Consider the following 56,271-nt stretch of genomic DNA (forward strand, 5'->3'; position numbering starts at 1 on the left):
GATCCTGGCTGCGGTCGGCGCGGCGGAGCGGGCTGTCGCCGCTTTCGCGCCGGGTGGTTCCGGCGGGGTGCGTGTGGCCTCGTTCGCCAGCGCGGCGGCGATGATCCTGCCCCGGGCGATGATGCGGTTCCGCGCCGCGTTTCCCGGTGTGCCGGTGGAACTCATCACCGCCGATCCCGACGACGGCGTCGCGCTGCTCGGCGACGGTAAGGCCGATCTGGCGCTGATCACCGAGGTTCCCGGTGAACGTCCGCTGTATCCGGACGTGGTCGCGGTGCCGGTGTACGACGACGAGTTCTACGTGGTGCTCCCGCAGCGGCATCGGTTCGCCGGGGCCCCCGACGTGCCGCTCACCGCGCTGGCCCGGGACCAGTGGATCATCAGCTCCGCGACCGGCCGCTGTCCCGATACCAGGGTCTTCCGCGGCGCGTGCCGGCGAGCCGGGTTCGTGCCGACGGTCGCCTTCCGTTCCGAGGACTACACGACGGTGCAGAGCATGGTCGCGGCCGGACTGGGCGTCTCGCTCGTGCCTTCCCTGGCTGCGGCCGGATCCCGCGACGACGTCGCGGTACGACGCGTCGCCGGAACGCGCCCGGCTCGCCGCGTCGGCCTCGCGATCACCACCACCCCCGACCCCGGTTCCGCACTCGCCGCATTCGTCGGCCTGATCCGCACCGAGGGCACCAGGCTGCGCGGCGAGGACCGCCTACAGCATTGCTGAACGCCCCTACAGCATCCCTCGACACCCCTGGGATCCGTGCCCGACCGACCTACCGTTCGAGCACGAACCCGATCAGAAGGACGACAATGGCTCGCGCACAACCGATTACGACCGGGTTGTCGATCGTCCGCACCGCACCGAGCGCACGGCTCACGCCGCGGGCCGCCGACACGAATTCATCAGCGGATGTTGTTGCGCCGCTGAGCGTGCAGTTCTACAGACAGGAGCACAGCATATGTCGAGCACTGAAACCGTAACTCCTCCGCTGCTCACCACCGCCGAGGAGGCGTTGGCGGCTGCGGATGCGGTGTCCGCCGAGGTCGTCGAGGGGGCGGTGCGGCGGGAGTTGGAGGATGTGCCGCCGCTCGAGGAGTTGCGGCTGGTGGCGGCGTCGGGGTTGCTGGGGATCGGGGTTCCGGCCGAGCACGGCGGGCCGGATCTGCCGCTCTCGGTGGTCGTGGAGGTGCTGCGCAGGCTCTCGCGGGCCGACTCCACGGTCGGGCAGTTGCTGCTGTCGCATTATGTTCTCGGACAGGGGATCCGGGATCTCGGCAACACCGCACCGGCACCTCGGCTGTATGCCGACATCCTGGGCGGGGCGCAGCTGGGGAACGCCACCGCCGAGCGCGGCACCCGGACCGCGGCCGAGCGGCTGACCACGATCCGGCGGCGGGACGAGGGCGGCTGGGTCCTGAACGGGCGCAAGTTCTATGCCACCGGCGCGCTGGGCGCGTGGTGGATCGGGGTTTCGGCGCGGATCGCGGATACCGAACCGGCCAGCACAGCAACGGTTTTCGTGCGCTCGGACACGCCCGGGGTGAATCTGGCGCTGGATCGGTGGAGTTCGTTCGGCCAGCGCGGCACGGCCAGTGGCGAGGTCGGGTTGGACAACGTCGTCGTCGCGGGCGAGTTCGTGATCGATGAGGGCCCCGCACCGGATCCGCACAACGCGGACCCGTCGATTCTGGGTGCGTTCGACCAGGCTCTGCACGCGGCCATCGATATCGGAATCGCCCGTGCCGCACTGGAAGACGGTGCGGAGTTCGTCCGGACCCGCAGCCGCCCGTGGTTCGAGGCGGACGTGGACAGCGCCGCACAGGAGCCGCATATCGTCCGGCGGTTCGGCGAGCTGACCGCGCGACTGTACGCACTCGAGGCGCTGCTGGCCCATGGCACGGATCTGATCGACGCGGCGCAGCGCGCACCGGAGCTCACCCGGAACGATGCGGCAGCGGCCTCGCTCAGCGTCGCCGCGGCCAAGGCGCTGGCACAGGAGTTCGCGGTCGAAATCGCCGGGGGCGTCCTGGAATTGGCCGGAACCTCGGCCACCGACCGCAAGTACGCCCTGGACCGGCACTGGCGCAATGTGCGGGTGCACTCGCTGCACGATCCTGCCCGCTGGAAGTACGTCCATCTGGGCAACCACACCCTGCACGGCACCCGGCCGCCCCGGCTGGGCGTGCTGATCTGAGACGAGACGGCACATCCTGCCCCGCGACGCGACCGCGATCGTCACCCTCGCCAACGGCCTGTCCCGGCACGTCCGCCGACGCATCGATGCGATCCAGGCCGCCACGGTCGCGACCTGGACCCGGCGAGCCCACTGGCAACCGCTGTCGGCCCTGGCCCTGGAACCCGGAACCGAGGTGTTCCTCGGACTGCTGCACGCGCAGGACGGTGCGTCCGGCGCACGGGCGAGAACGGAACTGGCCTGTTCGGATCACGCTTCCGGCTGGGTCCGAAAGACCTTGCTGGACAGGAAGTCCGCGCGATGGTCCGGCGGGCGCGTTCAGCAGCGGCCGGGCGTCGATGCCGCGAGCCTGCCGCCAGGCCGGGCTGTCCACGAAGTGGTTGTCGAATCTCTCCTGGGCGGCGAGGATTTCGGCCGGGTCGGCCTGGCCCTCGCGGATGCGGTCGCCGAGCCGGAAGTAGTCGAAACGTTCGATGCCCGGGGTGAAGATGACCAGCACATCGGCGGCCGAATCGTCCGGGGCCGCCCAGGCATGTGTCATGTGGGCGGGCACGAGCAGGAAATCTCCCTCGGCGATGTCCAGGATCTCCTGCCCGGCAAGGACCCGCAGCCGCCCACCGAGCATGAAGAACAGTTCGGCCGAGCCGGTGTGGAAGTGCGGCGGCGGGCCATCGGTGCCCGCCGGGAGGTAGGCGCGGTTGCCGCTCAGCACGCCACCGGTCGTGTCGTGATCCGCGTACAGCCGCACCCCCATGGTGTCCAGGGTTTCGGCCTCGTCGTAGCGGACCAGCAATGCGTGGTCGTTCGTGTCCATCGGTTTCTCCCGTCCGCTGCCCGGGAACCTCCCAGGATCACCACCACAGAGCTGCCGCACACCCGATGCGTGACATCATGAGGACTGCTGTGATGCACGACACATCTGCCGGTATCGCGTCACACAACACGCTGCAAGGACCTCTTCGGTAGCGACGGACGAGGAGAGGAATGCCGTGACGTACCGAGCACCGCACCGGGCCGACGACGAGGTCACCGAACGATTCCTGGGCTATCGCGAACTGCTGTTCTCCGTGGTCTACAACATGCTGGGCAGCATCGCGGACACCGAGGACGTATTGCAGGAGGTATGGCTGGCGTGGGCGGCCCGGCACCGCGACCCGCACGCGCAGCCGATCGAGAACGCCCGCGCCTACCTGGTGCGTGCCGCGGCGAATCAGGCACTCGCGCGTCGGGTGGAGGTGAGCCGACGCCGGGAGACGTATGTGGGCCCGTGGCTGCCCGAGCCGATCGTGGTCGACGAGCAGGACGCCGCGAGCGCGCTCGTGCGCAAGGAATCGCTGTCCACGGCGGTTCTGGTCGTTCTGGAGACGCTGAGCCCGCTCGAGCGGGCGGTGTTCGTCCTGCACGACGTATTCGGATTCCCGCACACGGAGATCGGGGACATCCTGGGTCGCACACCCGCAGCCGTCCGGCAGGCCGCCGCACGGGCCCGCCGCCACCTGCACAGCCCGCAGCCGCGGCACCCCGCCGATCCGGAAGTCCGAGCGCAGGTCACCGAACGTTTCGCCGAGGCAGTGCTCGGCGGTGACCTCCCGGCGCTGCTCCAGGTCCTGGCACCCGATGTCACGCTGTGGACCGACAGTGGCGGTCGAGGTCCGGCGCGCAGCCTGCGGCCCGTCCACGGTCGCGAGGCCGTGGCGGCGATCTTCACGGCCGTGGCCGCAGACCTGCCGTCCGGTGGCGTGGACATCCGCTACCGCTGGGTCGCCGGAGATCCGTGCGCGCTGGTGTTCTCCGGCGACAGCCCGCTCGCGGCCGTTGTGATCGAACCGGATGCCCGCGGTACCCGGATCGCCGCGATCTACTCGATCACCAACCCGGACAAGCTCACCGGAATCCGCTGAGCCCCGCGACTACAGCCCGATGTGAACCGTCTTCTCCTCGGTATCCGCCTCGATGCCGCTGCGGCCGAGTTCGCGACCGATGCCGCTGCCCGCGCGCCCGCCCCACGGCAGCGCGGGATCCGGTACGCCCCAGCCGTTCACCCACACCGTGCCGACTCGCAGCTGCTCGGTGACGGTCAGGGCGCGGGACAGGTCACGGGTGTGGATCATGGCGTTGAGGCCGTATTTGGTGGTGTTGGCGAGATGGACGGCCTCTTCGGTGGTGGAGAAGCCGATCACCGTGGCGACCGGGCCGAAGATCTCCTCGCGGGCGATGGTCAGATCGTTGGTGCCGCGAAAGACCGTGGGCTGCATGAAATATCCGGGCTTGTCGAGGCGACTGCCGCCGGTGATCAGGTCCGCACCCTCGTCTCGCCCGATGTCGACGTAACGCAGGATCTGATCGAGCTGTCTGGCGTTCACGATCGTGCCCATGGTGCTGTCCGCGTCGAACGGATCGCCCGGACGCGCCTGCTCCGCGGCCGCCACCAGCCCCTCGACGACCTGATCGAGGATCGATTCGTGCACCAGCACACGGGTTCCGGCCGCGCAGACCTGCCCCTGATGATAGAAGTTGCCCATCGCGATCCAGGGCATCGCCTGTTCCAGGTCGGCATCGGCGAAGATCAGTTGCGGCGCTTTACCACCCAGCTCGAGGGTGACCTTGCGGAAGGTGTCCCCCGCCAGGCTCTGGATCTGCCGACCGACCCGCGGGCTGCCGGTGAAGGAGATCTTGTCGATTCCCGGATGAGCGGCCAGCGCAGCACCGGCGACCTCACCGAGTCCGGGCACCACATTGACCACACCATCCGGAATCCCCGCGGCGGCAAGCAATTCCGCCAGGCGCATGGTGGACAGCGACGCGTCCTCGGCGGGTTTCACCACGGCGGTGCACCCGGCCGCGAGCGCGGGGGCGAGTTTCCAGGCCGCGATGAGCACCGGATTGTTCCACGGCGTGATCGCGCCGAGCACGCCGAGCGGTTGCCGCAGGGTGTAGCCGAATCGCTTCTGCGGACCGAAATCCGGTAGCAGCGCGGTGGTTCCGGTGACCTTGTCCGCCCATCCGGCGAAATGGCGGAATGCCTGTGCGGCACAGGGGATGTCACCGGCCACCGAATCGTGGAACAGCTTGCCCATCTCGATCGCCTCCAGGGCCGCGAGATTCTCCGCGTCCTGTTCGATCAGATCCGCTGCGCGCGTGAGGATCCGGCCGCGTTCGGCGCCGCTGATGCGCGACCACTCCCCTTCCTCGAACTGGAGGCGGGCCGTGGCCACGGCATCGTCCACGTCCTCGGGCTGGGCCGCGGCGATGGAGACGACCAGATCACCGGTGGCCGGGTTGTGGGACTGATATGTCTTCCGATCCCGGGCGTCGAGGTTGCGGCCCCCGATCCGCAGCGTCGGGTCGGGCAGTTCGTAGGTGGGACTGGTCGCGGTCATGTGGTGCTCCGGGAATCGCAGAGATATTGGGGCTGGATGATTCAGTCGGGTGCCTGGAAGTGCCGGCGCAGACCGGCCCAGGAGGTGTCGTAGTTACGCTGGCGGTGCGACGCGTTGAAGGCGTGCTCGGTGACGATCAGCGGCCAGCGGGTCTCGAACATGAACGGCAGGGAGCCCTCGAGCTTCTGCGGCCGCAATTCGGCGACGCTGGCGGTCTCGAAGGTTTCGCGGTCGGGCCCGTGCGCGGTCCACATGTTGTGCAGGCTGGCGCCGCCCGGCACGAAACCCTCTGCCTTCGAATCATGTACGCCGCGAACCAGACCCATGAATTCGGTCATCACGTTGCGATGGAAATGCGGCGGGCGGAACGTGTGCTCGGGCACCATCCAGCGCGGCGGGAAGGCCACGAAATCCACATTCGCCTGACCGGGGGTGTCCGACGGTGAGGTCAGCACGGTGTACAGCGAGGGATCGGGATGGTCGTAGCCGACGGTGCCGAAGGCGTTGAAATCCTCCAGGTCGTACAGGTAGGGCGCGTGCGAGCCGTGCCAGGCGACCACGTCCAGGGGTGAGTGGTCGTATTCGGCCGACCACAGATTCCCGCCGAACTTCTGCACCACCTCGACCCGGTCCTCGACGTCCTCGTACGCCGCGACCGGATAGCGGAAGTGCCGGGCGTGTGCCAGTGCGTTCGCGCCGAGCGGACCGAGCTCGGGCAGGGTGAGCGGGCTGCCGTAGTTCTCGCAGATATAGCCCGCCGCAACGGAATCCAGAATCTCGACGCGGAATCGGACCGCTCGTGGCACGACTGCGAACTGTCCCGGCGCGAGGAGCAGGCGGCCGAATTCGGTGTGCAGCAGGATGTCCCCGTCCTGCGGGACGATCAGCAACTCACCGTCGGCATTGCCGAAGTACCGCTTGTGCATGGACGCGGTGGCACAGTACAGGTGGATCGCGATGCCCTGCCGTTGCAGCACATCACCGTTCGCGGCGACGGTGTACACACCGTCGAGAAAATCGACACCGGAACCGTTGCGCGGCATCGGATCCCAGCGCATCCGATTCGGATTGGCGACGCCCTCGAGCGGCGCGCTGTGGAAGGTGCGATTGTCGACGCGCTGAAACGGCGGATGAGCGGCCGAGGGCCGGATGCGATACAGCCAGCTGCGCCGGTTCACCGCCCGAGGTTCGGTGAACGCGGTGCCCGACATCTGCTCGGCATAGAGCCCGTAGGGCGCGCGCTGCGGGGAATTCTGCCCGCGCGGCAGTGCGCCCTCGAGGGCCTCGGTCTGATGCTGATTGCCGAATCCGGCGAGGTACCGCAGATCCGCGCGGGCGCTCTCGTGCGGAGCGGTCATTTCAGCGCCACCAGTTCGTGCAGGGTGGTGCCCTTGCGTACCTCGGTGTGCCCGTCCTCGTGCAGGGACAGTTCGAACGCGGATTGGAAGCGGAAGTACGCCGGATGACCGATCGCCCGATATACGAGCGGTTTGATCAGCCGCGATCGCACGATCGGGAAATCGTCGATGATGTCGTGGGCTTGGATGACCGATTCGACCGTGAGCCGCAGATCCAGTCGATCCGGCACGCGCAGTTCGATCCACTCCGGAAATTCCCGGCCCGCGACCGGATGAAATCGCTTGGGGCCCTCGGTCAGTACGGTCTCGCCCGTCGACAGGACGATCTGCCCGTCGCGGGCCAGCATCAGTGGCGCGATCTCGTGCGATCCGCGCCGCGGCTGGGTCAGCACGTCGGCGAACAGCAGCGAGTACTCCTCGTCGTACAGCCTGCCCCAGTGCCAGCGGTCGATGATCTTCTTCATATCGCCGACGCCCCAGTTGTGGTCGGCGTACCCGCGCCCATCGGCCGACAGAACCGTGTCGTCGATCCGCACGGTTCCGGTGACGCGGGCGCGCGGAGCACCGACCGCCCAGCCGAAGGAGTTCTGCGCGTCGAAGTGCGTCTCCCCCTGTCCCGGCATCCAACTCGGCAGCTCGTTGTGGAACTGCAGATCGAACACCAGACCGTCCTCGGCCAGATGCACGTGATGGACCGGCAGTCCGTCATCACGGAATTCGGTGTGCGCGTGGTTGTCTCCGATGCGCACGTCGAAGAAGTCTTCGCCGAAACTCGCCGCGGTGCGCGGATACCGCTTGGCCACCTGACGCCGATCCCCGTCGGGGCCGTAGACGATCAGTTCGACCCACGGCTTGGCACCGGGCAGATCCTCGGGACGGCGTTTGGTCAGGAATCCGACCGCCACGTGTCCGGTATCCAGGCGAGCATCGAAATACCAGTGCTCGAAGGCCAGCTTGCCGGCCGAGGGATGTAATGCGTTGTGGCGCGGTTCGACCGCGGTCAGCTCGCCGTCGCGGCGACCCGGGCCGTTCCACGCTTCGATGATGTCCGTAGTGCTCATGGTCACTTTCGTTGGAAGGGAGTCGGATTCATCGCCGCAGTGCGCCGCTGGCGTCGAATTTCGCCTCGCGGCCCTGCATCTGGGCCCGGTACCAGTTCTCGCGATGCCACAGCATGAGCTTCTCGTGCTGCCGCGCGAACGCCGGACTGGCCCGCCGAGCCAGCTCCATGGCGGTGATCAGCGGGAATCGGGCGATCGGGATGGCGATCCACGGAAATGCCGGTGGCATACGGTATTTACGCCGAGTCCCCGGGGCCATGTACATCGCCGAATACACCGAGTTGATCCGGAAGTTGTACATCTCGCGCAGCCTGGTCAGCCCGCGGTGGCCGTCGCGAGGCGCGAAGGCCGATGGATAGGACTCGATCAGCTCCGCGCCGTGCTGTCCGGCGTCGTACGAGCGTGAGGCGATGGTCATGGCCAGCACCCGCAGCGAGTCCAGCACCGTTTCGGGATACCAGGCCACCCGCACGCCCAGCAGATAACCCATGTACTTCTGAAAGTGCAGCAGCGCACGGATTTCCGACGGCGTGGTCTGATATCCCAACGCCCACAGGCCGAGTCCGGGCGTGACGCTGCCGCCGAGCAGGGTCAGCAGCTGATAGGTCTGGCTGATCGGCAGACCCCACCGCTCGATATCCCACTCGGGGTGCTCGGCGACACGGGCGCGCACCGAGACGTGCATGATGCGCACTCGCAGCGCCGTCGCGCGGCCCTGCGCGCCGAGGGTGAGCAGACCACCGGGCTCGGAGACGTCCATCCAGAATCGGCAGGTCTCCAGGAACCGGCGCAGCGCACTGTCACCGGCGTATCCGCCGGCCAGTGACAACGGCGTGGCGACGGCCGATTCGGTGTACATCTCCAGGGTTTCCGCGCCGGCGAAGCTGAAAAGCATGGTGCCCCAACGCCGCCAGATCGCCGCACCCTGTTCGACCAGCTCCGGCCGCACCCAGTCCGGCACGGTCTCGAATTCGGCGAACAGCTCGCGCATGGCCTCGGGTGCGTCGGGCACGGTGGCGATTCCGGTGTTCAGCGCCTGGTTGAGCATCTCGCGACCGCGCTGGGCTCCGGTCTCGCCGTGCATGACCTCCGCGACGAACCGTTCGGCGACCGGATCACCGCTGAACAGGTCCGCGCACAGCGCACGCGCCTGGTCGTCGGTCGGGAACAGCGCTCGGCCGGTGAGCGAGGCGAAGATTCGCTCGAGCCGCTGCACGCCGGGGGTGCGGCGCGCCTCCCAGTAGCGGAAGGCGCTCGGGCAGCGCGTCGGCTCCCCGGCCCGGGTGGGCTGGGCCTGCACCGTCATCGGATCCTCCTCGGATTCGGTTTGCATATCAGTTACCTTGTGCCACAGTCGATGACGGGCTCAGCACACGGTCGTCGAGCCAGGACCGCAGTCGTCGCACGATCGTCGGCAGACCTTCGGGCTGATCGACCAGGTAGTGGTTCAGATCGGCCATCTCGATCAGCTCCGCGTCGGGATCCGCACTGGCGGCGCGCATTTCGCGCGAATCGCTGACGAAGGCGGCCTGATCGCCGCGCAGGCACATCACCACCGTCGGCGCGTGGACCGAGGTGAGATCGGTGAGTGCGTCGGCGCGCGAATGGTTCACACTCCACGAGCTCAGCCAGCTGCGCGCGGTGACGAACCGGGCCAGCCCACCGGCCCCTTGATTGGCGATGCTCGGATCGCCGTACATACTCCCGGGCTTGCGGTCGCTGGGGTCGAGCGTCGAGTCGACGAAGCGCGGATCAGCCACCGTGCGGTGCACCACGCGTCCTGGGTCGGCGCCGGGACGATCCTTGGAAAGCTCCAGCTGCTCGAGCGCCCAGGCGTCGATGCGCTCGATGCGGCGAAGTTGGGCCTGCCGGTATTGCGCCACCCAGTCCCGATCCAGCGGCAGCTGCCGGGCGGGGTCGTAGAGATCCAGGGCCGGATCGGTGCGATACGGATCGGACTCGTCGACCACGGCCGGATCGATCCAGTTCCGCAGCACCCGCGCGCGCCCGGCATGTGCGCCGACCAACATCACGCCGTCCGCCGGGATCGAATCCTGTAGCGCGACAGGCTCACCCGTGGGAGTCTGCGTGATGGTCGGCTGCTCCGCCTGCCCCTGATAGAACGACACCAGCGGCCCGCCGCCGCTGAATCCCAGCAACACCACGCGCGCGAAGCCGTGCTGCTCCTTCAGCCAGCGCACGCCCGTCCCGACATCCTCCGCCGCGCGCTCCATCAGCAGTGCGGGCTCATTGGACGAGTAGCGGGTGTTCATACCCATGATCGGGATCCCGGCCGAGGCGAACGCGTCGAGCAGGAAGTGGGACAGGAAATTCGACGCGGGATGCGCCATCAGTACCACGAGATCACGCGAGAACCCCTGGGGCGTCACGAGATTGCCGTGCAGGGTCGGATAGTGGCGGCTGAGTCCGGAGTGGATCTCCACCTTCCCGTCCTGCGCCGGGCGATACGGCATGCGCTGGAAGTGTTCTTCGACAGTTCCGGCCAACGTCGGCCTCCTGATCTTTTTCCACCGAAAATGCGATCCACGTCGGTGCGATCTGCGTCGCAATCGCGGACCGTACTTTATAGTACGCAAAGACGGTACACCAAGGTATGTATTGGAGAGTTGCGGATGGCGGACAACGACGATGCCGACGAGCCGAAGCAGGCGAAACCTTCCGACGCGGCAGCGTCCGAGGACGAATCCGACGCGGCAGCGTCCGACGACTCCACAGACGCGGCGGTTGCCGATGACTCGGCGGAGCGAGCGCGTTCCGCCACCGCCGACCGGTCCGAGGAGTCATTGTCCCCGGAAGCGACCGACACAGCCGCGGAATCAGCGCAGTCCACGCAATCAACCCGACCCTCCAACACGGACAGCACCGAGGACGCATCCGAGTCGGCGGATCGTCCTCGTCGGCTGAACCGAATGCCCAGCAGGCGAATACTGGCCTCGGCCGCAGCCGCTGTCGTCATCGTCGCACTGGCGGCCGTCACGGCGACACTCGTGCTCCAACACCGCACAGCAACAAGGGAACAGGCCGATCGCGCGGCCTATCTACAGGCGGCGCGGCAGGCCGTGGTCGATCTGACCACGATCTCGGCAGGTAGCGCCGATGCCGACGTCGCGCGAATCCTCGCCGCGTCCACGGGCACGTTCCACGACGACTTCGGCTCTCGCTCGGCCGCTTTCACCTCGGTGGTGAAGCAAGCGCACGTCTCGACCACCGGAACGGTCAGCGCGGCGGGTATCGAATCGATGTCCGGCGACGAGGCGAAGGTACTCGTGGCCGCCACCTCCCGAGTCACCAATGCCACTGGCGCGGACAACGAACCGCGCGTGTGGCGACTGCGCGTACTCCTGCACCGAACCCAGGGCCACATATTGGTCTCGAACGTGGACTTCGTGCCATGACGGGCCGCACAGAGCAGACCGTCGCGGACACGACCGTGGAGGACGAGATCATCACCCGGAATGCCGACACCTCGACCGACGAACCGGTCACGTCTGCCGATGAATACCTGGCCGAGGGCGAAAATGCGTCCGCGACAAGCACCGAACGAGAGACCACCGCGGAAGCGAACCATCCCGCTACCACAAAGCCCTTCCACGCCAGCGACTCCGAACGTGCCGACGGTGCCGATGCCGAATCGTCCAGCGACGCAACCGTGCAGCGCCGATCCGGCACCGACCGACAGGCCATCACTCGCCGCCGGCCCGCCGCAGTCGCGGCAGTCGTCATCGTGGCGCTCGTGATCGCGACCGTCTGGTCGGTCCTGCAATCCCGCGGCGACGCCGCCCTTTCCGACGCCGACCGCGAGGTCGGACCCGCCGCCGCCGACGCGGCCGCAGCCGTCCTGTCCTATAAACCCGACACCGTCGCCGCGGATCTGGCTCGCGCACACTCCCATCTCACCGGCGACTTCGCCACTTACTTCGACAAACTGGGCAGCGAGGTGGTCATCCCGGCGGCCAACGCACGCCATATGAGTTCGACCGCGACGGTGACCGCCACCTCGGTCGTCTCGGCGGATTCCGAACACGCGGTCGCGCTCGTCTTCGTCGATCAGGTCACCACCGCCGACGATCTGAAACAGCCCACCACCATGTCCAGCAGCCTGCGTCTGGAATTGGTAAAGATCGGCGAACATTGGCTGGTAGATAAGCTGGACACCGTATGAACTCGGCAATGCCGCACGCCACGTTCGCCTTCGAGGTCTATGGTGTTCCGTTATGGCGACCAGAGATGTCACCGTGACAGTGACCGTGGACAGCTTCGAGTGGGATTCGCTCTGCGACGCGGCCGTGTGCGCGGGCATGAGCGTGCCGGACTACCTTGCCTGGAATGTGCGCAAGATCGCGCAACGATCCCGCCCCAAGGGATCCCCGGTCCTCGGGCGGCGCAGCGGGCTCGGCGAGGAGGTCGGAGAGACCGCCGCCTGGACCGAAACCTTCTCTCAGCGACTACAAGACCGAGCCGAACAGTTCCGCAACGACTGAACCGCAGTCGAATCCGGACACGCTATAACCCGGGGTGGTGACACGCCTCGGGCTCGAATACGGTTGAATCGGGTATGCGCAGTGACTACCACGAGAACCTGCGGCAGCTGGCACAGCTGCAGAACCTGATCTGCCTACAGGATCGGGCCGCGATCGCCGATGCGACGCAGGCCCTGGTCACGGCCGATATCGAACTGGCCGAGGCCGCGATCGACACTGCCGCCCGGGTCGAGACCATGGCGCAGCAGGCGGAGCAGGAAGCGATCCGATTACTCACGCTGCAGGCCCCGGTGGCGAGCGAATTGCGGCAGGTCGTGACCGCCATCCAGCTGATCGGGAATCTGCAGCGGATGGGGGCGCTGGCCGGTCATGTCGCGGTGAGCGCGCGCCGTCGCCATCCGGAATTCGTCGTCGCGGATCCCGTGCGGCCGTTGATCATCCGCATGGGTGAGGCGGCGGTCGTGATCGCCACCAAAGCCGCCGAGGTCCTCGAATCCGGCAATCCTGATGCCGCGGCCACTCTGGACGCCCAGGACGACGCCATGGACCATCTGCACGAAGAACTGCTGGGCCTGGTGCTGAGCCCCGAATGGGGTTACGGCGTCACCGCGGCTGTCGACCTCACCCTCCTGGGCCGGTATTACGAACGTTTCGCGGACAACGCCGTAGAAGTCGGCCGCCGCACCATCTTCCTGGCCACCGGCCAAACCGCCGAGACCTGGACACCGCCGGACGCGGAGTAGTCACCCGCAGGTTCCGGCCTGGTCGACCGGCTCGGGCGTGTTCCGATGTCACGGAGGCGGAGCGAGCAGGGTGGGCAGCGGTAGCGGTTTTCCCGAAACGCCGTGGCGTAGACCAGCATCGGCGTAGAGCTTGCCGTCGCCGCCGACGTAGCTGCCATCGGTCGGGGTATATGTGCCGACGGCGGCGGCCGGTTGTGCGGGTACGGCGGGTGCGGGTGATCGTGTGGTGGCGCCGGACGGGTCTCGGCACAGTTGGACGGTGGCGGCGCGGCGGCCCGGGAACTCCATGCAGGGTAGGTTGCGCGCGCCGCGGACGGCCCGCGGATCATCGTGCGCCACTTTGCAGTACAGGTTCGGCGGAGTCGCCGCGGTATCGGTCTGCGTCGGTGAGCGGCGTTCGCTCGGGGGCAGGAACCCTTCGATGCATGGGGGCGGGTCGTTGAGCTGGTTGGCGAAGAAGGTGTTCTGACCGGGATCGTCGACATTCGGCAGACCGGCCGACTGGGTCGCGGCGATCAACGGCGGATACAGCACCAGGATCTGTTGTAGTGACGGGTTGTACACGGCCGCAACCTGTTCCACGGTGACCAGATTCGACAGCAGTAGCGGCAGGGTCGGGCGCAACCGGGTGAACAGGGCGGTGACCTGGTCGGCGGCCGGTCCGGCCTGCGCGATGACGCCGCGCAGGTGGTCGTCCCCGGCACGCAACGTCCCGGTCACCGCGGCCAGGGACGAGGCCCACCGACGAATCTGATCCCCGGTGACGGTCTGGGTGTCCAGCAGCGGTCCGAGCTGATCGATCAGCGTCGAGGCGGGTCCGTCGACCCCGGCCGCGGCGTGGGCGAGCTGATGCAGTGCGTCGACCAGTTCGCGCAGTTGCGGGCCGAGACCGTCCACGGCAGTGAAGGATTCGTCCAGAACGGTACGCAGATTACCGGGGCCGATCACCTGCAGTGAGGATTCGATCCGGTCCAGGATGCGGCCCACATCGGCCGGCGTGGAGGTCCGATCGGCATGGATCACCGCACCATCGGCCAGGTAGGGCCCTGCGGCGTGACGCGGCACCAGGTCCACGTACTGCTCGCCGACCGCGGACATACTCCGCACCGCCGCATCCAGATCGGCGGGAACACGGACCGAGGATTTCAGCGAAAGTGTCGCGCGCGCACCGGCATCGGTGGTGGTCAACGCGGTCACCTTGCCGATGGTGACGCCCCGATAGCTGACGTCGGCGTTGGTGTACAGCCCACCACCGTCGTGCAGTTCCAGGCCGATCGTGTACCGCCCGATGCCCATCCGCTGTGGCAGCTGCGCGTACACGGTCGCGGCCGTCGCCAGCGACACCACGGCGATGACCGCGAACACCCACAATTTGCGCGGCAGCGGCCGCGGCCGACGGCTCATCGCGGACCACCCGGGCCGGGCGCGGGAGTCAGCAGTCCCGGCAGCGGGATCGGCGCGGTCTGGATGGGACCGGGCGCGGTGTGCCCGATGATGGCCTCGAGACCGGTCAGCATGCCCTGGAGCGGCGTCCCCAGCAGCAACGCGTTGTCCAGGGTGTTCAGCCGCAGGTCCAGGGTGACCTCGCCGTTGGCGTAATCCCCGCGCACCGCATTGGCGTAGGTGTCGATCGGGAAGGGGTAGGTGAGCAGGTAGCGCAGCGATTCGGTGAGCGAGGCGCCCGAATCGGCGAGGGAGGCCAGGACGGGTTGCAGATCGCGCAGTTCGGCGGTGATGTCGTCGCGGGTGTTGCCGATCAGCGCATTCGCCGTGCGTCCCAGATCGCCGAGACCGGTCAGGGCGTGCGTCAGGTCGGCGCGACGATTCCGGATCACGATCAATGCCGGGTCCAGATGGGTTATGGCCGTGGATATCTCGTCATGATGGGCGGCCAGGCGCGAGCTGAGTGCGTCGAGCCCGGTGATGGCGTCTACGATGTCCTGTTTCTGATCGTCCAGCCCGCGCATGAGTGTGTCGAGCTTGGCGAGCAGATCGCGCACCGCGCCCTCGCGACCGGACAACGCCGCGTTCAGCTCGGTGCTGATATCGCGGATCTGCGCCAGTCCCCCGCCGCTGAGCACCAGCGACATCGAGGACAACGTCTGCTCGGTGGTCGGGAAACTACCGGCGCGCGTGAGCGGGATGAGCGAGCCGTCGTGCAGTGCTCCGTGCGCGGGTTCGGTTGCCGGAGCGGCGAGTTCGATGTGAGCGCTGCCGAGCAGGCTGGTCTGGCCGACCTCGGCGGTGGCGTTCTCCGGCAGGTGCACCCCGCGTTCGAGGCGGACGGTGACCAGCGCGTGCTGGCCTTCGAGCGCGATATCGGTCACCGACCCGACCGTCACGTCGTTCACCAGCACGGGCGAATTGCGTTGCACGGTCGACACATCGGGCATCTGAATGCGCACCGCGTACGAACCCGGCCCGTGCCCGGCGGTCCCGGGCAGCGGCAGCGAGTTCAAACCTCGCCAGCCGCAACCGGTTCCGCACGCCGCGACCAGTCCCAGCACGACCACGAGCGTGGCGATCCGACGCACGGTCATCGCGGACCTCCCGGAACCAGCAGTTGCGACAGCACCGAGGGAGCCTGTGGCGGGGGCGCGAGACCCGGTGGGCTGTACACCACTTGCCCCGGCAACGCCCCGACCCCGCGCGAGGGATTGACCGCGAGCGGCGGATAGTCGGTCCGCAGCAGATTCAGCAACGGCCCGAGGTATTGCGCGCACATCCGCGCGCCCTGCTGCGCGTCGGTCTGTTCGGCCGCGGCGATGGCCGAGCACACGAAGTTCACCGGATTGGCGAAATTGCTCAGCGCCAGCGCCGAGACCACCGCATTGTGCGCGGGCTGATAGATGCCGTCCAGGTTGGCCATCGCGTTCGGCGCGACGTGCAGCACCTGGGCCAGGCCGTCGCGTTGCTGGGCGAGGGTGGCCGCGACCGAGGACAGCGAATCGGCGGTGCCGCCCAGCCGATCCCGATTGTCCGCGACGAACCTGGTCACCTCGCCGAGCGCGCCGTCCAGGCCGTTCAGCGCGGTCCCCAGATCGGCGCGGTTGTCCGCCAGCAGCGTCGAGACGGTGGCCAGGCGATTGTTGATCGAGACGATCTGCTGCCCGCTCTGCGACAACGCGCTGACGAAGATCTGCAGATTCGCGATGATCGATACCAGATCTCCGCGTCCCTGCGAGAGCGTCTTCATCGCGTCGGACAGCGTGCTGAGCGTCTGATGCAGATTCGGCCCCTCACCGCGCAGATTGGCCGCGGCGGAGTCCACGACCTGTCCGAGCGGTCCGCGCGGATCGGTGTCGGTCGGGCCCAGTGCCGTGGCCAGCCGCTGTAGCTGTGCCTTGATCTGATCCCACTCGACCGGAACCGCGGTGCGCCCCAAGGGAATCGTCGCACCATCGGCCAGCTTCGGCCCGGCGGTGTAGGCGGGCGCGAGCTGAATGAACCTGGAAGACACCAGATTCGGGGACATGATCACCGCCTTGGCAGCCGCGGGTATCGGCTGCCCGGTGTCGACGTGGAAACGGACCCGCACGCGATCCCCGGCGGGTTCGATCGCATCGATCCCGCCGACGGTGACGCCCATGATCTTGACCTCGTCACCGGTGTACAAGCCTGTGACAGAGGTGAATTCGGCGGTGAACTCGTCTCGGCCCAGGCGCGGGGCCACGACGTAGGCCCCGGCCGCGAGCACGATCAGGATCACCACCAGCGACGACCACACCAGCGGTGCGCGTCGCCGGACGGCCCGGGTCATCGAATTCATTTTCCCCCCTGGGGAATTGTGGGAGCGGGCGGGCCCAGCGCCGCGTCGACGTACGGGGCGATGAGCTGCCCGGGGATCAGGTTCTGGATGTAGGAGTTGAAGAACGGGCCGCTGGCCACGGCCTCGCCCAGCTCGGTCATGTACGGACCGAGGCGGGCGATGGCGGCGCTGATGTTCGCGTTGTTCTTGTTCAGCACGGCCAGTACGGCGTCGACCTTGTCCAGCGTCGGGCCCAGCTGCGCCTGATTGTCGTGCACCAGCCCGCGCAGCTGTTCGGCCAGCTTGCTGACGTTGCCGAACAGGGTCGATACCGCTTCGCGACGGCTCTGTAGTTCTCCCAGAACGGTATTCGCGTCGACGACGAGCGTGTCGAGCTGGCCGCTGCGCTGTGCCAGCACGGTGGTCACCCGTCCGGCGTGCTCGAGCAGATCACGCAACTGCTGATCGCGTTCGGCGATCGTCGCGGACAGCCGCCCGACGCCGTCGACGGCCGCGCGCAGATCATCGGGGGTGCGCTGCAGGGTTCCGGCCAGCACCTGCATGGCCTTGCTCAGTTGCGCGGTGTCGATATTGCCCGCGGTGTCGTTCAGGTCGGTCAGCGCGTCGTTGAGGTTGTAGGGCGAGGTGGTGTGGTCCAGGCCCAGCGTGCTGCCGGGTCGCAGGGTGTGTCGCCCGGCGGGTTGCAGGCGCAGGTGCCGTGCGCCCAGCACGGTCGCGGTGACGATCCGCGCGGTGGTGTCGCTGCCCAGCCGCACTCCGCAGCCGAGATCGAATTCCACCGCCACCGCGGCGTGGTCGATGGCGACGTGACGCACACTGCCGCAATCGACTCCGGCGACCTCCACCACGTCACCGGTGTGCAGGCCGCCGCTGTCGGTGAACAGCGCGCGATAGGTGCTGTGGCTGCTCAGGAACGGCAGGGAATCGATGTTCAGGGTTGCCAGCACTACCAGGCCGATCAGCGCGGTGCCCAGAAGTCCGGCGCGGAAGACGTTGCGGGTCTCGGTATTTCGGTTCATTTCGGCGCGCACCGCCCGGTGGTCTGCCCGATCAGGGGTGTGGTGAAGTCCTTGCCGCCGGGGCCGTCGAGTTTGATGCGCAGACCGCACAGGTAGTAGTTGAAGAAGTTGCCGTACGCGCCGAGTCTGGTCAGCGCGGCATAGGTGTCCGGCAGTCTGCCCAGGATGCTGTCGAGTGTGCCGGATCCGGCGTCGAGCTGGGTTGCGGTGCGGTTCAGCTGATTCACGGTGCCCGCGAGCGCGGGCCGGTCCTGGGTGAGCAGACTGGCCAGGGATGCGGTCGAGGCGTCGATGTGGGTCAGCGCCTGGCCCCACGCTTGATCGTCCTGGGCCAGGCCGGTCGCGATCTGCTGCGCGGTGTCCAGGGCCGAGGACAATTCGGCGCTGTGCTTGTCGACGCTGCCCAGCACGGTGTCCAGATTGCTCACCACGCGACCGATCACCTCGTCGCGGTCGGCGAGGGTGCTGGTCAGCGAGGCGGCGTGCACGAGCAGCGACTGCACGGTGCCGCCTTGGCCTTGCAGGACCGCGATCAGTTCGCCGGACAGGTTGTTGATCTGCACCGGGTCCAGGCCGCGGAACAGCGGTTGGAAGCTGCCGATCAGCAGATCCAGATCCAGCGCCGGTTGGGTGTGGTCCGGGCCGATGGTGTAGCCGGCTGACGCGGGCGCGGAATCGCCTGGGCCGTCCTGTAATTCGAGGTAACGATCACCGACGAGGTTCTGGTAGCGGACAGTCGCCCGCGTCGCGTGCGTGATCCGATAGTCGCCGTCGACGTCCAGCGCGACGTGCCCGCGATAGTCGGCGTCCACACCGACCGCGGCCACCCGCCCGACCTCGACACCGGCGACCCGGATGAAATCGCCCTTCTTCAAACCGGATACGTCGGTGAACTCGGCGTAGTACCGGCTGTGCGCGTCGAATCGGTACTGGCCGAACACGATCACCAGCGCGACCACGATCAGTAGCATCACCGCGGCGAACAGTCCGGTCTTCACGGTCGTTGCGGTGCGGCTCATCGCGCCCCTCCCTTCGCGGCATACAGCAGATTCAGCAGCGAACCGGGCACCAGCTGCGGTGAGGTGGTACCGCCGTGGAAGGGATCGACCCCGGTATCGGCGACGATCGCGGGCGTCGGGACCTGGTTCATGCTCACCTTCGGCAGTGCGCCGCACCGGGGTCCGCCGCCGGCGCGCACGACCGGCAGATTGCCCGGATAGGTGTACGAGCTCACGCCGAGCAGGAAGGTCGAGCGCAGCAGCATGGTCGATCCGTTGCCACCGGAGACCGGTTCGGCGAGTTTGCGGGCCTCGTCCGCGCCCTGGAGGAAACAGGTGAATTCGGGCGAGTACCGGCCCAGCAGGGTGGTCGTCGGATGCAGCAGGCCGATCGCGGAGATCAGCGGTTCGCTGTTCTGCGTCAGGACCTGATCGGCCGTGCCGGACATGCCGATCATCGACAACAGGGCCGAATCGAGGGTGTCGTCGGTGGCCACGAGGGTGTCGGCGGTGGTGGAGGCGTTGGTGAGGGTGGCGGACAGATCGTCGTCGGCGTCGGCGTAGACGGTGGCGGCCTCGGCGGTCGAACGCAGATCGTGACGCAGTTGCGGAAGTCGCGGATTGATCGTCGCCAGAACGGCATTCGCGTCGTCCACCGCTCGGCCGAGGTCCGCCCCCTGACCGCGCAGCGCCGCGGCGATCGCCGAGAGGGTGGTGTTGAGTTCTTCCGGCGCGACGGCTTGCAGGATCGCGGTGAGCGATTCGAAGATCGAATCGATCTCGACGGTCACCGAACCCGCGCGGATGGTCGTTCCGGCGCGGATCGGTCCCGCGGACTCGTCGCGAGGATCGGTCAGGGCGATGTACTTCTCGCCGAAGATGGTCGTGGAGGTGATGTCCGCGCCGGAGCCCGCCGGTACGGTCGCCGCCGCGGTCCGGTCCAGCCGCACATCGACGACCGCGCCCGCCGACCCCTGCTCGACGCGGGCGACCCGGCCGACCTCCACACCGTGGCGCTTGACCAATGCGCCGGTCCGCAGAGCCAGTCCGGCGCGGCCGGATTCGATGGTGATGTCCACCGACGGACGGAATGCGCCCCGGTACGCGGCGTAGGTCAGGGCGAGCGCGCCCGCGAGCGCGAGCGCCAGGACGAGGGCGGCGAACTTCTTGGCCAGCGAGTGACGGGTCATCGTGATCAACCCGCCAGATGGAGTTGCCGGGCGCTGCCGTAGAGGGCCAGCGAGATCAGCAGCGTCACCGTCACCACGCAGATCAGCGACAGGCGCACCGCACGTCCGGTGGCGACGCCGACACCGGCCGGACCACCCACGGTGTGGAATCCGTAGTAGGTGTGCACCAGCATCACCACCGCGGCCATCGCCATGGCCTGCGCGAACGACCACAGCACGTCGTCGGGGTTCAGGAAGGTGCCGAAGTAGTGGTCGTAGACCCCGGCGGACTGGCCCAGCACCAGCACCGTCGTGATCCGGCTGGACAGGAATGCCGCCACCACGCTCAGCGCGTACAGCGGGACGACCACGATCAGACCCGCGAGCAACCGGGTGCCGACGAGATACGGCACCGAACGAATCGCCATGGCGTCCAGCGCGTCGATCTCCTCACTGATCCGCATCGCACCCAGCTCGGCAGTGGTCCCCGCGCCGATCGTGGCCGCCAGGCCGACCCCCGCGGTCACCGGCGCGACCACGCGCACGTTGACGTAGGCGGACAGAAATCCGGTGAACGCCTCCACCCCGACGCCGCCGAGTGCGTGATACCCCTGCACCGCCACGGTCGCCCCGGCGAAGAAGGTCAGGAATCCCATGATCACCACGCTGCCGCCGACCAGCGCGAGAATGCCTGTGCCCAAACTGATCTCGGAGATCAGCCGGAGCGTCTCGTCGCGGTACGAACGCGCGGCCCGGCCCACCGACAACACCGAGCGCAGATAGAACAGCACCTGATCGCCGACCGCGTCCACCGCGCGGCCGGCCGTGCCCGCCCGGCGGCGCAGCGACCCGATCGCGTCGTTCGCGGTGCTCATCGCCGCCCACTCCCCAGTGCCAGGCCGATCGAGGTCAGCACGAGATTCGCGACGAACAGCGCCACCGCGGCGAACACGACGGTTTCGTTGACCGCGTTGCCGACGCTCTTGGGTCCACCGGTGACCGACAGCCCGCGATAGCAGGCGACCAGACCGGCGATCCCGCCCGAGACCGCCGCCTTGAACTCCGACAACGCCAGATCGCCCGACCCGACCAGCAGCGTCACACTCGACGCGTACGCGCCCGGCGAGACGTTCTGCAGGTACACCGAGAAGAAGAACCCGCCGATCAGCCCGATCGCGCACACCGCCCCGTTGAGCAGCACCGCGACCACGGTCGAGGCCAGCACGCGCGGCAGCACCAGCCGCTGCACCGGATCGATGCCGAGCACCTCGATCGCGGAGATCTCCTCCCGGATCACCCGGGACCCGATATCCGAGGCCATCGCGGTGGCCCCCGCCCCCGCGACGACCAGCACGGTCACCAGCGGCCCGATCTGCGTGACGGCCCCCAAACCCGCTCCCGCACCGGACAAGTCGCTCGCCCCGATCTCCCCGAGCAGCGAGTTCAACGTGAACACGACCAGCACGGTGAACGGAATCGACATCATCACCGTCGGCAACAACGACACCCGGGCCAGAAACCAGCACTGCTCCGCGAACTCCCCCCACGGAAACCGCCCGCGCCCCAACGCCCGTGCGGTATCCAGGGCCAGCAGATAGAACTCGCCCAGGGCACCCACCGCACCCCGGACCCCCGAAGCGGCCTTCGTCACCCCCGCTCGGGCCCGAATCGGCAACTCCTGCATTCGATTCCCCGATGTGGTCATATTCGGATCATCCGTTCGATTCCGGAATCGCCTGTTGTAGAGGTGCATCTGAGGAACCCGGTGACGTGGCGGGCGATCATCCGCGCACCGTCCGATAGCGCAGCATCATTTCGTGGTCCTCGTGGTCGAGCAGATGGCAGTGCCAGACGTAACCCTGTAGCTGTCCGTGCGACATGTAATGTGCTGCTGCCATGTCGTTTCCGGTATCCGACACGGGACGGCCGGGAAAGGTCGCGTCCGGGTCGAAGCCGAGTTCTTCGGCGCTCGGGAACCGGACGATGATGCGGGTGACGGTGCCGCCCTCGGCGCGGACGATGTCCTTCCAGCCCGATTCCCATGCGGCGGGCGGCTGTTCGGGTCCGGCCAGGAAGTTCTCCGCCGAGGGGGTCCACTTCACGCCGACGGGCGGCTGGGGGTTGGCGGCCTGATAGTCGATGGTGCGCAACGGGGTTCGGCCCAGGATGCGGAAGTTGACCAGGTGGATGTGGATCGGATGCGGGTCGGGGGTGATGTTGATGATGTTCCACTGCTCGACCGTGCCCTGGCGCGGCATCTCGATCTCGGGATCGTCGAAGGTGAGGTTGTTCAGCACCATGATCGCCGGTGGCATGCGCACCGCGTAGGGCTGGCTCACGGTGAGGTTCCGCACGACGGTCGGTTTCTCCAGTGCGGGCATCGCCGCGGGCAGCCCAACCGCGCCCCGAAGTCGTTGCGGCACAGGACCGGTGAACCCGCGACGACTCGCCGCGCGGAACCGGCAGAACAGCGGCATCGCGACCTCACCGAGAATCGCCGCCTGGAACACCGGCGCCTCGTCGTTGCGCAGTTCGACCGTCTCCCCCGGCGCGAGTACGGAGAAGTCGACCAGCAGATCCACCCGCTCGCCCGGCTCGAGCAGCAGATCGCGCACCGGCACCGGCCGGTCCAGCAGTCCGTGATCATTGCCGATCACCCAGAACTGCATGCGGTTGCCGAAGAACAGATTCCACAGACTGAACGAGGCCGCGTTGAGCACCCGGAACCGGTAGAGCCCGCGGGCGACCTCGAGTTCCGGCCACACGACGCCGTTGACGACCCCGACATCACCGACGCCGCCGCCCTCCCACGCGCCCTGCGGCACGATGACCGTCGAGCGCAGACTCTGCTGTCCTTCGGCGGTGAACAGCTTCTCCTGCAACACCATCGGGACCTCGAACTCACCCGCGGGCAGTCCGAGCGGATTGCCGGGCGCGCCGGTGTCGAATTCGTCGCGCAGCAGCACCATTCCGGCCAGCCCGGCGTACACGTTCGCCCGGGTGATGCCCATCGCGTGGTCGTGATACCAGAGGTTCGCGGCGTACTGCCGCAGCGGAAAGTGGTGTGTGAGGCCCTGTCCCGGGAAGACCAGCCGCTCGGGATGTCCGTCGCTGTCCGGCGGGGTCACTGCGCCGTGCAGATGGAACGAACACGGCGGCGAGGTCCGGTACCGCTCGCCGACTCCGTGCACGGTGGTGTCCAGATCCGCCGTGAAGGGGTGCGTGCCGATCCGATTGCCGAACCGGAGGGTCAGCGGCTCGTCCACCCGATGTTCGATGGTCGGCCCCAGGTACTCCATTCCGCCGTAGCCCAGCGCGGGCGAGGGGCCCAGATCGCGATGGAATCGGTGCGTCGTCGTCGCGGCGTTCAGCTCCAGATCGTCGCCGCGCAGCACCGGCAGCCGCGGCATCTCGTCGCGGAAGGGCCGCATCGGCGGGGAGTGGAACAGCAGCGGGCTGGGCGGCAGGGCGGGTGGGTCGGCGGACGCGAGATTCGCTGTGCGGCAGTACATTCCCGCGGCGACCAGACCGGCTCCGGCGCGGTGCAGAAATCCCCGGCGGCCGATCGGTCCATCCATCGCTGGGCCCTCCTCGGATGGCCTCATCGCGCATCCTGCTGATCATACTTTTTGGTATAGTCGACGGTACTTCGGTGAATGGTACACAGCCGCGAGCACCGGGCGAGCAGAATCGGAGAACCCGTGAATTCAGCCCTCTCACCTGCGCCGCGAGCCGTCCCCGCAACGGCCCGCCCGACCACTGACCTAGCATCGAAGACGTGAGCGCAGCAGATAACCCCCCGGAACCGCACGCCGGGGCCGAACCGGAATCCGGTGCGCGACCGCGTCGATCGAAGAAGGCACAGGCCCAGCGCAGCGGTCGCAGCCGCAGCCCGCGCCTGTCCTACGACGACTGGGTCGATGGCGCACTGGCCCTGCTGGCCCGAGAAGGCGTGTCCGCCATCAAGATTCCCCGGCTGTGCACCGAACTGGGCGTCACCAAGGGCAGCTTCTACTGGCATTTCGACGACATCCAGCAGCTCATGGAGGCGATGGCCGATCGCTGGGCCGCCGTGCAGAGCGATGCCGTGCGCGCCCTGGGCGCCATCGACTCCATCCCCGTCGAGCAGCGCATCGAGCAGATGGCCTCACTACTGGTGGATCCGAGCACCTGGATCGTGGAGGCCACGGTGCGCGAATGGGCCCGCAACGACGCCAAGGTGGCCGGTGCGGTCCAGGCGCTCGAGCGCAAGGTCTTCGACATCGTCGAGCAGACCATGCTCGAGCTCGGATTCGACACCGCCCAGGCCCGCCTGCGTGCGGGCGCGATGGTCTACCTGGGCATCGGCCTCATCCACGGCCGCGACAGCCTGCCCATCCCCACCGCGCAGGAGGCGCAGGCGGTCATCGATCTGCTCACCACACCGGCACAGACTCCGGAGCCGCCTCGGTGAGGTGGTGCCGCACCTTCTGCCGGTGACCGGGATCGTCGTCTAGGTAGATTCTCAACCGATTGCAGATTGCAACCAGAAGGGGTTTCGAATGACACAGCTGGTCCGCGTCCAGAACTTCACCCTGTCGAGCGACGGTTACGGAGCCGGGGAGGGGCAGAGTTTCGAGCGGCCGTTCGGTCACGCCGATCCATCCGAACTGTTCGCCTGGGCAGGTGCGACCGCACACTGGCCGAACCGCACCGAACCGGGCGGCGGCTACGGCCTGGACGACTACTGCACCCGCGACTTCCACAACAACATCGGCGCGGAGATCATGGGGCGCAACAAATTCGGCCCGCAACGCGGTCCATGGGAGAACTACGACTGGCAGGGCTGGTGGGGCGAGGAACCCCCGTTCCACACACCGGTTTTCGTGCTCACCCACCACGTGCGGCCCTCGTTCACGCTGGGCGAGACCACGTTCCACTTCCTCGACGCATCGCCGAAGGAGGCGCTGGCACAGGCGTTCGCCGCGGCCGACGGGAAGGATGTGCGCATCGGCGGCGGAGTGAACACGGTGCGGGAATTCCTCGACGCCGATCTCATCGATCAGATGCACATCGCGGTGGGACGACTCGAGATCGGCCGTGGCGAGCGGCTGTGGTCCAACCCCGAGGAACTCACCGACCGCTTCCACCTGGAGCAGATCCCCAGCCCGAGCGGTATGGTGCACCACTTCTTCTGGCGGCGCTGAGGGGTGCGGGCCGCCGCCGATTCGCACCGGCGACGGCTCCGCCCCGCGATACGCCACGCTCACATGGCGCTGCCGGTGGACATGCCGCCGTATCCGAACGGCGAGAACATGCCGCCTCCGTACGGGTACGGCGAGAACATGCCGCCGCCGTACTGATTCCAGCCGCCGCCCTGCCACTGATTCCAACCCCAGCCGTGATGACCCCAACCACGATGACCCCAGCCACCATGCCCCCAACCGGGATGCCCCCAACCGCCATGACCCCAGCCGCGATGCACCGGATCGGCCGACGGAGTGGCGGGGGCGGTGGCCGCGGGAGCCGGGGTCACCGGAATTCCGGCAGCCGGTGACGCGAAGGCCGGTGACGCGACCGCGACCGGCGTCGCGACGATGACGAACGCGACGGCCGCACGGGACAGCGTGCGCCGCGCATTCAGCGGAACGAGATTTCGAGACATGCGAACTCCTAACGTGCACAACGTATTCGGATCCGCTTTCCGCCCGAGACCATGCCCCACACTCGCCGGATCCGCCTCTTACCGTTGATTAATGTACCGTCATTTAACGGCACATTCAACAGGCAAGAGACGGATCCTGGATTTCCGGTCGTTACGACCTCAGCTCGCCCAGTCCGCGATTCGCGACGCGGCCCGGAAATGCAGCGCCGGGGCCGCGTATCGCGCCTCCGGTACCGCGTAGAGGGCATCCACCGCGGCGCGCTGATCGGCGAATCCCGCCGCGTAGGCGGCGATCTCGTCCTCGGACGCGGGCAGTTGCGCCGCATCGAGCAGGATTTTCATGACCTCGTTCATGCCGCAGCTCCTTCGGTGGCGAGTTCGGGCGCACGCAGATGCCACTGCGTGGCCTGCTGGAATACGTCGGCGACACGCAGGATCTCCGCCTCGCCGAAGGCCGGTCCGGCCAGTTGCATCGACAGCGGCAGTCCGGCCGCGGTGAAACCCATCGGCACGGCCAGCACGGGATTGCCGACCGAATCCCAGTACGGGGTGTGGATCAGGCTGAACAGCGTCCCGACATCGGTCTGACCACCCGGGCCGGTGATCGATTCGAAGGTGGGCGCGCCGACCGCCGCGGTCGGGCACACCACCAGGTCCACGGTGTCGAACAGCTCGCCCACCGCGTCCTGGGCGACACTCCGGACCCGTTGCGCCTGAACGTAATCCGCGCCCGACACCTGAGCGCCGATCGCCAGCATGGCCCGCGTGGCGAGGAAATAATCGTCCCATCGCTGCGACAGATCGGTGCGGTGATAGGCCAGTGCCTCGCATCCCATAGTGATCATGTCCGCGGTGATCATCTCCTGCCGATAGGGCAGCACCACTTCCCGCACGTCCGCCCCGGCGCGCACCAGAACGTCCACGGCCGCATCGAAAGTCGCCGTCAGCGCGGGATCGCCGTGCTCGGGAAAGTGCCCCTCACGCACCACCCCGATCCGCACACCGTTCAGATCCCCGGCCCATTCCGGCATCGCGAACGGCGCGTCCACACAGTCCGGATCGCTGGGGTGCGCACCGGCGAGCACCTCGAGCATCGCCGCGCAGTCCCGCGCGCTGCGGGCCAGCGGCCCGATGTGATCGAGGCTGTAACCCAGTGGCACACAACCGGATTTGGGCACCCGGCCGAAGGTCGGCATCAGACCGCTCACACCGCAGAACGCGGCGGGAATCCGAATGCTGCCCGCGGTGTCGGTGCCGATTCCGGCCAGGAACATTCCCGTCGCGACACCGATCCCGGTACCCGAACTGGACCCGCCCGGCCAGGTCGCCGGATCCCACGGATTGCGCGGCACCGGAAAGGGTTTGGTGGTGTCGGGCATACCGCAGGCGAATTCCATCGTCGTGGTCTTCCCGGTGAGCACCGCGCCGGCCGCCTTCAGCCGCGCGACGACCGGTGCATCCTTACCCGCACCCCACGCCCGATCCAGAATCAGGCTCTGCGCGGTCGTCGGCCCCTCGGCCATGGCGAGAATATCCTTGACGCCCACCGGAATTCCGTGCAGCGGCCCGCGATCCCGCCCGGCAGCGAGATCAGCGTCCGCCTCGGCGGCACGCTCGAGGGCGTACTCGTCGAACCGGGTCAGATAGGCGCCCACGGTGCCGTCGAATTCATCGGCAGCGGCGATCGCGGCGCGGGTCAGCGCGACCGAGCTCGTCGTTCCGGCACGTAGCGACGCGGCCGCATCGGTGAGAGTGAGTGGTATGTCGGTCATTTCAGCTCCCTGCTGCTGGCACGCGAGAGGAATCGGAATCGCTCCCCGCGGGTGTGGATGAAGGCGACGTCGAACGGACGGCCGCCGAGGTCGTAGATGATCTGTTCCATCGAGATCAGGGGCGTGCCCTCACGCACGCCCAGCGCCGCGGCCAACGGGGCGTCGGCCGGTTCACAGTCGATCACGAATTCCGAATCCGACAGCGCCACACCGGAATCGGCGAGAAGTTGGTACCAGTCGGAGACGAACGGTGTGTCCCGCAGCGCGATCGCCTCGGGACAGCGCACGTAATTCGTCGCCAGCGCCAGCGGCTCGTCCTCGTGCAGCGCGAGATACTCGAGTCGCAGACACGGTGTGCCCGGCGCGATTTCGAGCCGTTCGGCGATGGCGCCCGGGGCCGGGACCATCGACCGATCCAGTTCGCGCGGACGCATCCGGTGGTTGAACATGCTGCCCACCGTGGGTTTCATGACACCGTGTGCCTCCGGCAGCGAGGTCGTCACCGGTTCCAGCACGGCGTGCGTGCCGATACCCTGCGTCCGTTCGATCAGCCCCTCGGTGCGCAGCAGCGCCAGCGCCGCACGCACGGTCGCCCGGGACACCCGATAAGCGGTCATCAGCTCGATCTCACTCGGCAACTGCCCGCGCTCGTACCCGCCGCCACGCACCGTGGCGCGCAATATGTCCCGCAGCCGACGCACATCGTGGGCCCGCTGCCCTCCGGGCGCAGTCCGCATACCCCTGGACGGTAAGCAACCACCGTTGCCGAGCGATCTCCCCTCCGTGACCGGGGTGTTACAGGTCAGCGCGATCATGTCCGCACCCCTCGGGCAACCGAATCCGGCAGGGCCGTGGCGTTCATGCCGCCACCGCCGTTGCCGCGAAGTCCGCGACCGCGACGACCTCGGCGAACCCGCAGTCGCGCATGATCTCGATACCGATCTCGTGCAGGCGCGGGGTCTGCGCGGCGCAGCAGTCGTGCAGCAGGGTCACCTCGAAATCGCGCATGACCGCCGAGCGCACGGTCGTCTCGACGCAGAAGTTGGTCACCACGCCGCAGGCGACGAGTTCGGTCACGCCCAGACCGCGCAGCAGCGGTTCGAGCGAAGTCCACTGGAATGCGTCCAGCCGCACCTTGTCGACCACCAGATCCGCGGGGCCGCAGCCGAGTTCGTCCACCACATCGCCGTCCCAGCTGCCCGCGAGCAGGCCGCCGACCGAGGACAGGTCCGGGGTCCGGCCGCCCAGCCACGGCCCCTGATCCGGATAGCCGGGACGGTAGACGTGGCGGGTGAAGATCACCGGCATACCGGTGCGGCGGGCGTGCTGCACGGCAGTCGCGGTCCGGGCGACCGCCTCCTGGGCCCCGCTCAGGGCCATGCCCAGGCGCGGCAGCGAGCCGTCCGGATGGCAGAAGCCGTTCTGCATGTCGACGACGATCAGCGCCTTCATCGCGCCACCTCCAATTCGGGTTGTGCGGTGCGAGCCACCACGGGCATGCCCAGGGGCACAGCGCCTTTCGGCGGTCGCCACGCATTCGGTTTGCAGGCGTCCCGGCAGGCGCCCTCGGTCGAGCAGCACAGTGAGCACACCGTGCCGCCGTGGAACGGACAGGTGGCCATATCGACCACGTCGAAGCTGCCCTCGCATACCGAGCACGGGAGTTCGCCGTCGTGCTCGGGCAGCTCGGAGATCCGGGCGATGTACCAGCGGCCCTTGGTCAGCCAGGCGATCAGCGGCGGCAGCACCAGTGCCAGCACCAATGCGACGAACGGCGACAGGGCCGCGGCCGTGGACCCGAACGCGCCGTAGTAGGCGATCATCGACACCGCACCCGCGATCACCATGGATCCGAAGCCGACCGGGTTCACGTTGTAGAGGTGTGCGCGGTGGAAGACCAGTTGCGGCGGAGCGAGTTTCAGCCAGCGTTTGTTGATCACCAGATCCGCGACCATGGCCGCGATCCAGGCGATGCCGATATTGGAGTACCAGGCCAGCACCTCGACGATGTGGTCGAAGATGCCGATCTCCATGAGTACCAACGACAACCCGACCTGTAGGAAGACCCAGGCCGCGCGCCCCGGGTGACGATGCAGCAGCCGGGAGAAGAAGTTCGACCACGATAGTGAACCCGAGTACGTGTTCATGATGTTGATCTTGATCTGGGACAGCAACACCAAGGTCCCGGCCAGGATCAACGCGCTGGTGTGATTACCGGTGACCCGCTCGTAGACAGCAGTGAACAAATCGACCGGCACCCCGACCTGCCCCGGGCTCAACTTGGTCGAGGCGTAACCGACCAGGAGCGTGGAGGCGAAGAAGATCCCCATCGCGAACAACGCGAATCCCGGTCCGCCGAACACCACTGCCAGCCGCCAGCGCCCCCGCTTGCCACGCTCCGGATCGGGCATCAGCCGCAGATAGTCGCCCTGCTCCCCCACCTGCGCGGCCAGCGACAACTGCGCGGCGGCGATGGCGAAGATCGCCAGCACCGACATTCCGGCCACACCCGCCGGGCCCACACTGGCCGGATGCACCATATGCGTTCCGGCATCCGGTGCGGTGGCCGCGCTGCCCAGGGCCAGCCCGATCAACGCGATCCACAGCGGCCAGGTCCACGCCTGGAACTTCGCGCTGAACGACATGCCGTAGAGGGTCAGCGGAATCATCACCACCGCCACCGCGACGTAGGACAGATGGATGTCCAGTCCGGTCAGCGCCGTGACCGCCTGCGCCATGATCGCCCCTTCGTAGGCGAGGAAGATCAGGGTGTAGGTCGCGTAGACCAGTGAGGTCACCGTCGAGCCCAGATATCCGAAACCCGAACCGCGGGTGAGTAAGTCGATGTCGATATGGCCGCGGGCGATGGCGAACGCGATCACGATCGTCAGCGGCACCGTCACCACCGCGGCGAGGCCGAAGCCGATCAGCGCGTTGCCGAACCCGAACGAGTCGACGAACGCCGCGTCCAATGCGTAACCCGCCATCGCGGATATCCCCACCAGGCAGGACAGGAACACCATCCACGGTGACCATTTGCGGAATGCGCCCGGCGTATATCGCAGGGAGTAATCCTCCATTTTGGGGTTGTCGGTGAAGCCCATCTGTCGATCCCTTCGCTGTGCTGGATCGACCGTCCCAACCCCGTATTTCAACCCCGTATCCGATTCTGTTGCGCCTCGTTACGCCACCCCCGGACCCGAAACTCCCCCGTGGACCTGCGCTTTCACCGGAGCCCCCGACACTTACGCCGCAAACTCCCCCCGATCCGCCGGACGGTTCGCCCGCACGAGTCCCGGACCGGCGAATGAGCCGGGCCCATCGAGCTCGGTCCTACTCCGGGTGTGCGCCCGGCCGGTGGAACGCTTCTCAGGCAGTGAGATGTTCTCTGGCGCACTGCCGGAAGTCCGCCACGAGGCCGGAATCCTCGGTCCGGGTGGCCAGGACGACTCGGCTCCGCGCGACATCGCGCAGCCGATTTCATGTTCCGGAACTGGCAGAGTTGGGGCGCCCGCGATCTCGCCGTCACGGCGGACAGCCTGACCGGCGACGAGATAGCCGCCACGGTCGAGCGAGTGACGGGGACTCCGTGCCAGTACCACTCGATGCCCCCGAACTCCCTGCGGTCGACGATGCCCGGCATCGGCCACGACTACGCGGCGATGTTCCAGTTCTTCCGAGCACGCGACATCCTCGGCCTGGACAGAGATCTCACGCATCTGCGCGAACTCCACCCCGAGATGATGACTTTCGAGGACTGGCTGCGCGCGACGGCACAGGACACCACCGAGGACTGGTTCAAGCGGGACCGCTCGCCCGGAATCCCTCGAACAGTCGCCCGCCGACCTGATCCAGAACTTCGATGACGACCGCGGTCATCGGATCCACGTCGCCGAGCGCTATCGCACGCATCCCGTCTGCCAGCGAGCGGCCGAAGTCCGTGCTACCGACCTGGTCGAAGGCCACCAGTTCACGTTGCAGCCATTTGCCGCCGCCGAGCCAGCGCCGGTTCGCGGTGAGCAGCAGACGGGCCGTCGCCTGCCATAAGGCGACGCCGATCGCGAGGCGCTCGTTTGCATCGTGCGAGCCCGCGAGATCGTCGAGCAGATCGGTGACCTCGTAGCGCATGGCCCGTAACTCCTTTTCGCTCAACGATTCCGGACCTTCGGATAGTTCTCGTGCGCAGTCCTCCTGCAGATGTTCGCCGCTGCCGTCCACGTCCAGCAGGATGCACGACTGCCCGATCAGTCGTGCCGTGGCCGGACGCCGTGCGACCCGCTCCGCGGCGCGGAAATGCGCGACCGATTCCTCGGTCTGGACGAAAAGCTCCACCGGCCATCCCTCGTGATTCAGCGATTCACGATACGGCGCGGGTGGACCTGCGAGCAGCACGGTGATGTCCAGATCCGAAGTCGCCGTGGGTGTTCCGAGGGCGACGCTGCCGCCGAGCCAGGCGGCGCGGGCTTGTGGGAAGTGGGCGAGTACCAGGTTGCGGGCGAGGTCGACGGGGATGGCGGGCATCTCCCCATCGTGGCATCGGGACGGGGTGGCCCGAACCTGTGGTGACACTGTCGGATTCACAGGTTCGGATGCTGTGGGTCGGTGAATGGTCCCAGTAGTGCTGGTTCGCCTGGAAACCGTGCGCTTGCCGGGTTACCGTGGCAGCGGACGGGGCGAATGGGTGCAGAATTCGCCCTGTCCGCTCGAATACCGCTGTTGCCCTTGCGATCTCGACCCGATGCCACGTTGCGCTCCCTCGCGTGGTTCGGTGCGTCGGCTCGTCCCGATGCGGCTACCGCCTCTCATGCCGCGCGGATGCGACAGCGGGCGAGAAGCAGTCGGGGCGGTGTCACCCATCCCCACCGCCCCGGCTGCGCACCGCGTCGGCGAGTGAGCCGCGATGAGAACCGCGTCGTGATCGCCGCCGGACTCGGCATGATGACCCGCCTGACCCCGTCCTCCGGATATCTCGGCGTGCTGATCCCGCTGTTCGTCATCAGCGCCGGACTCGGACTCGCCGCGGCACCGGCCACCACCGCGATCATGACCGACACCGCCGTGGACACGCACGGCGTGGCCGCAGGGGTCAACGACGCCGCTCGCGAAATCGGCGCTGCGGTCGGAATCGCGGTCGCCGGAACAGTTCTCGCGGCCGGTTACCACTCCGCCATCGCACCCGCCCTGCCCCGTCTCCCCGAACCCGCCCGAACCCCGGTCTCCCATTCCCTGGCTGCCACAACCGAATTGGCCCACCAAGCAGGCCCTCGCGCGCAACCCCTGCTCGACCTGGCCCGCACCGGCTTCCTCGACGGCATGCACCACACCACCCTCGTGCTGGCCGCCATCAGCCTCGTCGCCGCGGCGGCGCTGGCCTTCGGAGCCGCGGGCCGTCCTCGGAAAGTGGATCGGCAGGATTGAGCAACGCCACCGAAGTTCTCGGTGCCGCAACCCTTTCCAGGCACCGGTTAGCTACCCGGCAGTCCCGCGATCGTATCGGCCGGGGTGAACTCGTGGGCGTTGCGCGGACAGGTGGTCCGGCCGAACAGATAGGTGAGGTGCCGGGCGAGGACCGGTTGACGAACAGTGACGGCGAGGGTGTGCAGACGGTGGGCCAGGCCGGTGAGCCGGGTGGGCACGGTGGGCACGAGTTCGGTGTCGTCGGCGTCGTCGGCGAGCGAGTCGTCGTCCCAGCAGGTGAACACGCCGTGCGTGCCCAGGGCCACGAACATCACCGCGGAGCATTCGGGACATTTGATCTCGAATTCGCCGCCCAGCAGTCCGGCCAGCCGGCGGGACCATTCGGTTTCCCCTTCGAGGGCGAGCATGCTGCGGATGCGGTAGACGAAGGCGTCCGGCTCGTGGTCCTGCTCGGCGTACTTCGTCGCCAGATCCGCCCGGACCAGGCTCAGCAGTGTCGCGATGTCCTGCGCGTACTGCTCGCGAACGGATCCGGTGTGCGGATCGGCCCTCGCGAGCAGGTCTCCCGCGAGTTCGATCGCCCGCAGACGGGTCAGCGGGACGCCCTCGCGGGCCAGAGCGGCGAGCGCGGGCAATGCCGCGCAGGCGTGCTCACCGATGTGCCGGTAGTACAGCTCCTCCCGCAGGTCCGACCACACCCCCGAATCCGCGCCGTTGGTGGACAGTTCATCGAGCAGGGCAACCGCTTGTGGGCGAAGGGGATTCGGCACACCCCCATCCAACCAGCCGCGCGGCCCGCTGTGCCCCCAGGACTGGATATTCGTCTCTTGCGGGTCCGTGACGGGACCCCCTTCCTCTCGAACCGTCCTGATACGGTGTAAAACGGATGTCCAGAACAGTGTCCACGCGGCTGCCGCCGCTCGCAGTGTGAAGCCCGTCCCAGTGCGGATCACACCTGCTGCAGGCCGGAAGGAGTGCCGCGATCATGTCCGACACCTCACCCGAATCGGTGACCATCTCCCCGGATACTCCGGTACTCGTCGGCGTCGGCCAAGCCTCCGAACGGCTCGACGACGCCGGATATCGCGCACTGTCGGCCGCCGACCTGGCCGCGGAAGCCGTCCGCGCGGCACTCAGCGATTCCACCGCCGATCCGGCCGCGCTCGCCGCCGCCCTGGACATCGTCGCGGCCGTGCGCGCATTCGACGATTCGAGTCCCTACGCCACCGCCGCGCTCGGCGCACCCGACAACGTCCCGCGGGCGATCGCGCGCCGCGTCGGCGCCGACCCGTCCCGGGCGATCCTGGGTCCGACCGGCGGCCAGAGCCCACAACAGCTGCTCAACGAGCTGTGCGGGGAGATCGCCGGGGGCCGGTGCGGCGCCGCGGTACTCGTCGGCGCGGAGACGATCTCGACCGTCCGGCATCTGGCGGGCCTGCCGCCCACCGAACGCCCCGACTTCACCGAGTCCGACAGCGGTCCGCTCGAGGATCGCGGCTATTCCATTCAGGGAATGACGCCGTTCTACGCGGTGCGGCACCATCTGGTCGAACCCGCGGTCAGCTACGCGATGCTGGAGAACGCCCGCCGCGGACGGCGCGGGGAGTCCCGGGCACAGTACGCACAGACGATGGGTGAGCTGTTCAGCCGATTCAGCGCGGTCGCCGCGACCAATCCGCATGCGGCGGCCCCGATCGAACGCGATGCCGCCGAACTGGTGCGGGTGGACGAGCGCAACCGGCTCATCACCGATATCTACCCGCGTTTCCTGGTCGCCCGCGATCAGGTCAACCAGGCCGCCGCGGTGCTGGTGACGTCCACGGAAACCGCTGACCGACTGGGGATTCCGCAATCGCAGCGGGTGTATCTGCACGGCTACGCCGACCTCGCCGAACGAGAACTGCTGGTACGCCCGGATCTGGATCGCAGCCCGGCCGCCGTCGCGGCGGTGCGGCACGCACTGGATATGGCCGACATCGGCCTGGACGAGCTGACCACCCTGGACCTGTACAGCTGCTTCCCGATCGCGGTGTCGAATCTGTGCGACGGCCTCGGCCTGGATCCGGCCGATCCGCGCGGCCTGACCGTCACCGGCGGGCTGCCGTTCTTCGGCGGACCGGGCAACAACTACACCACCCACGCCATCGTCGAAACCGTTGCACGACTGCGTGATCGGCCCGGCGCGTACGGCCTGGTCTCCGCGAACGGCGGTGTGCTGAGCAAACATTCCGCGGGCGTCTACTCGACCACACCGGCTCCCTGGCGCGTCCGGACCACCACATCCGTGCAGGCCGAACTGAACGATGTGCCGGGCATTCCGGTCGCCCACCGCCCCGAGGGCTGGGGCACGATCGAAAGTTTCGTTCTCCGTTACGGTTCCAGCGGATCCGCCCGCGCCACCGTCGTCGGCCGCCTGGACGACGGCCGCCGATTCCTGGCCACACCGCTGGACAGCGAGACCACTCGCGTCCTGACCGATACCGAACAGCCGGTAGGCCGACGGGTGTTCGTCCGCTCCGGCGATGCGGGCAACCATGTCACGTTGAGTCGCGAGTCGATGGATACCGGACTGGCCCAACGTATTCCGGCCTTGCGAACGGAATACGGCACCGTCTCGGTCTCGACCTCCGGACATATTCTGGAGGTGACCATCGACCGGCCCGCGAACGGCAACACCCTCAACGGCGACACCTACCGTGAACTCGGCGAAATCCTCACCGCCTTCGCCCACGACGACGATCTGTGGGTCGCGGTACTCACCGGCGCGGGCGACGAGGCGTTCTCCCTCGGCGCGGACCTGCACGGCATCCGGTCACCACTGCAACTCATGCTCCAGCCGCACAACGGATTCGACGCCTCGCCGCTGGATGCCACACCGGCCAAGCCGGTGATCGCCGCGATCAACGGCCGCGCGGACGGCGACGGGCTGGCTCTCGCGCTGGCCTGTCATCTCAGCATCGCGGACGAGACCGCGACCTTCGCCGTCCCGGACACCGCCCTCGGCATGCCGCCGGGCACCGGAATCCTGGTGCGTCTGCCGCACGTGGTCGGCCGGGCGCTGGCCTACGACATGATCCTCACCGGACGTCGCATCGACAGCACCGAGGCGCTCACGGCCGGTCTGATCACCCGCACCGCACCGCAGGGCAAGGCCCTGGATCTGGCCCGGGAGATGGCCGCGGACATCGTGGCCCGCTCCCCCGTCGCCACCCGCGCGGCCCTGAACTTCCTGGCCCGCACCGAAACCCTGCCCGACGCCGAGAACACCGCCCCGCACACCGCCGTCCTGGCCGACGCGCTCGTCGCCCACCGCGACCCGGTCGACGGTATGACCGCCTATCACGAAGGCCGGGAACCACATTGGCGCAACGCGTGATCGTTCTCGCCGAGACACGAACTCGGAACCGAGATCTTCGGTAGAAGAATTACGCCGGATCAAGACTCGAGCTGTATCGGTCCGGCCGAGATCCCATGCCGTGGTTGCCGAAACGCGCCCTGCGGATAGCTGTCTCACCAGCGATGATCATCGGACAGGCTGTCCGATTCGGCATTATTGCTTACTCTTTAAGCACCGACTGGAACGAGTATCACCAGTCGGTCTGACCGTCTCTGGGTGGTTGGTGGATCGGATGGGCCGGGGAGGCAATCCCGTGGTGAGTGAACAGACGACGGTGGAAACAGCGCTGGTCGCAATGCGATCGGAGTACGACGCGCTGGTGGAACAAGGCGAGCGATGGTCGTTGCGGGCACTGCTCAGCACACCGGACCGCGATATCGAGGATTACTGCCGGGAATTCCGGCCCAACAGATTCGGCGAGTACGCGCTCGCCGAAGTGGAACGTTTCTGTCGCAGACATGAGATCTGGCTGGAAGCAGGCGGTGCGCACTACAACAGCATGACGCCTTATCTGCACCCGAACGCGGTTACCGCCGATCGGATGACGATCATCGGGATCTTCAACGCGATCCTGTTCTGGCTCAACGACACCGTCGGCCGGGAGAAGTTCGCGCACCTGTCCGAGGAGGAGCGATTACGCGCCTCGCACACCGCGGGCCGATTACGTGACATGCTCGAAACCAGAAGCCCGGCAACGGATCCGACTCCGGAAGAGGTGGCCACGGCCGAATTCCTGGAGCTGCTGGCCCGCGATGCCGAACCGGGCTGGCTCGATCAGTTCCTCAGCTCGACGGCCGAACATCTGCGCACCGCGATCCGCGATCAGAACACCGATGCCCGCGGCGGATTGCTGAGCGTCACGGCCTACATCGACCTGCGCTCGGAGGTCTCCGGCATGTATCCGGCAATCGCCATGTGCGAGTACGGCCGCGACGATTATCTGCCCTGGGACCTCATCTCGGACCCCGACTCGGCCGCCCGGCTACGACGGCTGCAGCGGCTCACCGCCGATATCGGCGCCCTGATGAACGACATGTTCTCCTTCGAGAAGGAGTGCATCGCCGACGGCGCCGACTTCAACCTGATTCCGGTGTGGCTGTTGAACACACCGGGCGCGACCCTGGCCGACGCGGTACACGGCGCCGCGGCGATCGTGCGCGACCGGCTCACCGAATTCCACCTCCTGCGCGAGCAGGTGCTGGCCGAATACGCCGACTCCACCGACCGCAAGGCCGCGGATTCGGTGGCCGCACACGTGCGGGACCTGGTCGGATGCGTGCAGGCGACCTGGGCCTGGCAGATCGTCACCCCGCGATACAAGGGGGTCTCGATCTTCGACGAGAACCACGCCGCATGAGCACTCCCACCAGCCGGAAATATTCCGCGCAACAGCTTCTCGCGATTTTGATCTAGTGTGAGAGGCAAGACTGCGCCCGATCGGTGAGGGGTATGCCGATCGGTCGCCGGACATCGAGGGGGTGCTGGAGAGTATGGACCGAAATGCCCTGCTCACTGCTTGGTGGCGGGCACTGTCCACCACGGGCGAGGGCCCGGCGGAGCTGGAGGTGGCCCGCGGGCTGCTGACACAGCTGGTCGATACTTTCCTGTCCGGACTCCTGGCGCCGGAGCTGGATCCGGCCGCGGGCGCCAAAATCGGTGAGGCCCTGGCGGATGCGGGATGGACCGATACCACGGTCCCGATCCGCACCGTCCAGGTCCTGCAACCGCTGGCCGAGGACTCCGACCGCACCGATGCCGGCGCCCGATTCGCCGTCCTCGGTGCGGCCGTGGCGCAGGGCCATCAGATGTACCTGACCCGGCAGCAGCTCCGGCAGGATCAGAACGCGCGCTTTCGCGTCGTGTTCGACAGCGCCGATATCGCGATCGCCATCGGCGACACGGACGGGACGCTGGTCGACGCCAATCGCGGACTCGCCGAGATGATCGGTGTGCCGGTCGAACAGCTGCGCGGAATCTCGATCTACGATTTCGCCCACCCCGACGATCAGGAAGAGATCCGGTCGCTGATCTTCGACAAGCTGGTGCCCGCCGGAGAGGGCTCGGTCCGGATGGAACGACGTCTGCTGCGCTCGGACGGCAGCGTGGGCTGGGTGGCGTTCTCCATCACCTTCGTCAGGGGCACCCAGGGGTACGGAGATTATCTGCTCGCCGTCGGCGAGGACGTGACCGAGCGGCATCGACTACAGCAGGAACTGCACTGGCAGGCCCGGCACGATCCGCTCACCGGCCTGCCCAACCGCCGCTGCCTGCTCGAACGCATCGAGACCGTGTCCGCCGGTGTCGGCGACGACGATCATGTCGGGCTGTGCTTCGTGGACCTGGACAGGTTCAAACCCATCAACGACATGTACGGTCACGGCACCGGGGACCGGGTGCTCACCGAGGTCGCCACCCGCTTCGGTGACAGTGTGCGCGAACAGGATTGCCTCATCGCCCGGATCGGCGGTGACGAATTCGTCGCCCTGATCCCGCCACCGGCGGAGAACGACGTGGTCACCACGGTCGTCGACCGCCTGCAGTCGGCTCTGGTCGAGCCGATCGCCGTCGACGGCCACCAGTTGCACGTCTCCGCGAGCATCGGGGCCATCGTCACCCCGCTGGCGGGCTCGGATGCGGAGTCGCTGCTCGATTCCGCCGACACCGTCCTGTACCTGGCCAAGGCCAACCACAAGGGCCGCTCGGTTCTGCGCACATCGCATCGCACCACCGACCGCCACAGCCACCCCCTGACTCCCCGTCCCGAGTGATCGGCGCGGCGACGAACTCACCCGCTGATGGCCGTATCGCTTGTGGCGCATGGCAACTTCTTTCGATACATGTTCGAATGAATGCATGGGGTGGTGCGGTACACGTACCGGGCACACGACCATGACGTGCAGTTCCTGCTTTGCGAGAACCAAGCGAAGACTGGAACCGCACGAGAGGAATTTCCGATGCGAGGGTTGCGGTTTCGCGGCCAGTCGAGATCGGGACGCTGCCAGAGTGGTTCTGGCCGTGGCAGAACGGGGCCACGTCAGTGTTGAGGATGTCAGACAGCTCGTCGGCGAATTCGCGCGCCATCTGCGCAGCCAGCCCCGAACTCGCCCCGGTGATCCGGATATTTCTGCGCTCGGGCATCAGCCGCATCCCTTCGGTTCACACGATGATTCGCCGCAGCACGCACGGCTGCGACGGCGGCCCGTATCTACCTCGAGCCCGGGGCACTCCAGGGCGCGCACACCCTCGGTCGTGACCGGCCACAACGGCCGCACGAGATCATCGCGCCCCACAAGCGAGTCGAGCACCTGATGAGACGGTGGGTTATATTCCTTCTCACGATATCTTTTTCTCGGCAAGGAGGCTGCGAAATCGTGGATCCGGACAACCAGGCTGCCGTCGCGACCGCCGATGCGCCGGTCCTTCCCGGTGCGCCGATCGGCCCCGGTTCGCTCACCTGGAAGTATGCGGGTGACTGACGGAACATGCTGTTTCTCGGCCGCACGGGCATCCTGCAGAACATGCATCCAGCGGTAGGCGCTGCGCTGCAACAGCATTCGAACTTCTTCGACAATCCGTGGGATCGGCTGGTACGGTCGGTGCCGCAGATCCAGGGCATGATCTACGACGCGGACAACGAGGCGCAGGCCGAGCGGGTGCGCGATTATCACAAGCCGCTCGAGGGAATCGACTCGCGCGGCGAGCGGTATCACGCCCTCAACCCGGACGTGTACTGGTGGACACACGCCACCTTCATCGAGTTGAACATCGCGATCAACGAGTACTTCGGCACTCCGTTGACCGATGCGCAGAAGGATCAGCTCATCGCCGAGGGCGTCACCTGGTGGCGCATGTACGGGCTGTCCGATCGGGTGCTGGTCTCGAATTACGCGGAGTTCCAGGAATATTGGAACCGCACCATCGATGAGGTGCTCGAACGCAACCCCACCACCGATTTCGCCCTGGACCTGAACCGCACCCGGATTCCGGCCCTGCCGGGCATTCCGGAACCGCTGTGGTCGGTGATCTGGCGGCCGGTGATGGCGTTCAACCTGTGGCTGGCCAACGGCCTGATGCCCGAACGCGCCCGGCAGATTCTGCCTGAGGGGACTTCTCACGCCAGGATGTGCGGCAGACCGGCGCGGTAGCGGGCCGCGTCGAGCTGTTTGAACGGCTCCAGTTCGGGCGGTTCGACCAGCGGGAAGATTCCGGCGCGTGCGCCGGGATCGCCCGCGGCGTCCATGATCGCGTTCGCGGCCGCGCGCCCGGATTCGTTCGCCCCCTCCATGGTCGCCAGATCGATGTGGCTGCGCACGTGGTCGCCGCCGAAGAACAGATTCCCGATCGCGCAGTGCGCCTCGGGACGATGGTTGTACGAGCCGATCGTGTTGACCAGCAACGGTGTTTCGTTGTGAGTGGTCCCGCCCGACCAGGTGACGCCCGGGTCCAGATGCCAGGACGCGATGTCCTCGTCGCGCAGCCAGTCGGTGGAGGTGTTCAGCCACGTCTTCAGCTGCGCCCAGCACTCCTTGGCCACCTCGTCGGCGGTGCACTGCTTGGCCGGTTTGCCGAACAGGATGCCGGGCGAATCCCAGTCGGAGATATCGGCGCTCAGGCATTCCACGATCCGGCCGTCACCGTATTTCGCCGCGAAATCTCCCCGCCACATCGGCGCCTGCCGCAGCGCGGTCAGCGCCCACGGCGTGCCTAGCGCGGCGATATGCCCTTCGGGCAGGTCGGTGGGCCGGGTCAGATAGAACTGGATGCCGACCATCCAGTCGGTCATCAGCTGCCGCATCCCCGCCAGCGACGGATCCGCTTCCAGGACAGGCCCGTTCAACAACGCCGTCGCCTTGCCGACCGGCATCGCGCACACGTACCAGTCGGCCGTGACGGTTCCGCCCACCCCGCCGCCGACCACCTGGACGCCCGTGATCCGGCGATCCTGAACGTCCAATCGCGTTGCGCGAGCGCCCATCACGAACCGCACACCGAGCGAGCGCAGATACGCCACCCACGGATCGATCCACGCCTCGTTGGTGGGACCGCTCAGGATGCGGTCCGCCCCGCCCTGATACTGCGGGTAGAGCCCGGTCCCGGCGAGGACGAGCGCCTGGCCGATGGTGCCGATCGTGCGCGCCGAACTCAGATGCGGTTTGGCGGCGACGGTGATCCGGGTCAGCGCGGCGACGAGATATTCCCGGTACGCCTCGGATTTGCCCTGCGCCTGCAGCATGTCCTCCCACGAGATGTACTCGAACTGCCCGAACCGCCGCTCGGTGGAGCTGGTGAACCACATCGCAACCTGTTTGCCGAAGAAGGCCAGTTCGGCGGGCGGCAGGGCGGGAATGAACGAGAAGGCCGACACCACAGAGGATTCCACGAGTTGCGGGGTGAGCTGGGCCAGGCCGTGGAAGCCGACCGGCGCGAAGATCGGCGGCCGATCCTGGAATCCGACGACCGCGGATTCCACGCGAATCAGGTTGTCCCGCACGCCGTTCGCATTTCCCGGGAACGGGATCCGGGCCATCGTGTCGGGCACGTGCTGATAACAGCCGGGGAAGAACCGGAATCCATGCTCGCCGGGCAGATCAGCGCGCCCGCCGCGACCAGTGCCGGGCACGCCCATACTGCGCGCCTTGCCACCCAGATACGACGGCTCGTACACGGTCACCCGGTAGCCACGTTCGGCGAGTTCGTGCGCGGCCGACAATCCCGACATCCCGCCGCCGAAGATCGCAACCTCCCGCCCCGGTGAACTCGCCCGAGCCGCGATCGGGCGCGCCGAGGCGCGTGCTGAATGTGAGGTCGCCGTAGTGGCGACCACCGCGGCCCCTGCGAGGGCGGCGCCGCGCAGGATCGTGCGGCGGCCCACAGCTGTCGAATCGGAACGGTCGCGATCGTCTTTCATGCCAAGCTCCGGGTATTCGGTACGGCGCGAAGCCGCGGGGGTGCGAAGCAATCGAGGAGGGCGGCGACGGCGGCGTGCGGAGTCCATCGAACCTCTCCGGTCACTATGTCTCGGACACTATGTCCGATGTTGGGATGGTAAGCCGTCACACCCGGTCGTGTCCGCGAAATCGAGAGGCCGGGCACGCCGTGTGCACAATGGAATGCATGACCGTGACGCACAGGTGCCCATGCCCTCGTTGACGCGGGTCACCACGAACCGCCGATCGCAATCCGACCAGCGGCGTAGGGAATTCGAGGCACAGGTCCTGCTCGCTCTCGAACGCCTGATGTCCGACGGGACGCCCTACACCGAACTGGCCGTGCAGCGCATCGCCGCGGCATCCCACGTCGCGCGCTCGACCTTCTACCGGCACTTCCCGGACAAGAGCCAGCTCCTGATCCGGATGGCCGACCTGGCCAGCCAGGACCTGTTCGGGGCCGCGGAGAACTGGTGGCACGCCGAGCACACCGACGTGCAGCACACCATCGCCGGTATGCGCCGGATGATCGCCGAATTCCGCAGGCACCGACTGGTTCTCATCGCCCTGACCGAGGTCGCCGCCTACGACCGCGACGTCGGCCGCTACTGGCGCGAGCGGGTGCAGGGCTTCCAGGACGTCATCTGCGAACGGCTGATCATCGAGCAGCGACGCGGCCGGGTCGACCGGTCCTGCGACGTCACCGCGACCGCGATCGTGCTCACCTCGATGGTCGAGCGATCCATTTCCACCGCGCTGGGCGAGGAGCAATCGATCGACGACGAGCAGCTCGCCCGCGCCCTGGGCCGCGCCATCTGGCTCGTCGTCTACGGCGACCCGGATCGCTCACTGCCGCGTTGAGCCGATCGAATCAGTTCGCGTTCAATGGTTTTCGTCCATGAGGTCGGTGACCGGCGTTCCGGCCAGCAGTGCGTCCAGGCCGCCGAGCATCGTCGGACATTCGCGGGCGGGATGGTCGGAGGGACACCGAGCGGCGTGCGTCAGGAAGGTCTGCGCGGTGCGGGCCCGCGTGATGGCCTCCTCGAGTTCGGCGATCTGCCGCTCGAGCACCTCGCGCCACTGCGGACTCGGCGCGTCCAGCACCGCCGCCGCGGTCTCCAGCGGCAGCCCCAGGCTGTGCGCCACCTTGATGAAGGCCAAGCGGCGCAGCTGTTCCCGGTCGTACATCCGCTTGCCGCCACGTCGCGCGGCCGGGCGCACCAGGCCACGCTCGTCGTAATACCGCAGCGCGGAGGTCGCCATGCCCAGTTTCGCCGCGGCCTCCCCGATCGGGATCAGGTCCATGGCGACATTTGACCTCCAGTCGGCTTGAACTTGCAAGGTGGTGACACCAGCCGCTCCCGAGGAGGACGTTCGATGAACTCGCCGCAGACCCTGCCCGTCAACCATCACGCCGACCACCCCGGATTCTCCGGTCCCGCCGGGCTGGCAGCCGGCGCGCTGATGTTGGCCGCCGGGCGACGACGCGCCCGCATGGTCGTCGAGTCCGCCGCGGTGACCGAATCGGATCGGGTCCTGGACATCGGCTGCGGTTCCGGTGCGGCGGTGCGGGCGGCCGCCCGGCGCGGCGCTCGGGTCACCGGGGTCGATCCGTCGCCGATGATGTTGCGGCTGGCTCGTCTGCTCGTGCGGGGTCCGTCGATCCGCTGGGCCGAGGGTGTCGCGGAACGGCTACCGCTCGAGGACGGCGCGGTCACGGTGGCGTTGGCCGTGGCGACCGTGCATCACTGGCCCGATGTCACGACCGCTCTGGCCGAGGTGCAGCGGGTGCTGATCTCGGGCGGGCGATTCGTGGCCGTCGAGCGATATTCACCGGTGGGCGCCACCGGTGTGGCCGCACACGGCTGGACCGACGATCAGGCGCGATCGTTCGCCGACCTGTGCCGGGCGGCGGGATTCGCGGACCCGCGCGTCGAGCGAATCACCTTGGGGCGGCACGATTTCTGGGTCGTCCACAGCGTCCGGGCCTGATCCGGCGCGGGCGTCGGCCACGCTCGCGGATCAGCCGCCGGACTGCTCGCGGATCAGCCGCCCAGCACGCTGCCCGCCAGCCGCGATTCGATGCGGGAGAGCAGGTCCATCGTCCGGAACGGCTTGCGGACGTAATCGGACGCCCCGCAGGCCATCGCCAGCTCGGCGGCCTCCGGATCGGATTCGGTCGACACCGCCAGGATCGGGGCCGAGACCATCTGGTGCAATCGTCGGCACACGTCCGGACCGGGCAGGTCCGGCAGATCCAGATCCAGGAGCACCAGATCCGGATGCCACTGCGGGGCGGCGGCGAGTACCTGACGTCCGGTACCCGTACGCATGGACTGGTAACCGGCGTGTTCGAGGACCAGGACGACCATCTCGGCGGTGGCCGGATTGCCTTCGGCGACAAGCACTCTGGCCACCACGAGTTTTCCGTCGCCCAGCGGGGCGGAGGTATCGTCGCCCAGCGGGGCGGGTGTATTCGGCACTGCGGACATCGGGTGCGGATATTGGTTCATGGCACAGTCCTCGCTTGCGGGATCCCCCGACCCCTCTGCTGCTCCGCGTCGTGATCGACCTCGTTGTGACTGCTGCCCAGCGGTGTCGGTTGTGCGACTCTCGGACCTCGACGCTATGCCTGGTAGCAATTGTTCAGCAATGAAAGCGGCAATAAATTTCGCCCGGAACGTCGATTGCGACCGTTTCGTGATCTTTCATCGACCTGCCGTTCACTCGGGAGCAGCGGCGGTACACCTCGCCGACACATCCGTGACCGAACGGCAACGAGCCCGCCAGACGGCTCCCACAGGGCCGTGACCACCCGAGATCGCCGCTGGGATCGACTCGACGATCCTGTCGGCTAGGAACGGCAACCAGGGTGCTCGGCGACGGCCGCCCAATCGACGGGCCGCGGGTCACCCTCGAGTTCGCGCAGCAGCGTCTCGAGCAACGCGGTCACGTCGCGATGGCCGGCATCCACACCGAACGCCTCCTCCATCCGCAGGAACCGCGAGACACTCGACATCAGCAGGACCACCGCGGCGGGGGTGTAGGTCTCGGAGTGGTAGTCGTAGGCGTCCAGGACCCTGGTGACCTCGTCGAGTTGCAGGGCGCGAAATCGCTTGGAGGAGTTGGCGATCTCGGCGCGAATGGTTTTGCGGTGATTGGCCAGGGCCACGAATTCCATGGTCAGCGCGGTGTGCGACTGATCGTGGATCGCCTCCCACAGCGCCCACAGCGGCTGCGGGGAGGCCAGCGCCTCGCTCTGCCGCCGGTAGCTGCGTTCGGCGCCGCGCCGGAACAACTCGATGAACAGGTTGTCCATCGTGCCGAAGTAGTAGTACACCAGCGCGGGATTGGCTCCGGCCCGCGCCGCGAGCCGACGGGTGCTCACCGCGGCATAGCCCTCCTCGAGCATGACCTGCTCGGCCGCGTCCAGTAACGCGGTGCGAGTGGGCGAATCCTCGGGACCCGTGCCCGGTTTCATCCGATGACCTCCTGCGGGCGCGGGATGCGCCGTCCACGGCGGTGCGACGGCGATCGCTCAGCAACGGCCGAGCTGTTCGCCCAGTGTACGGCCGCCGGAGTCGGGCGCTCGCGACACATCACCGCCGGAAACGCCTCCACGCGAAGACTATTGACAGCTCCGACAGCCCTGCCGTATATCTTAATCACTCGCCTAAATTAGGCAGTCGATTAACTCACTCGGAGCCTGGTCTCCGAGGTGATCCGAGAGCTTCGCGACGGGCCCGTCCCGTCGCGGCCGATCCGAGAATGTGGTGCTGCGCGGGGCATTGCTCCCGACGTTCACCCCGCCCGATCCGCCGGTGAGCGCGGTCTACGAACGGAGCTGCGATGAGCGATACGAACCGCGCCGACCAGGGCCGATCGCCCGATTCGCGCGCGACGGCCGCCGGCCGGGTGGCCGTGGTGACCGGCGGCGCATCCGGCATAGGCCGGTCCATCTGCGAATCCTTCGCCGCACACGGTTATCGCACCGCGGTCCTGGACATCGACGGCACCGCCGCAGACGAGGTCGCCGAGAAGCTGCGGGCCGATGGCGCGACGGCGCTGGCCCACGCGGTGGACGTCACCGATCGCGAGGCGGTTTTCGAGGCGATGCGGCAGGTCCGCGCCGAATTCGGACCGATCGACATCCTGGTCACCAGCGCGGGACTGGTCGGATTCGCCCCGTTCACCGAGATCACGCCGCAGGACTGGCATCGGATCGTCGAGGTGAATCTGACCGGGACGTTCCACTGCGCGCAGGCCGTCATCCCGGACATGCTCGCCGCCGGATGGGGCCGGATCGTGACGATCTCCTCCTCGAGCGCCCAGCGCGGCTCCCCCGGCATGGTCCACTACACCGCCTCCAAGGGCGCGGTCGTCGCGATGACCAAGGCGCTGGCCCGCGAATACGCGCCGTGCGGCATCACCGTCAACACCATCCCGCCCTCGGGCATCGATACGCCGATGTCACGCCGATCGCAGGAGACCGGGAACCTCCCCGACAACGCCACCATGGCCAAGGCGATCCCGGTGGGGCGCCTCGGCGCGGGTGCGGATATCGCCGCCGCGTGCCTGTTCCTGTGCTCGGAGCAGGCCGGGTACATCACCGGCCAGGTACTCGGCGTGAACGGCGGGTCGGTCATATGACCACTCCCCCGCGCCTGGTCCCGCTGCCACCCGGCCAGTGGGACGCGCACGCTCGCGAAATGTTGCGCGGGCGAGTCGGATTGGCGGACCGTTATCTGTCCGGCGCGCCCGATGCACCCCCGATGCCGAACGTGCTCGGAATTCTGGGCCATCACATCGAATTGGGCGCGGCGTGGCTGGCCTACAACGGTGCGCTGCTCGATCGCCCCGCCATCGATCCGCGGCACCGTGAACTGCTGATCCTGCGGGTCGCCTGGCGCAGCCGCGCGAGGTACGAGTGGACCCAGCATGCGCGACTGGCCCTGGACTGTGGCGTCACCGCGGACCAGGTCGAAGCGGTCACCCGCGGTCCCGAGGACCCGGTCTGGTCGCCGGTGGAGCGGCTGCTGTTGTCCGCGGCCGATCAGCTGCTCGACGGATACCGCATCGAGGACACGACATGGGCGGGCCTGGCAACCCATTTCGACGCTCGTCAGCTCATCGAGGTCCTGTTCGTGGCCGGGTCGTATCTGTGTCTGGCGCTGGTGTTCAACAGCGTCGACCTGCAACCCGACCCGGAGATGGACCACGCGCCGTTCGCACCCCCGGAGATCAAGGAGCAACCGTGAGGCAATGGCCCAAACCCGCCGAGGGCAGCTGGACCGAGCATTATCCGGACCTCGGCACCGCCCCGATCTCGTTCGAGGATTCGGTGTCCCCGGAATTCTTCGAACTCGAGCGGGAGGCGATCTTCAAACGCGCCTGGCTCAATGTCGGCCGCGTCGAACGACTTCGGCGAACCGGCAGCTACTTCACCAAGGAGATCGACGCGGCCCGGACCTCGATCATCGTGGTGCGCGACCGCGACGGAGCGATCACCGCGTTCCACAACGTCTGCCGCCACCGCGGCAACAAACTCGTCTGGACCGATGATCCGCGCGCCGAATCCTCCGGCGTCTGTCGTCAATTCACCTGTAAGTACCACGGCTGGCGCTACGGGCTCGGCGGCGAATTGGAGTTCGTGCAGCAGCCGGACGAATTCTTCGATCTCGACCAGAAGGACTCCGGACTCGTTCGCGTGCACTGCGATGTCTGGAACGGGTTCGTGTTCGTCAACCTCGCCGCCGAACCCCGCCAGACGTTGCGAGAATTCCTCGGTCCCATGGTGACCGCCCTGGACGGCTACCCGTTCGACCGGATGACCGAGTGGTACGAGTTCACCGCGGACAACCGCAGCAACTGGAAACTGTTCGCCGATGCGTTCCAGGAGTACTACCACGTCCCCGGCCTGCATCCGCAGCAGATCCCGAATGCGGTCCGCGCCGGAAAAGGCTTCGAGTGCGCGCACTTTCAGCTCGACGGCCCGCACCGGATGGTCAGCACCGGCGGCGCGCGACGCTGGACGCTGCCGCCGGAGTTCATGTACCCGATCGAGCGGATCACCCGCAGCGGCCTGGTCGGACCGTGGGAATCGCCCGAACTCGGTGACCTGCCAACGGGTTTGAATCCCGGACGCGTCGAGCCGTGGGGTATCGACAACTTCCAGATCTTCCCCAATATCGAGATCCTCATCTACCGCGGCTGGTATCTGCTCTATCGCTACTGGCCGACCTCCCACAACACACACCGGTTCGAGGGCATGCTGTGCTACCAGCCCGCGCAGACCGTGCGCGAACGCGTGGAACACGAGGTCGCCTCGGTGGTGTTCAAGGAATTCGCGCTACAGGACGCGGGCATGCTCACCGGCACCCAGACCGCCTTGGAGCAGGCGTATCGCAGCGCCGGGATCACCCGATTCCCGGTCAACGATCAGGAGATCCTGGTCCGGCACTTCCATCACGCGGTCGCCGACTGGGTCGAGCAATACCGGCGCGAACCGGCGGGAGTGTGAGCACCGTGGCCGAGAATCTGCTGCCACCGGAATTCGCCGAATTCGAGGCGTACGCGCCGATCTGGTGCCTGCCCACCGAATCCGAGCGCTGGGCTCGCCGAATGGCCACGCCCATGCGCGATCTGGTGACGTTCCACGACGCGTTCCTGCCGCGCCTGGAAGAGGCGATCGAGTACTGCGACAAATATCCCCTCGACGATCTGCCCGAGGACGCGCTGAACCTGCTGTTCCTGGTGTATTCGCTGGTGATGGTCGCCATGGCGGTGGAGATCTTCGCCCAGCCCATGCCCACCGACAGCGCGGACGCCGAGCTGCACCGCGTCGCCGAGCCGTCGCCGTAGCCCCCGAGGACATCACCATGACGATCACCATCGAGCCACTCGGCAACGAGGTCGGCGCACAGGTGACGGGCGTCGAGCGGGCTCATCTGCTCGACGACGCCCTGGCCGATACCGTGCTGCGCGCTCTCGAAGAGTACGGAGTACTCGTCCTGCGCGACCTGCATCTGGATCCGGAGACCCAGGTGGCGTTCTGCCGCACACTCGGGCAGATCGACACCGAACCCGGGCACCACCCGGTCGAGGGCATCTATCGCGTCAGCCTCGACACCACCAAGAACTCGTCGGCGAACTATCTGCGCGCGACGTTCGACTGGCATATCGACGGCTGCACTCCACAGGACGACGCCTATCCGCAGATGGCCACCGTGCTGTCCGCCAAAGCCGTGGCGACCACCGGCGGTGAGACCGAATTCGCCTCCACCTACAAGGCTTTCGACAATCTCACCGAGTCCGAGCGCATCCGGCTCGCGCCGCTGCGGGTGGTGCACTCGCTGGAAGCCTCGCAACGCCCGGTCACCCCGGATCCGACCCCCGAACAGCTGGCCGCCTGGCGACGTCGTCCGGCTCGCGAGCATCCGCTGATCTGGACGCACAGATCCGGGCGTCGCTCGATGGTCCTGGGCGCTTCCACCGATCACGTGGTGGGCATGGCCCCCGGCGAGAGCCGCGCGCTGCTGGACGATCTGCTGCGCCGCTGCACCGCGCCCGAACGCGTCTACCGGCACGAATGGTCGGTCGGCGACACCGTGATCTGGGACAACCGCGGGGTCATCCACCGCGCGGCACCGTACGAATCCGGCTCACCGCGAGAAATGCTGCGCACCACCGTACTCGGCGACGAACCGATCCGATGACGCAGCGTCACACCATATCTCAGGAGTTACACCATGCCCCGTTGGCCCAAGCCCGCCGAGGGCAGCTGGACCGAGCACTACCCGGAACTCGGCACCGCGCCGATGTCCTACGAGGACTCGATCTCACCGGAGTTCTTCGAACTCGAGCGCGAGGCGATCTTCAAGCGCGCCTGGCTCAATGTCGGCCGGATCGAACAACTTCCACGCACCGGCAGCTACTTCACCAAGGAAATTCACGCCGCGCACGCCTCGGTCATCGTCGTGCGCGACCGGGACGGGCGGATCAACGCCTTCCACAACGTCTGCCGGCACCGCGGCAACAAACTGGTGTGGGACATCCTGCCTCGCGAGGAGGTCTCGGGCACCTGCCGCCAGTTCACCTGCAAGTACCACGGCTGGCGCTACGGGCTGGACGGCGCGCTGAATTTCGTTCAGCAGCAGGAGGAATTCTTCGATCTGGACCAGAGCGAGTACGGGCTGGTGCGGGTGCACTGCGAGGTGTGGTCCGGATTCGTGTTCATCAATCTCGCGCCCGAACCGCGCCAGTCGCTGCGAGAGTTCCTCGGCCCGATGATCACCGACCTCGAGGGCTATCCGTTCGACGCACTCACCGAGCGCTTCTGCTACCGCTCCGAGGTCGGGGCCAACTGGAAGCTCTACATGGACGCGTTCCAGGAGTTCTATCACGCACCGGTCCTGCACGGGAAACAGACGCCGGACAACTATTCGAATGCCGCGCAGGAGGCCGGATTCGAAGCGCCGCACTACCGGCTCGAGGGTCCGCACCGGATGGTCAGCACCTCCGGCGTGGTCACCTGGGAGCTCGACCCCTCCATGCGCAAACCGATGGAGGACATAACTCGCAGCGGACTGTTCGGCCCTTGGGACACACCGGATCTCGGGCCGATGCCCGCCGGAGTGAATCCCGCCGGATGCGAGCCGTGGGGCCTGGACTCGTTCCAGCTGTGGCCCAACTTCGTGATCCTGATCTGGTCCAGCGGTTGGTATCTGACGTATCACTACTGGCCGACCTCGCACAACACGCACATCTTCGAGGGCAATCTGTATTTCCCGCCGTCGCGGACCACCCGAGAGCGGGTCGCGCACGAGATGGCCGCGGTGACGTTCAAGGAATACGGGCTGCAGGATTGCAGCACGCTGGAGGCGACGCAGCTGATGCTGGAATCGCGTGCGGTGACCGCGTTTCCGTTGAACGACCAGGAAATCCTGCTGCGACATCTGCACAAGGTGGCCGGTGACTGGGTCCAGGACTATCAGCGCGAGAAGACGGAGGTGGCCCGATGAGCGAGCCCCGATTGCCTCAGGAATTCGCCGACCTCGAACCGTTCGCCGAAACATGGTGCTTGGCAACCGAACCCGAGCGTTACGCCCAACGCTTGGGCAGCACAGTTCAGCAGATGCAGGAGTTCTACGACGCGATCACCCCGCGCGCGGAGGCGGTGATCGCCTACTGCGACGGCTTCCCGCTCGACGATCTGCCCGAGCCGGTGCAGCGCCTGCTGTATCTGCTGTATTCGATGGTGAATGTGTCCTTCCCGGTGGAGGTGTGGAGCCAGCCGTGGGTACCCGACAGTGGCACAACGAGTTTGGACTGCGTCCTGGAGCCGATCCCATGAGCGAGTCGAGCACGGTCCTGCGCGCCGCGCGCTGGGTCGATGTGGAAACCGGACGGGTGCACTCCCCCGCGACCATCGTGGTGGACGACAACTCGATCACCGCGGTAGATCCGCCGCAGGAACCCGCGGGCGCACGGGTGGTCGATCTGGGCGGCCTCACGCTGCTGCCCGGTCTGATGGATATGGAGATCAACCTGCTCATCGGCGGTCCCGACACCCCCACCGGACTGCCCAATCCCATGCACGGCGTGCAGGACGATCCCGTCTACCGCACGCTTCGCGGCACGGTCAACGCCCGCACCACCCTGCACGCCGGATTCACCACGGTCCGCAATCTGGGGCTGATGGTGAAGACCGGTGGTTATCTGCTGGACGTCGACCTGGGCCGCGCGATCGACCAGGGCTGGGTCGAAGGGCCGCGCATCGTCGGGGCCGGGCACGCGGTCACCCCGACCGGCGGTCACCTCGATCCCACGATGTTCCAGCGCCTCGCCCCGCACATCATGCCGGTGAGCATCGAGGAGGGCCGCGCCAACGGGGTGCCGCAGGTGCGCGAATGCGTGCGCTACCAGATCAAATACGGCGCCGGGGTGATCAAGATCTCGGCCTCGGGCGGGGTGATGTCGCACGGGACCGTCGCAGGCGCGCAGCAGTATTCGGACGAGGAACTCGCGGCGATCGTGGACGAGGCACACCGGGCCGGAATCCGGGTGGCCGCGCACGCGCACGGCGACGCGGGAATTCGCGCGTGCATCCGCGCCGGTGTGGACTGCATCGAGCACGGGTCGCTGGCCAGTGACGACACCATCGCGATGATGGTCGAGCACGGCACCTTCCTGGTGCCGACGAGCTATCTGTCCGAAGGGCTGGATGTCTCCAAAGCCGCTCCCGCACTGCAGAAGAAGGCTGCCGAGGTGTTCCCGCGCGCCCGCGAGACGTTGCGCAAGGCGATCCAGGCCGGAGTCAAGATCGCCTGTGGCACAGACGCACCCGCCGTCCCACACGGCGACAACGCGAAAGAGCTGTGGGCACTGGTGGATCGAGGCATGACCCCCGCCCAGGCACTACGCGCCGCGACGGTCACCAGCGCAGAACTCATCGACGTCGACGACCGGGGACGACTCGCCGCCGGGCTGCTCGCCGACATCATCGCCGTACCGGGCAATCCCACCGCGGATATCACCACCCTGCAGGACGTGCGCTTCGTCATGAAGGACGGCCGCATCGTCAAACACCGGTGATCCCCCGATTCGTCAGCTACCACCGACAGGAAAACAGACCGATGGCCAAGGGAATTCTCTACGTGGAATCCGAACCCAACTCACCCGAAGAGGCTGCGGCCTACCACGATTGGTACGAGAATACGCATCTGACGGAGATGCTCGGGGTCGACGGTTTCATCGCCGCCCGACGATTCGAGCCGATCGCCGATGACGGGCCGTTCGTCGCGATCTACGAGATCGAGGCGGAGGATATCGCCGCGGTGCAGGCGCGCCTCGGTGAAGCGACCCGCGCGGGTGCGTTCTCCGCACCGGTCGGACTCCGGACCGATCGTCCACCCACGACGCGCTTCCTGCGTCAGATCCACACTCGCACAGCGTGACCCGCGTGCGGTCGGTAAGAACTCCGAGGAGGTAGCCGTGCCGTGTCAGCGACATCTGTTCATCGGCGGCGAGTGGGTCGTGCCCAGTGGCGGCGATACGTTCGAGGTGATCTCTCCGCATACCGGGCAACCGGTCGCCGAGGTGTCCGCGCCGACGCATGAGGACGTCGATCGTGCGATCTCGTTGGCGCGCACAGCTTTCGACGAGGGGCCGTGGCCGAGGCTCGATCCGCAGGAGCGGGTCGCGGTGGTACGCGAGCTGGCCGAGCGCTATCGCCCGCGACAGGAGGAACTCGCCCAGCTGGTCACCACCGAGATGGGCGCGCCGATCACGTTCTCCCGCTCGGCGCATGCCCGCCTGCCCGGCGCGATGATCGGCGCATTCGCCGATGTCGCCGCCCGGCATCCGTGGCGCGAGGTCCGCGCGGGCGCGTTCGGCGGCGAGGTGATGGTGCACCGGGCGCCCGTCGGCGTGGTCGCGGCGATCATCCCGTGGAATATGCCGATGTTCCTGACCGTCGCGAAACTCGTTCCGGCACTTCTGGCCGGCTGCGCGGTCGTGCTCAAACCCTCCCCGGAGACCGCGCTGGACGCGTATTTCACCGCGGAACTGCTGACCGGGCTGGGCCTGCCGCCCGGCCTGGTCAGCATCCTGCCCGGCGATCGCGAGATCGGCCGGTATCTGGTGTCCCATCCCGGCGTGGACAAGGTCTCCTTCACCGGTTCCACCGCTGCGGGCAGGCAGGTCGCGGCGGCGTGCGGTTCCGCGCTGCGCCGGGTGAGTCTGGAACTGGGCGGGAAATCCGCTGCGGTCGTCCTGGACGATGCCGATCCGCAGGCCGTCGCCGAGGGCATGACCGTCGCGGGTTTGATGAACAGCGGTCAGGCGTGCGTCGCCCAGACCCGAGTTCTGCTGCCGCGCAACCGTTATCGCGAATTCGCCGACGCACTGGCGAGTACCGTCGACAGCCTCCCGGTCGGCGACCCGTTCGATCCTTCGACCCGGATCGGCCCGATGGTCTCCCAGCGCCAGCAACAGCGCGTCCAGGGATACATCGATCAGGGCGTCCGTGAAGGCGCGCGACTACTCGTCGGCGGCCCCGGCCTACCGGAGGGAATCGAGCGCGGCTGGTACGTCCGGCCCACCCTGTTCACCGACGCCGACAACGCGATGCGCATCGCGCAGGAGGAAATCTTCGGCCCGGTCCTGACCTTGATCCCGCACGACGGCGACGAGGAGGCGATCCGCCTGGCCAACGCCACCGAATACGGCCTCTCCGGCTCCATCTGGAGCCCCGACATCACCCGCGCAACTGCCGTCGCACACCGAATCCGCAGCGGCACACTGGGAATCAACGCGGCCTACAGCATGGACCCCGCCGCCCCCTTCGGCGGCATCAAAGCCAGCGGCATCGGCCGCGAATTCGGCCCCGAGGGCCTGGACGGATTCCTGGAAACCACCTCCCTGTCCATCGCCCCGGCGAACGACGCCCGCCGGTCTTCCGGCTCGCAACACCCCTGATCGCTGCCCGAAAACAGCCACCGCACAGGATATTTCGACCATCTGCTCGTCGTCGAACCGATCATCGTGACCGGTGCCGTCGACTCCCCCAACGCCACCGCGATCACCTAGCTGTTGCGGGTCAGCAAGTTGTCGACGCTGGACCACCGGCAAGGAGGCGTTCAGCCGCGCGTCGCGCCACCTCTGCGATCTCCGGGGTCCCGGCGATGCCTGCCGTGACGATCGCGCCTTCGGCGAGCAGATAGATCGCGTCGGCAATCTCCGGCTGCTCTGCTTGCGTCAACGCTGTGATCTGTTCGCGGAATGCTTGCTTGTGTGTACGAACCTCGTCGAGTACGGCCGGGGAGGAGGGTCCGAGTTCGCCGTGGATGTTGATCCACGCACAGCCCCGGAATCCGGGATCTCCGAACCAGTTGCGAAGCCAGTCGAAGATCGCGAGGATCCGCTGAGTCGGGTCGTCGAAGCCCTCGACGAAGGTAGTCAGTTCGGCGCGCCATCGGGCATCTCGCCGCCGCAGCACCGCAACGACGATGTCCTCCTTCGTCCGGAACATCGAGTAGATCCGCTTGAGCGACAGGCCCGACACCTCGCGAATCTTGTCCATCCCGACCGCCTGTACACCGTTCGCGTAGATCAGCGACTCGGTCGCGTCCAGTAGCAGTCCGCGGTCATCGGCCTTCTGCTCAGCAGTGAGCGCGGCAGGCACGTCGGTAACTCCCTTTGACATCGAGAACGGTCGTTCCCTACGATAGCGCACACTATTGAGAACGTCTGTTCTCTCGCGTCGAGAGGAGTCGCAGTGTCCGAATCTCGTCCGCCCTACCCGCCTTTCACGGCAGAGACCGCAGTACAGAAGGTCCAGGCCGCGGAGGATGCCTGGAACACCCGCGATCCGCAGCGGGTCGCGCTCGCATACACGCCCGACTCGGTCTGGCGGAACCGGGACGTCTTCGTCCGGGGTCGCGCCGAGATCGTGGACTTCCTGACCGCCAAATGGGAGCGCGAGCTGGACTACGCGCTGCGCAAGAGTCTGTGGAGCTTCCACGAGAACCGGATCGCTGTGCGCTTCCAGTACGAGTGGCACGACCAGCACGGCCAGTGGTGGCGCAGTTACGGCAACGAGCTGTGGGAGTTCACCGATCAAGGACTGATGTCGCGGCGGGAAGCGAGCATCAACGACCTCGCGATCACAGCGGCCGAGCGACGGATCAGTGGTCCGCGCCCCGCCGAGCAGCACGGTGTGGAGATCCCGATCCACTAGTCCGGCTTCGACTCGAGGACGTCCGAATCGCCCGTTCGTGACTGATACCGCAACATGCACTCGACGCTGCAGAACACGCGTCCGCCATAACGCTGGATCGTCGAATTGGGACGCCCACACCAGTCGCACCACAGATCATCCGCACGACTCATCGGACCGTCCTCATATGCCGAAGTGCGGTTGA

At 67.3% G+C, this 56,271-nt stretch carries 56 protein-coding genes and 2 pseudogenes (1 of these 58 only partly in view); 29 read left to right on the forward strand and 29 right to left on the reverse strand.

Annotation, left to right across the window (positions count from 1 at the left end):
- From ON40_RS38760 to ON40_RS50750, 3 genes and pseudogenes are all read left to right on the forward strand, one after another.
- On the forward strand, positions 1–721 hold a 721-nt coding region (locus ON40_RS38760), incomplete at its 5' end, for a LysR substrate-binding domain-containing protein (RefSeq protein WP_051194241.1).
- A gap of 235 nt (positions 722–956) precedes the next feature.
- Positions 957–2,192, forward strand: a complete 1,236-nt coding sequence (locus ON40_RS38765) for an acyl-CoA dehydrogenase family protein (RefSeq protein WP_040830512.1) — start codon at positions 957–959, stop codon at positions 2,190–2,192.
- A 7-nt stretch (positions 2,193–2,199) separates the two neighbouring features.
- Positions 2,200–2,433: pseudogene (locus ON40_RS50750) on the forward strand (hypothetical protein); the annotation flags it as partial.
- A 300-nt stretch (positions 2,434–2,733) separates the two neighbouring features.
- Here ON40_RS50750 and ON40_RS55185 read toward each other — a convergent pair.
- Positions 2,734–3,006, reverse strand: a pseudogene (locus ON40_RS55185) (cupin domain-containing protein); the annotation flags it as partial.
- A gap of 175 nt (positions 3,007–3,181) precedes the next feature.
- Between ON40_RS55185 and ON40_RS38775 the strand changes: the two are divergent.
- Positions 3,182–4,093, forward strand: coding sequence for a sigma-70 family RNA polymerase sigma factor (locus ON40_RS38775; RefSeq protein WP_040830430.1), 912 nt, complete (start codon positions 3,182–3,184; stop codon positions 4,091–4,093).
- Between the two features lie 9 nt (positions 4,094–4,102).
- On the opposite strand, the gene ON40_RS38780 is transcribed toward ON40_RS38775, so the two are convergent.
- From ON40_RS38780 to ON40_RS38800, 5 genes are read right to left on the reverse strand one after another with little or no spacing between them, the layout of a single operon-like run.
- Entirely contained in the window at positions 4,103–5,572 is a 1,470-nt protein-coding gene (locus ON40_RS38780) for an aldehyde dehydrogenase family protein (RefSeq protein WP_040830431.1), read from the reverse strand.
- Positions 5,573–5,613: 41 nt separating this feature from the next.
- Entirely contained in the window at positions 5,614–6,930 is a 1,317-nt protein-coding gene (gene hmgA, locus ON40_RS38785) for a homogentisate 1,2-dioxygenase (protein ID WP_040830433.1), read from the reverse strand.
- Positions 6,927–7,991: a DUF7064 domain-containing protein gene (locus ON40_RS38790; RefSeq protein WP_051194242.1), complete on the reverse strand. Its 1,065-nt coding sequence runs from the start codon at positions 7,989–7,991 to the stop codon at positions 6,927–6,929. The genes hmgA and ON40_RS38790 overlap by 4 nt, the downstream gene beginning before the upstream one ends.
- Before the next feature lie 28 nt (positions 7,992–8,019).
- Positions 8,020–9,297: an oxygenase MpaB family protein gene (locus ON40_RS38795; protein ID WP_051194260.1), complete on the reverse strand. Its 1,278-nt coding sequence runs from the start codon at positions 9,295–9,297 to the stop codon at positions 8,020–8,022.
- Between the two features lie 28 nt (positions 9,298–9,325).
- On the reverse strand, positions 9,326–10,498 hold the full coding sequence (locus tag ON40_RS38800) for an alpha/beta hydrolase (RefSeq protein ID WP_245568182.1): 1,173 nt from the start codon (positions 10,496–10,498) through the stop codon (positions 9,326–9,328).
- 126 nt (positions 10,499–10,624) lie between these two features.
- Here ON40_RS38800 and ON40_RS38805 point away from each other — a divergent pair, with 126 nt between their 5' ends.
- The 4 genes from ON40_RS38805 (at position 10,625) to ON40_RS38820 (ending at position 13,236) form a co-directional block, all read left to right on the forward strand.
- Positions 10,625–11,407 (forward strand): Rv1363c family protein, encoded by a 783-nt coding sequence (locus ON40_RS38805; protein WP_051194243.1) that lies wholly within the window; start codon positions 10,625–10,627, stop codon positions 11,405–11,407.
- Positions 11,404–12,174 carry a hypothetical protein gene (locus ON40_RS50760; RefSeq protein ID WP_051194244.1) on the forward strand — a complete coding sequence of 257 codons (771 nt, stop codon included), beginning with the start codon at positions 11,404–11,406 and terminating at the stop codon, positions 12,172–12,174. Before ON40_RS38805 ends, ON40_RS50760 begins: the two co-directional genes overlap by 4 nt.
- A gap of 52 nt (positions 12,175–12,226) precedes the next feature.
- On the forward strand, positions 12,227–12,493 hold the full coding sequence (locus ON40_RS38815; RefSeq protein ID WP_040830437.1) for a hypothetical protein: 267 nt from the start codon (positions 12,227–12,229) through the stop codon (positions 12,491–12,493).
- A 74-nt stretch (positions 12,494–12,567) separates the two neighbouring features.
- Entirely contained in the window at positions 12,568–13,236 is a 669-nt protein-coding gene (locus tag ON40_RS38820) for a phosphate signaling complex PhoU family protein (RefSeq protein ID WP_040830439.1), read from the forward strand.
- Positions 13,237–13,284: 48 nt separating this feature from the next.
- Here ON40_RS38820 and ON40_RS38825 read toward each other — a convergent pair whose 3' ends face one another.
- From ON40_RS38825 to ON40_RS38865, 9 genes are all read right to left on the reverse strand, one after another.
- Positions 13,285–14,640 (reverse strand): MCE family protein, encoded by a 1,356-nt coding sequence (locus ON40_RS38825; protein WP_051194245.1) that lies wholly within the window; start codon positions 14,638–14,640, stop codon positions 13,285–13,287.
- Positions 14,637–15,776 carry an MCE family protein gene (locus ON40_RS38830; protein ID WP_040830441.1) on the reverse strand — a complete coding sequence of 380 codons (1,140 nt, stop codon included), beginning with the start codon at positions 15,774–15,776 and terminating at the stop codon, positions 14,637–14,639. Before ON40_RS38830 ends, ON40_RS38825 begins: the two co-directional genes overlap by 4 nt.
- Entirely contained in the window at positions 15,773–16,996 is a 1,224-nt protein-coding gene (locus ON40_RS38835; RefSeq protein ID WP_051194262.1) for an MCE family protein, read from the reverse strand. Before ON40_RS38835 ends, ON40_RS38830 begins: the two co-directional genes overlap by 4 nt.
- A gap of 5 nt (positions 16,997–17,001) precedes the next feature.
- Positions 17,002–18,024: an MCE family protein gene (locus ON40_RS38840; RefSeq protein WP_040830521.1), complete on the reverse strand. Its 1,023-nt coding sequence runs from the start codon at positions 18,022–18,024 to the stop codon at positions 17,002–17,004.
- Positions 18,021–19,043, reverse strand: a complete 1,023-nt coding sequence (locus tag ON40_RS38845) for an MCE family protein (RefSeq protein WP_040830445.1) — start codon at positions 19,041–19,043, stop codon at positions 18,021–18,023. Before ON40_RS38845 ends, ON40_RS38840 begins: the two co-directional genes overlap by 4 nt.
- Complete coding sequence (locus ON40_RS38850; RefSeq protein WP_040830522.1) at positions 19,040–20,212, reverse strand: MCE family protein; 1,173 nt, start codon at positions 20,210–20,212, stop codon at positions 19,040–19,042. Before ON40_RS38850 ends, ON40_RS38845 begins: the two co-directional genes overlap by 4 nt.
- Positions 20,213–20,217: 5 nt before the next feature.
- Positions 20,218–21,066: an ABC transporter permease gene (locus ON40_RS38855; protein ID WP_040830446.1), complete on the reverse strand. Its 849-nt coding sequence runs from the start codon at positions 21,064–21,066 to the stop codon at positions 20,218–20,220.
- Positions 21,063–21,875, reverse strand: a complete 813-nt coding sequence (locus tag ON40_RS38860; protein ID WP_051194263.1) for an MlaE family ABC transporter permease — start codon at positions 21,873–21,875, stop codon at positions 21,063–21,065. Before ON40_RS38860 ends, ON40_RS38855 begins: the two co-directional genes overlap by 4 nt.
- A 97-nt stretch (positions 21,876–21,972) precedes the next feature.
- Positions 21,973–23,769, reverse strand: a complete 1,797-nt coding sequence (locus ON40_RS38865) for a multicopper oxidase family protein (RefSeq protein WP_051194247.1) — start codon at positions 23,767–23,769, stop codon at positions 21,973–21,975.
- A 200-nt stretch (positions 23,770–23,969) separates the two neighbouring features.
- Between ON40_RS38865 and ON40_RS38870 the strand changes: the two genes are divergently transcribed.
- Together ON40_RS38870 and ON40_RS38875 are read left to right on the forward strand one after the other, a co-directional pair.
- Entirely contained in the window at positions 23,970–24,644 is a 675-nt protein-coding gene (locus ON40_RS38870; RefSeq protein ID WP_051194248.1) for a TetR/AcrR family transcriptional regulator, read from the forward strand.
- 88 nt (positions 24,645–24,732) lie between these two features.
- Positions 24,733–25,377, forward strand: coding sequence for a dihydrofolate reductase family protein (locus ON40_RS38875; RefSeq protein ID WP_040830449.1), 645 nt, complete (start codon positions 24,733–24,735; stop codon positions 25,375–25,377).
- A gap of 59 nt (positions 25,378–25,436) precedes the next feature.
- Here the strand turns inward: ON40_RS38875 and ON40_RS53845 are convergent, their stop codons facing one another.
- The 6 genes from ON40_RS53845 to ON40_RS38905 form a co-directional block, all read right to left on the reverse strand.
- Positions 25,437–25,835: a hypothetical protein gene (locus tag ON40_RS53845; protein WP_051194249.1), complete on the reverse strand. Its 399-nt coding sequence runs from the start codon at positions 25,833–25,835 to the stop codon at positions 25,437–25,439.
- Positions 25,836–25,994: 159 nt separating this feature from the next.
- A complete protein-coding gene (locus ON40_RS38885; protein ID WP_040830450.1) occupies positions 25,995–26,189 on the reverse strand; it encodes a hypothetical protein in 195 nt (64 codons plus the stop codon).
- Positions 26,186–27,607 (reverse strand): amidase, encoded by a 1,422-nt coding sequence (locus ON40_RS38890; protein WP_040830451.1) that lies wholly within the window; start codon positions 27,605–27,607, stop codon positions 26,186–26,188. The genes ON40_RS38885 and ON40_RS38890 overlap by 4 nt, the downstream gene beginning before the upstream one ends.
- Positions 27,604–28,344 (reverse strand): GntR family transcriptional regulator, encoded by a 741-nt coding sequence (locus tag ON40_RS38895; RefSeq protein WP_245568183.1) that lies wholly within the window; start codon positions 28,342–28,344, stop codon positions 27,604–27,606. Before ON40_RS38895 ends, ON40_RS38890 begins: the two co-directional genes overlap by 4 nt.
- 121 nt (positions 28,345–28,465) lie before the next feature.
- A complete protein-coding gene (locus ON40_RS38900) occupies positions 28,466–29,059 on the reverse strand; it encodes a cysteine hydrolase family protein (protein WP_040830452.1) in 594 nt (197 codons plus the stop codon).
- Entirely contained in the window at positions 29,056–30,711 is a 1,656-nt protein-coding gene (locus ON40_RS38905; RefSeq protein ID WP_040830453.1) for a purine-cytosine permease family protein, read from the reverse strand. The genes ON40_RS38900 and ON40_RS38905 overlap by 4 nt, the downstream gene beginning before the upstream one ends.
- 378 nt (positions 30,712–31,089) lie before the next feature.
- Between ON40_RS38905 and ON40_RS38910 the strand changes: the two genes are divergently transcribed.
- On the forward strand, positions 31,090–31,473 hold the full coding sequence (locus ON40_RS38910; protein WP_040830454.1) for an NmrA family NAD(P)-binding protein: 384 nt from the start codon (positions 31,090–31,092) through the stop codon (positions 31,471–31,473).
- Here ON40_RS38910 and ON40_RS38915 read toward each other — a convergent pair.
- Complete coding sequence (locus ON40_RS38915; RefSeq protein WP_040830455.1) at positions 31,406–32,128, reverse strand: nucleotidyltransferase domain-containing protein; 723 nt, start codon at positions 32,126–32,128, stop codon at positions 31,406–31,408. The two genes, ON40_RS38910 and ON40_RS38915, sit on opposite strands and share 68 nt — an antisense overlap.
- A 369-nt stretch (positions 32,129–32,497) precedes the next feature.
- Here ON40_RS38915 and ON40_RS38920 point away from each other — a divergent pair, with 369 nt between their 5' ends.
- On the forward strand, positions 32,498–33,025 hold the full coding sequence (locus tag ON40_RS38920; RefSeq protein WP_040830456.1) for an MFS transporter: 528 nt from the start codon (positions 32,498–32,500) through the stop codon (positions 33,023–33,025).
- 47 nt (positions 33,026–33,072) lie between these two features.
- Here the strand turns inward: ON40_RS38920 and ON40_RS38925 are convergent, their stop codons facing one another.
- Positions 33,073–33,795 (reverse strand): hypothetical protein, encoded by a 723-nt coding sequence (locus ON40_RS38925; RefSeq protein ID WP_157186722.1) that lies wholly within the window; start codon positions 33,793–33,795, stop codon positions 33,073–33,075.
- 215 nt (positions 33,796–34,010) lie between these two features.
- On the opposite strand from ON40_RS38925, the gene ON40_RS38930 reads away from it, so the two are divergent.
- From ON40_RS38930 to ON40_RS38945, 4 genes are all read left to right on the forward strand, one after another.
- Positions 34,011–36,401 (forward strand): acetyl-CoA acetyltransferase, encoded by a 2,391-nt coding sequence (locus ON40_RS38930; RefSeq protein ID WP_040830458.1) that lies wholly within the window; start codon positions 34,011–34,013, stop codon positions 36,399–36,401.
- Between the two features lie 277 nt (positions 36,402–36,678).
- Positions 36,679–37,779, forward strand: a complete 1,101-nt coding sequence (locus ON40_RS38935; protein WP_245568184.1) for a terpene synthase family protein — start codon at positions 36,679–36,681, stop codon at positions 37,777–37,779.
- 133 nt (positions 37,780–37,912) lie between these two features.
- Complete coding sequence (locus tag ON40_RS38940) at positions 37,913–39,190, forward strand: sensor domain-containing diguanylate cyclase (RefSeq protein WP_051194250.1); 1,278 nt, start codon at positions 37,913–37,915, stop codon at positions 39,188–39,190.
- A gap of 714 nt (positions 39,191–39,904) precedes the next feature.
- Positions 39,905–40,567, forward strand: a complete 663-nt coding sequence (locus ON40_RS38945; protein ID WP_051194251.1) for an oxygenase MpaB family protein — start codon at positions 39,905–39,907, stop codon at positions 40,565–40,567.
- Here ON40_RS38945 and ON40_RS38950 read toward each other — a convergent pair.
- Positions 40,534–42,330 (reverse strand): hydroxysqualene dehydroxylase, encoded by a 1,797-nt coding sequence (locus tag ON40_RS38950; protein ID WP_040830459.1) that lies wholly within the window; start codon positions 42,328–42,330, stop codon positions 40,534–40,536. The two genes, ON40_RS38945 and ON40_RS38950, sit on opposite strands and share 34 nt — an antisense overlap.
- Before the next feature lie 229 nt (positions 42,331–42,559).
- On the opposite strand from ON40_RS38950, the gene ON40_RS38955 reads away from it, so the two are divergent.
- On the forward strand, positions 42,560–43,210 hold the full coding sequence (locus ON40_RS38955) for a TetR/AcrR family transcriptional regulator (protein WP_040830533.1): 651 nt from the start codon (positions 42,560–42,562) through the stop codon (positions 43,208–43,210).
- A 21-nt stretch (positions 43,211–43,231) separates the two neighbouring features.
- On the opposite strand, the gene ON40_RS38960 is transcribed toward ON40_RS38955, so the two are convergent.
- Complete coding sequence (locus ON40_RS38960; protein ID WP_040830460.1) at positions 43,232–43,654, reverse strand: MerR family transcriptional regulator; 423 nt, start codon at positions 43,652–43,654, stop codon at positions 43,232–43,234.
- Positions 43,655–43,726: 72 nt separating this feature from the next.
- Here ON40_RS38960 and ON40_RS38965 point away from each other — a divergent pair, with 72 nt between their 5' ends.
- Positions 43,727–44,341 (forward strand): class I SAM-dependent methyltransferase, encoded by a 615-nt coding sequence (locus ON40_RS38965; RefSeq protein WP_040830461.1) that lies wholly within the window; start codon positions 43,727–43,729, stop codon positions 44,339–44,341.
- 53 nt (positions 44,342–44,394) lie between these two features.
- On the opposite strand, the gene ON40_RS38970 is transcribed toward ON40_RS38965, so the two are convergent.
- A complete protein-coding gene (locus ON40_RS38970) occupies positions 44,395–44,862 on the reverse strand; it encodes a response regulator transcription factor (protein ID WP_040830534.1) in 468 nt (155 codons plus the stop codon).
- A gap of 341 nt (positions 44,863–45,203) precedes the next feature.
- Entirely contained in the window at positions 45,204–45,830 is a 627-nt protein-coding gene (locus ON40_RS38975; RefSeq protein WP_040830462.1) for a TetR/AcrR family transcriptional regulator, read from the reverse strand.
- Between the two features lie 368 nt (positions 45,831–46,198).
- Here ON40_RS38975 and ON40_RS38980 point away from each other — a divergent pair, with 368 nt between their 5' ends.
- Genes ON40_RS38980 through ON40_RS39025 form a run of 10 tightly spaced genes read left to right on the forward strand, consistent with a single transcriptional unit; the run spans position 46,199 to position 54,826 of the window.
- On the forward strand, positions 46,199–46,999 hold the full coding sequence (locus ON40_RS38980; RefSeq protein ID WP_083896248.1) for an SDR family NAD(P)-dependent oxidoreductase: 801 nt from the start codon (positions 46,199–46,201) through the stop codon (positions 46,997–46,999).
- Entirely contained in the window at positions 46,996–47,607 is a 612-nt protein-coding gene (locus ON40_RS38985) for a carboxymuconolactone decarboxylase family protein (protein WP_040830463.1), read from the forward strand. Before ON40_RS38980 ends, ON40_RS38985 begins: the two co-directional genes overlap by 4 nt.
- Entirely contained in the window at positions 47,604–48,869 is a 1,266-nt protein-coding gene (locus ON40_RS38990) for an aromatic ring-hydroxylating oxygenase subunit alpha (protein WP_040830465.1), read from the forward strand. Before ON40_RS38985 ends, ON40_RS38990 begins: the two co-directional genes overlap by 4 nt.
- Before the next feature lie 5 nt (positions 48,870–48,874).
- Positions 48,875–49,210: a hypothetical protein gene (locus tag ON40_RS38995; RefSeq protein ID WP_040830536.1), complete on the forward strand. Its 336-nt coding sequence runs from the start codon at positions 48,875–48,877 to the stop codon at positions 49,208–49,210.
- 17 nt (positions 49,211–49,227) lie between these two features.
- Positions 49,228–50,064 (forward strand): TauD/TfdA dioxygenase family protein, encoded by an 837-nt coding sequence (locus ON40_RS39000; RefSeq protein ID WP_040830466.1) that lies wholly within the window; start codon positions 49,228–49,230, stop codon positions 50,062–50,064.
- 33 nt (positions 50,065–50,097) lie between these two features.
- A complete protein-coding gene (locus tag ON40_RS39005) occupies positions 50,098–51,369 on the forward strand; it encodes an aromatic ring-hydroxylating oxygenase subunit alpha (RefSeq protein WP_040830468.1) in 1,272 nt (423 codons plus the stop codon).
- A complete protein-coding gene (locus ON40_RS39010) occupies positions 51,366–51,701 on the forward strand; it encodes a hypothetical protein (protein WP_040830470.1) in 336 nt (111 codons plus the stop codon). Before ON40_RS39005 ends, ON40_RS39010 begins: the two co-directional genes overlap by 4 nt.
- The gene (locus ON40_RS39015; protein WP_040830472.1) at positions 51,698–52,942 is read left to right on the forward strand and encodes a metal-dependent hydrolase family protein; all 1,245 of its coding nucleotides are present in this window, start codon (positions 51,698–51,700) and stop codon (positions 52,940–52,942) included. The genes ON40_RS39010 and ON40_RS39015 overlap by 4 nt, the downstream gene beginning before the upstream one ends.
- A gap of 41 nt (positions 52,943–52,983) precedes the next feature.
- Positions 52,984–53,304: a hypothetical protein gene (locus ON40_RS55195; RefSeq protein WP_040830474.1), complete on the forward strand. Its 321-nt coding sequence runs from the start codon at positions 52,984–52,986 to the stop codon at positions 53,302–53,304.
- A 37-nt stretch (positions 53,305–53,341) separates the two neighbouring features.
- Positions 53,342–54,826, forward strand: coding sequence for an aldehyde dehydrogenase (locus tag ON40_RS39025; RefSeq protein ID WP_083896249.1), 1,485 nt, complete (start codon positions 53,342–53,344; stop codon positions 54,824–54,826).
- 121 nt (positions 54,827–54,947) lie between these two features.
- Here ON40_RS39025 and ON40_RS39030 read toward each other — a convergent pair whose 3' ends face one another.
- Positions 54,948–55,553, reverse strand: coding sequence for a TetR/AcrR family transcriptional regulator (locus tag ON40_RS39030; protein WP_218008947.1), 606 nt, complete (start codon positions 55,551–55,553; stop codon positions 54,948–54,950).
- A 72-nt stretch (positions 55,554–55,625) separates the two neighbouring features.
- On the opposite strand from ON40_RS39030, the gene ON40_RS39035 reads away from it, so the two are divergent.
- On the forward strand, positions 55,626–56,087 hold the full coding sequence (locus ON40_RS39035; protein ID WP_040830478.1) for a nuclear transport factor 2 family protein: 462 nt from the start codon (positions 55,626–55,628) through the stop codon (positions 56,085–56,087).
- Positions 56,088–56,249: 162 nt separating this feature from the next.
- On the opposite strand, the gene ON40_RS39040 is transcribed toward ON40_RS39035, so the two are convergent.
- Positions 56,250–56,271 carry the end of a hypothetical protein gene (locus tag ON40_RS39040; protein ID WP_040830479.1) on the reverse strand. 167 nt of this gene lie beyond the right edge of the window, so the window shows 22 of its 189 coding nt (coding positions 168–189); its start codon lies off the right edge, out of view — the gene reads right to left on this strand; its stop codon occupies positions 56,250–56,252.

The sequence above is a fragment of the Nocardia jiangxiensis NBRC 101359 genome, from assembly GCF_000308615.1.
GTDB lineage: Bacteria > Actinomycetota > Actinomycetes > Mycobacteriales > Mycobacteriaceae > Nocardia > Nocardia jiangxiensis.

Excerpts from the sequence above, each read along its gene's own strand:
- ON40_RS38765 (WP_040830512.1), top strand. The coding sequence starts at position 957 with ATGTCGAGCACTGAAACCGTAACTCCTCCGCTGCTCACCACCGCCGAG.
- ON40_RS38780 (WP_040830431.1), bottom strand. The coding sequence starts at position 5,572 with ATGACCGCGACCAGTCCCACCTACGAACTGCCCGACCCGACGCTGCGG.
- hmgA (WP_040830433.1), bottom strand. The coding sequence starts at position 6,930 with ATGACCGCTCCGCACGAGAGCGCCCGCGCGGATCTGCGGTACCTCGCC.
- ON40_RS38790 (WP_051194242.1), bottom strand. The coding sequence starts at position 7,991 with ATGAGCACTACGGACATCATCGAAGCGTGGAACGGCCCGGGTCGCCGC.
- ON40_RS38795 (WP_051194260.1), bottom strand. The coding sequence starts at position 9,297 with ATGACGGTGCAGGCCCAGCCCACCCGGGCCGGGGAGCCGACGCGCTGC.
- ON40_RS38805 (WP_051194243.1), top strand. The coding sequence starts at position 10,625 with ATGGCGGACAACGACGATGCCGACGAGCCGAAGCAGGCGAAACCTTCC.
- ON40_RS50760 (WP_051194244.1), top strand. The coding sequence starts at position 11,404 with ATGACGGGCCGCACAGAGCAGACCGTCGCGGACACGACCGTGGAGGAC.
- ON40_RS38815 (WP_040830437.1), top strand. The coding sequence starts at position 12,227 with ATGGCGACCAGAGATGTCACCGTGACAGTGACCGTGGACAGCTTCGAG.
- ON40_RS38820 (WP_040830439.1), top strand. The coding sequence starts at position 12,568 with ATGCGCAGTGACTACCACGAGAACCTGCGGCAGCTGGCACAGCTGCAG.
- ON40_RS38825 (WP_051194245.1), bottom strand. The coding sequence starts at position 14,640 with ATGAGCCGTCGGCCGCGGCCGCTGCCGCGCAAATTGTGGGTGTTCGCG.
- ON40_RS38830 (WP_040830441.1), bottom strand. The coding sequence starts at position 15,776 with ATGACCGTGCGTCGGATCGCCACGCTCGTGGTCGTGCTGGGACTGGTC.
- ON40_RS38835 (WP_051194262.1), bottom strand. The coding sequence starts at position 16,996 with ATGACCCGGGCCGTCCGGCGACGCGCACCGCTGGTGTGGTCGTCGCTG.
- ON40_RS38840 (WP_040830521.1), bottom strand. The coding sequence starts at position 18,024 with ATGAACCGAAATACCGAGACCCGCAACGTCTTCCGCGCCGGACTTCTG.
- ON40_RS38845 (WP_040830445.1), bottom strand. The coding sequence starts at position 19,043 with ATGAGCCGCACCGCAACGACCGTGAAGACCGGACTGTTCGCCGCGGTG.
- ON40_RS38850 (WP_040830522.1), bottom strand. The coding sequence starts at position 20,212 with ATGACCCGTCACTCGCTGGCCAAGAAGTTCGCCGCCCTCGTCCTGGCG.
- ON40_RS38855 (WP_040830446.1), bottom strand. The coding sequence starts at position 21,066 with ATGAGCACCGCGAACGACGCGATCGGGTCGCTGCGCCGCCGGGCGGGC.
- ON40_RS38860 (WP_051194263.1), bottom strand. The coding sequence starts at position 21,875 with ATGCAGGAGTTGCCGATTCGGGCCCGAGCGGGGGTGACGAAGGCCGCT.
- ON40_RS38865 (WP_051194247.1), bottom strand. The coding sequence starts at position 23,769 with ATGGATGGACCGATCGGCCGCCGGGGATTTCTGCACCGCGCCGGAGCC.
- ON40_RS38875 (WP_040830449.1), top strand. The coding sequence starts at position 24,733 with ATGACACAGCTGGTCCGCGTCCAGAACTTCACCCTGTCGAGCGACGGT.
- ON40_RS53845 (WP_051194249.1), bottom strand. The coding sequence starts at position 25,835 with ATGTCTCGAAATCTCGTTCCGCTGAATGCGCGGCGCACGCTGTCCCGT.
- ON40_RS38885 (WP_040830450.1), bottom strand. The coding sequence starts at position 26,189 with ATGAACGAGGTCATGAAAATCCTGCTCGATGCGGCGCAACTGCCCGCG.
- ON40_RS38890 (WP_040830451.1), bottom strand. The coding sequence starts at position 27,607 with ATGACCGACATACCACTCACTCTCACCGATGCGGCCGCGTCGCTACGT.
- ON40_RS38895 (WP_245568183.1), bottom strand. The coding sequence starts at position 28,344 with ATGCGGACTGCGCCCGGAGGGCAGCGGGCCCACGATGTGCGTCGGCTG.
- ON40_RS38900 (WP_040830452.1), bottom strand. The coding sequence starts at position 29,059 with ATGAAGGCGCTGATCGTCGTCGACATGCAGAACGGCTTCTGCCATCCG.
- ON40_RS38905 (WP_040830453.1), bottom strand. The coding sequence starts at position 30,711 with ATGGGCTTCACCGACAACCCCAAAATGGAGGATTACTCCCTGCGATAT.
- ON40_RS38910 (WP_040830454.1), top strand. The coding sequence starts at position 31,090 with ATGTTCCGGAACTGGCAGAGTTGGGGCGCCCGCGATCTCGCCGTCACG.
- ON40_RS38915 (WP_040830455.1), bottom strand. The coding sequence starts at position 32,128 with ATGCCCGCCATCCCCGTCGACCTCGCCCGCAACCTGGTACTCGCCCAC.
- ON40_RS38930 (WP_040830458.1), top strand. The coding sequence starts at position 34,011 with ATGTCCGACACCTCACCCGAATCGGTGACCATCTCCCCGGATACTCCG.
- ON40_RS38940 (WP_051194250.1), top strand. The coding sequence starts at position 37,913 with ATGGACCGAAATGCCCTGCTCACTGCTTGGTGGCGGGCACTGTCCACC.
- ON40_RS38945 (WP_051194251.1), top strand. The coding sequence starts at position 39,905 with ATGCTGTTTCTCGGCCGCACGGGCATCCTGCAGAACATGCATCCAGCG.
- ON40_RS38950 (WP_040830459.1), bottom strand. The coding sequence starts at position 42,330 with ATGAAAGACGATCGCGACCGTTCCGATTCGACAGCTGTGGGCCGCCGC.
- ON40_RS38955 (WP_040830533.1), top strand. The coding sequence starts at position 42,560 with ATGCCCTCGTTGACGCGGGTCACCACGAACCGCCGATCGCAATCCGAC.
- ON40_RS38960 (WP_040830460.1), bottom strand. The coding sequence starts at position 43,654 with ATGGACCTGATCCCGATCGGGGAGGCCGCGGCGAAACTGGGCATGGCG.
- ON40_RS38965 (WP_040830461.1), top strand. The coding sequence starts at position 43,727 with ATGAACTCGCCGCAGACCCTGCCCGTCAACCATCACGCCGACCACCCC.
- ON40_RS38970 (WP_040830534.1), bottom strand. The coding sequence starts at position 44,862 with ATGAACCAATATCCGCACCCGATGTCCGCAGTGCCGAATACACCCGCC.
- ON40_RS38975 (WP_040830462.1), bottom strand. The coding sequence starts at position 45,830 with ATGAAACCGGGCACGGGTCCCGAGGATTCGCCCACTCGCACCGCGTTA.
- ON40_RS38980 (WP_083896248.1), top strand. The coding sequence starts at position 46,199 with ATGAGCGATACGAACCGCGCCGACCAGGGCCGATCGCCCGATTCGCGC.
- ON40_RS38985 (WP_040830463.1), top strand. The coding sequence starts at position 46,996 with ATGACCACTCCCCCGCGCCTGGTCCCGCTGCCACCCGGCCAGTGGGAC.
- ON40_RS39000 (WP_040830466.1), top strand. The coding sequence starts at position 49,228 with ATGACGATCACCATCGAGCCACTCGGCAACGAGGTCGGCGCACAGGTG.
- ON40_RS39005 (WP_040830468.1), top strand. The coding sequence starts at position 50,098 with ATGCCCCGTTGGCCCAAGCCCGCCGAGGGCAGCTGGACCGAGCACTAC.
- ON40_RS39010 (WP_040830470.1), top strand. The coding sequence starts at position 51,366 with ATGAGCGAGCCCCGATTGCCTCAGGAATTCGCCGACCTCGAACCGTTC.
- ON40_RS39015 (WP_040830472.1), top strand. The coding sequence starts at position 51,698 with ATGAGCGAGTCGAGCACGGTCCTGCGCGCCGCGCGCTGGGTCGATGTG.
- ON40_RS55195 (WP_040830474.1), top strand. The coding sequence starts at position 52,984 with ATGGCCAAGGGAATTCTCTACGTGGAATCCGAACCCAACTCACCCGAA.
- ON40_RS39030 (WP_218008947.1), bottom strand. The coding sequence starts at position 55,553 with ATGTCAAAGGGAGTTACCGACGTGCCTGCCGCGCTCACTGCTGAGCAG.